52 protein-coding genes (1 of these 52 running past the window's edge) are annotated in these 57,671 nt (G+C 43.7%); 42 read left to right on the top strand and 10 right to left on the bottom strand.

The features are described 5' to 3' along the window. From ACYVD3_RS24240 to ACYVD3_RS24255, 4 genes are all read left to right on the top strand, one after another. Positions 1 to 366: group II intron maturase-specific domain-containing protein (locus ACYVD3_RS24240; protein ID WP_460645072.1), on the top strand; the 366-nt coding region annotated here is incomplete at its 5' end. A gap of 327 nt (positions 367 to 693) precedes the next feature. Further along, positions 694 to 1,524, top strand: a complete 831-nt coding sequence (locus ACYVD3_RS24245; RefSeq protein WP_460645073.1) for a PRD domain-containing protein — start codon at positions 694 to 696, stop codon at positions 1,522 to 1,524. Between the two features lie 90 nt (positions 1,525 to 1,614). Next, a complete protein-coding gene (locus tag ACYVD3_RS24250) occupies positions 1,615 to 3,465 on the top strand; it encodes a beta-glucoside-specific PTS transporter subunit IIABC (RefSeq protein WP_460645074.1) in 1,851 nt (616 codons plus the stop codon). A 60-nt stretch (positions 3,466 to 3,525) separates the two neighbouring features. After that, the gene (locus ACYVD3_RS24255) at positions 3,526 to 4,986 is read left to right on the top strand and encodes a glycoside hydrolase family 1 protein (protein ID WP_460645075.1); all 1,461 of its coding nucleotides are present in this window, start codon (positions 3,526 to 3,528) and stop codon (positions 4,984 to 4,986) included. A gap of 57 nt (positions 4,987 to 5,043) precedes the next feature. Here the strand turns inward: ACYVD3_RS24255 and ACYVD3_RS24260 are convergent, their stop codons facing one another. From ACYVD3_RS24260 to ACYVD3_RS24275, 4 genes are all read right to left on the bottom strand, one after another. After that, positions 5,044 to 6,687, bottom strand: a complete 1,644-nt coding sequence (locus ACYVD3_RS24260; RefSeq protein WP_460645076.1) for a diguanylate cyclase domain-containing protein — start codon at positions 6,685 to 6,687, stop codon at positions 5,044 to 5,046. A 206-nt stretch (positions 6,688 to 6,893) separates the two neighbouring features. Further along, a complete protein-coding gene (locus tag ACYVD3_RS24265) occupies positions 6,894 to 8,111 on the bottom strand; it encodes a 6-phosphofructokinase (RefSeq protein WP_460645077.1) in 1,218 nt (405 codons plus the stop codon). Between the two features lie 594 nt (positions 8,112 to 8,705). After that, the gene (locus tag ACYVD3_RS24270; RefSeq protein WP_460645078.1) at positions 8,706 to 9,266 is read right to left on the bottom strand and encodes a DUF4489 domain-containing protein; all 561 of its coding nucleotides are present in this window, start codon (positions 9,264 to 9,266) and stop codon (positions 8,706 to 8,708) included. A 572-nt stretch (positions 9,267 to 9,838) separates the two neighbouring features. Then, a complete protein-coding gene (locus ACYVD3_RS24275) occupies positions 9,839 to 10,336 on the bottom strand; it encodes a DUF4489 domain-containing protein (protein WP_460645079.1) in 498 nt (165 codons plus the stop codon). A gap of 838 nt (positions 10,337 to 11,174) precedes the next feature. Here ACYVD3_RS24275 and eam point away from each other — a divergent pair. Beyond that, entirely contained in the window at positions 11,175 to 12,437 is a 1,263-nt protein-coding gene (gene eam / locus ACYVD3_RS24280; protein ID WP_460645080.1) for a glutamate 2,3-aminomutase, read from the top strand. A 151-nt stretch (positions 12,438 to 12,588) separates the two neighbouring features. On the opposite strand, the gene ACYVD3_RS24285 is transcribed toward eam, so the two are convergent. After that, entirely contained in the window at positions 12,589 to 13,095 is a 507-nt protein-coding gene (locus tag ACYVD3_RS24285; RefSeq protein WP_460645081.1) for a DUF4489 domain-containing protein, read from the bottom strand. A 452-nt stretch (positions 13,096 to 13,547) separates the two neighbouring features. On the opposite strand from ACYVD3_RS24285, the gene ACYVD3_RS24290 reads away from it, so the two are divergent. The 7 genes from ACYVD3_RS24290 (at position 13,548) to mscL (ending at position 19,369) form a co-directional block, all read left to right on the top strand. Then, the gene (locus ACYVD3_RS24290) at positions 13,548 to 14,468 is read left to right on the top strand and encodes a YIEGIA family protein (RefSeq protein ID WP_460645082.1); all 921 of its coding nucleotides are present in this window, start codon (positions 13,548 to 13,550) and stop codon (positions 14,466 to 14,468) included. Beyond that, on the top strand, positions 14,455 to 14,646 hold the full coding sequence (locus ACYVD3_RS24295; RefSeq protein ID WP_460645083.1) for a capping complex subunit for YIEGIA: 192 nt from the start codon (positions 14,455 to 14,457) through the stop codon (positions 14,644 to 14,646). The genes ACYVD3_RS24290 and ACYVD3_RS24295 overlap by 14 nt, the downstream gene beginning before the upstream one ends. 21 nt (positions 14,647 to 14,667) lie before the next feature. Beyond that, positions 14,668 to 16,992 carry a xanthine dehydrogenase family protein molybdopterin-binding subunit gene (locus ACYVD3_RS24300; RefSeq protein ID WP_460645084.1) on the top strand — a complete coding sequence of 775 codons (2,325 nt, stop codon included), beginning with the start codon at positions 14,668 to 14,670 and terminating at the stop codon, positions 16,990 to 16,992. Continuing rightward, positions 16,989 to 17,819 (top strand): FAD binding domain-containing protein, encoded by an 831-nt coding sequence (locus ACYVD3_RS24305; protein ID WP_460645085.1) that lies wholly within the window; start codon positions 16,989 to 16,991, stop codon positions 17,817 to 17,819. The genes ACYVD3_RS24300 and ACYVD3_RS24305 overlap by 4 nt, the downstream gene beginning before the upstream one ends. Positions 17,820 to 17,843: 24 nt before the next feature. After that, on the top strand, positions 17,844 to 18,314 hold the full coding sequence (locus tag ACYVD3_RS24310) for a (2Fe-2S)-binding protein (RefSeq protein WP_460645086.1): 471 nt from the start codon (positions 17,844 to 17,846) through the stop codon (positions 18,312 to 18,314). A gap of 143 nt (positions 18,315 to 18,457) precedes the next feature. Next, positions 18,458 to 18,664: a hypothetical protein gene (locus tag ACYVD3_RS24315; RefSeq protein WP_460645087.1), complete on the top strand. Its 207-nt coding sequence runs from the start codon at positions 18,458 to 18,460 to the stop codon at positions 18,662 to 18,664. A 210-nt stretch (positions 18,665 to 18,874) separates the two neighbouring features. Further along, positions 18,875 to 19,369, top strand: coding sequence for a large conductance mechanosensitive channel protein MscL (gene mscL / locus ACYVD3_RS24320; RefSeq protein ID WP_460645088.1), 495 nt, complete (start codon positions 18,875 to 18,877; stop codon positions 19,367 to 19,369). A 116-nt stretch (positions 19,370 to 19,485) separates the two neighbouring features. On the opposite strand, the gene ACYVD3_RS24325 is transcribed toward mscL, so the two are convergent. Then, the gene (locus ACYVD3_RS24325) at positions 19,486 to 21,162 is read right to left on the bottom strand and encodes a S8 family peptidase (protein ID WP_460645089.1); all 1,677 of its coding nucleotides are present in this window, start codon (positions 21,160 to 21,162) and stop codon (positions 19,486 to 19,488) included. A gap of 231 nt (positions 21,163 to 21,393) precedes the next feature. Here ACYVD3_RS24325 and ACYVD3_RS24330 point away from each other — a divergent pair, with 231 nt between their 5' ends. Both ACYVD3_RS24330 and ACYVD3_RS24335 read left to right on the top strand, forming a co-directional pair. Then, positions 21,394 to 23,067 carry a S8 family peptidase gene (locus ACYVD3_RS24330; RefSeq protein WP_460645090.1) on the top strand — a complete coding sequence of 558 codons (1,674 nt, stop codon included), beginning with the start codon at positions 21,394 to 21,396 and terminating at the stop codon, positions 23,065 to 23,067. A gap of 211 nt (positions 23,068 to 23,278) precedes the next feature. Next, positions 23,279 to 23,800 (top strand): hypothetical protein, encoded by a 522-nt coding sequence (locus ACYVD3_RS24335; protein WP_460645091.1) that lies wholly within the window; start codon positions 23,279 to 23,281, stop codon positions 23,798 to 23,800. 230 nt (positions 23,801 to 24,030) lie between these two features. Here the strand turns inward: ACYVD3_RS24335 and ACYVD3_RS24340 are convergent, their stop codons facing one another. Continuing rightward, positions 24,031 to 24,786, bottom strand: a complete 756-nt coding sequence (locus ACYVD3_RS24340; protein ID WP_460645092.1) for a MerR family transcriptional regulator — start codon at positions 24,784 to 24,786, stop codon at positions 24,031 to 24,033. A 181-nt stretch (positions 24,787 to 24,967) separates the two neighbouring features. Between ACYVD3_RS24340 and ACYVD3_RS24345 the strand changes: the two genes are divergently transcribed. The 17 genes from ACYVD3_RS24345 (at position 24,968) to hslO (ending at position 43,147) form a co-directional block, all read left to right on the top strand. Next, the gene (locus ACYVD3_RS24345; RefSeq protein ID WP_460645093.1) at positions 24,968 to 26,389 is read left to right on the top strand and encodes an MDR family MFS transporter; all 1,422 of its coding nucleotides are present in this window, start codon (positions 24,968 to 24,970) and stop codon (positions 26,387 to 26,389) included. A 97-nt stretch (positions 26,390 to 26,486) separates the two neighbouring features. Continuing rightward, complete coding sequence (locus ACYVD3_RS24350; protein ID WP_460645094.1) at positions 26,487 to 27,428, top strand: ABC transporter ATP-binding protein; 942 nt, start codon at positions 26,487 to 26,489, stop codon at positions 27,426 to 27,428. Further along, positions 27,428 to 28,135, top strand: coding sequence for an ABC transporter permease (locus tag ACYVD3_RS24355; RefSeq protein WP_460645095.1), 708 nt, complete (start codon positions 27,428 to 27,430; stop codon positions 28,133 to 28,135). The genes ACYVD3_RS24350 and ACYVD3_RS24355 overlap by 1 nt, the downstream gene beginning before the upstream one ends. 57 nt (positions 28,136 to 28,192) lie before the next feature. After that, positions 28,193 to 29,140 (top strand): ABC transporter ATP-binding protein, encoded by a 948-nt coding sequence (locus ACYVD3_RS24360; RefSeq protein ID WP_460645096.1) that lies wholly within the window; start codon positions 28,193 to 28,195, stop codon positions 29,138 to 29,140. Further along, complete coding sequence (locus tag ACYVD3_RS24365) at positions 29,137 to 29,955, top strand: ABC transporter permease (protein ID WP_460645097.1); 819 nt, start codon at positions 29,137 to 29,139, stop codon at positions 29,953 to 29,955. The genes ACYVD3_RS24360 and ACYVD3_RS24365 overlap by 4 nt, the downstream gene beginning before the upstream one ends. A 308-nt stretch (positions 29,956 to 30,263) precedes the next feature. Continuing rightward, complete coding sequence (locus ACYVD3_RS24370; protein WP_460645098.1) at positions 30,264 to 30,518, top strand: hypothetical protein; 255 nt, start codon at positions 30,264 to 30,266, stop codon at positions 30,516 to 30,518. 244 nt (positions 30,519 to 30,762) lie between these two features. Then, on the top strand, positions 30,763 to 32,439 hold the full coding sequence (locus tag ACYVD3_RS24375; protein WP_460645099.1) for a peptide ABC transporter substrate-binding protein: 1,677 nt from the start codon (positions 30,763 to 30,765) through the stop codon (positions 32,437 to 32,439). A 135-nt stretch (positions 32,440 to 32,574) separates the two neighbouring features. Then, a complete protein-coding gene (locus ACYVD3_RS24380; protein WP_312504146.1) occupies positions 32,575 to 33,513 on the top strand; it encodes an ABC transporter permease in 939 nt (312 codons plus the stop codon). 2 nt (positions 33,514 to 33,515) lie between these two features. Beyond that, positions 33,516 to 34,421, top strand: a complete 906-nt coding sequence (locus ACYVD3_RS24385; protein ID WP_460645100.1) for an ABC transporter permease — start codon at positions 33,516 to 33,518, stop codon at positions 34,419 to 34,421. A gap of 10 nt (positions 34,422 to 34,431) precedes the next feature. Continuing rightward, positions 34,432 to 35,421, top strand: a complete 990-nt coding sequence (locus ACYVD3_RS24390) for an ABC transporter ATP-binding protein (RefSeq protein ID WP_460645101.1) — start codon at positions 34,432 to 34,434, stop codon at positions 35,419 to 35,421. A 12-nt stretch (positions 35,422 to 35,433) separates the two neighbouring features. After that, on the top strand, positions 35,434 to 36,402 hold the full coding sequence (locus tag ACYVD3_RS24395) for an ABC transporter ATP-binding protein (RefSeq protein WP_460645102.1): 969 nt from the start codon (positions 35,434 to 35,436) through the stop codon (positions 36,400 to 36,402). Positions 36,403 to 36,440: 38 nt separating this feature from the next. Continuing rightward, entirely contained in the window at positions 36,441 to 37,208 is a 768-nt protein-coding gene (locus ACYVD3_RS24400; protein ID WP_460645103.1) for a copper homeostasis protein CutC, read from the top strand. Next, positions 37,187 to 37,948 (top strand): DeoR/GlpR family DNA-binding transcription regulator, encoded by a 762-nt coding sequence (locus tag ACYVD3_RS24405; RefSeq protein WP_460645104.1) that lies wholly within the window; start codon positions 37,187 to 37,189, stop codon positions 37,946 to 37,948. Before ACYVD3_RS24400 ends, ACYVD3_RS24405 begins: the two co-directional genes overlap by 22 nt. Positions 37,949 to 38,007: 59 nt before the next feature. Further along, the gene (locus tag ACYVD3_RS24410) at positions 38,008 to 40,587 is read left to right on the top strand and encodes a transglutaminase domain-containing protein (RefSeq protein ID WP_460645105.1); all 2,580 of its coding nucleotides are present in this window, start codon (positions 38,008 to 38,010) and stop codon (positions 40,585 to 40,587) included. A 255-nt stretch (positions 40,588 to 40,842) separates the two neighbouring features. Then, positions 40,843 to 41,352 (top strand): SEC-C metal-binding domain-containing protein, encoded by a 510-nt coding sequence (locus ACYVD3_RS24415; RefSeq protein WP_460645106.1) that lies wholly within the window; start codon positions 40,843 to 40,845, stop codon positions 41,350 to 41,352. A gap of 159 nt (positions 41,353 to 41,511) precedes the next feature. Then, positions 41,512 to 42,270 (top strand): class I SAM-dependent DNA methyltransferase, encoded by a 759-nt coding sequence (locus ACYVD3_RS24420; protein ID WP_460645107.1) that lies wholly within the window; start codon positions 41,512 to 41,514, stop codon positions 42,268 to 42,270. Position 42,271: 1 nt separating this feature from the next. Then, positions 42,272 to 43,147 carry an Hsp33 family molecular chaperone HslO gene (gene hslO, locus ACYVD3_RS24425; protein ID WP_460645108.1) on the top strand — a complete coding sequence of 292 codons (876 nt, stop codon included), beginning with the start codon at positions 42,272 to 42,274 and terminating at the stop codon, positions 43,145 to 43,147. Positions 43,148 to 43,257: 110 nt separating this feature from the next. Here hslO and ACYVD3_RS24430 read toward each other — a convergent pair whose 3' ends face one another. Continuing rightward, on the bottom strand, positions 43,258 to 43,455 hold the full coding sequence (locus ACYVD3_RS24430) for a cold-shock protein (protein WP_318065128.1): 198 nt from the start codon (positions 43,453 to 43,455) through the stop codon (positions 43,258 to 43,260). A 213-nt stretch (positions 43,456 to 43,668) separates the two neighbouring features. Here ACYVD3_RS24430 and ACYVD3_RS24435 point away from each other — a divergent pair, with 213 nt between their 5' ends. Beyond that, entirely contained in the window at positions 43,669 to 44,229 is a 561-nt protein-coding gene (locus tag ACYVD3_RS24435; RefSeq protein ID WP_460645109.1) for a DUF5662 family protein, read from the top strand. A 92-nt stretch (positions 44,230 to 44,321) separates the two neighbouring features. Here the strand turns inward: ACYVD3_RS24435 and ACYVD3_RS24440 are convergent, their stop codons facing one another. Continuing rightward, positions 44,322 to 45,416 (bottom strand): ribonuclease H-like domain-containing protein, encoded by a 1,095-nt coding sequence (locus ACYVD3_RS24440; protein WP_460645110.1) that lies wholly within the window; start codon positions 45,414 to 45,416, stop codon positions 44,322 to 44,324. A gap of 295 nt (positions 45,417 to 45,711) precedes the next feature. Between ACYVD3_RS24440 and ruvA the strand changes: the two genes are divergently transcribed. The 7 genes from ruvA to ACYVD3_RS24475 all read left to right on the top strand — a co-directional run bounded on the left by ruvA (position 45,712) and on the right by ACYVD3_RS24475 (position 53,489). Next, entirely contained in the window at positions 45,712 to 46,320 is a 609-nt protein-coding gene (ruvA, locus tag ACYVD3_RS24445; protein WP_460645223.1) for a Holliday junction branch migration protein RuvA, read from the top strand. A 20-nt stretch (positions 46,321 to 46,340) separates the two neighbouring features. Continuing rightward, positions 46,341 to 47,339, top strand: coding sequence for a Holliday junction branch migration DNA helicase RuvB (gene ruvB / locus ACYVD3_RS24450; RefSeq protein WP_460645111.1), 999 nt, complete (start codon positions 46,341 to 46,343; stop codon positions 47,337 to 47,339). 82 nt (positions 47,340 to 47,421) lie between these two features. Continuing rightward, a complete protein-coding gene (locus tag ACYVD3_RS24455; protein ID WP_460645112.1) occupies positions 47,422 to 47,790 on the top strand; it encodes a cell division protein ZapA in 369 nt (122 codons plus the stop codon). A gap of 225 nt (positions 47,791 to 48,015) precedes the next feature. Next, complete coding sequence (locus tag ACYVD3_RS24460; protein WP_460645224.1) at positions 48,016 to 50,151, top strand: U32 family peptidase; 2,136 nt, start codon at positions 48,016 to 48,018, stop codon at positions 50,149 to 50,151. 7 nt (positions 50,152 to 50,158) lie between these two features. Further along, on the top strand, positions 50,159 to 51,484 hold the full coding sequence (locus ACYVD3_RS24465) for an FtsW/RodA/SpoVE family cell cycle protein (RefSeq protein WP_460645113.1): 1,326 nt from the start codon (positions 50,159 to 50,161) through the stop codon (positions 51,482 to 51,484). After that, the gene (locus ACYVD3_RS24470; protein ID WP_460645114.1) at positions 51,474 to 52,901 is read left to right on the top strand and encodes a peptidoglycan D,D-transpeptidase FtsI family protein; all 1,428 of its coding nucleotides are present in this window, start codon (positions 51,474 to 51,476) and stop codon (positions 52,899 to 52,901) included. The genes ACYVD3_RS24465 and ACYVD3_RS24470 overlap by 11 nt, the downstream gene beginning before the upstream one ends. Before the next feature lie 135 nt (positions 52,902 to 53,036). Next, positions 53,037 to 53,489: an NUDIX hydrolase gene (locus ACYVD3_RS24475; RefSeq protein WP_002603763.1), complete on the top strand. Its 453-nt coding sequence runs from the start codon at positions 53,037 to 53,039 to the stop codon at positions 53,487 to 53,489. A 103-nt stretch (positions 53,490 to 53,592) separates the two neighbouring features. Here ACYVD3_RS24475 and ACYVD3_RS24480 read toward each other — a convergent pair whose 3' ends face one another. Beyond that, entirely contained in the window at positions 53,593 to 54,414 is an 822-nt protein-coding gene (locus ACYVD3_RS24480) for a CZB domain-containing protein (protein ID WP_460645115.1), read from the bottom strand. 282 nt (positions 54,415 to 54,696) lie between these two features. Here ACYVD3_RS24480 and ACYVD3_RS24485 point away from each other — a divergent pair, with 282 nt between their 5' ends. From ACYVD3_RS24485 to ACYVD3_RS24495, 3 genes are all read left to right on the top strand, one after another. Then, the gene (locus ACYVD3_RS24485) at positions 54,697 to 54,930 is read left to right on the top strand and encodes a hypothetical protein (RefSeq protein ID WP_460645116.1); all 234 of its coding nucleotides are present in this window, start codon (positions 54,697 to 54,699) and stop codon (positions 54,928 to 54,930) included. A 34-nt stretch (positions 54,931 to 54,964) separates the two neighbouring features. Then, positions 54,965 to 56,041 (top strand): 5'-3' exonuclease, encoded by a 1,077-nt coding sequence (locus ACYVD3_RS24490; protein ID WP_460645117.1) that lies wholly within the window; start codon positions 54,965 to 54,967, stop codon positions 56,039 to 56,041. Positions 56,042 to 56,223: 182 nt separating this feature from the next. After that, positions 56,224 to 57,671, top strand: the 5' portion of a protein-coding gene (locus ACYVD3_RS24495; RefSeq protein WP_460645118.1) for a carboxypeptidase M32. Its footprint extends 49 nt past the window's final position; the window shows 1,448 of its 1,497 coding nt (coding positions 1–1,448); the start codon lies at positions 56,224 to 56,226; its stop codon lies beyond the right edge, outside the window.

Consider the following 57,671-nt stretch of genomic DNA (forward strand, 5'->3'; position numbering starts at 1 on the left):
TCCCGAAGATCTGTTCAGAGCATACGACCGGCAATGGAAAAGATAAAGGTATATGCGAGAGGCTGGCTTAACTATTACGGAATAGCAAGCATGAAGAACCCTATTGAGGATATCAACGGCTGGCTCTACCATCGTATACGAATGTGTATATGGAAACAGTGGAAGAAGCCTAAGACGAAGATGAGAAATCTAATAAAACTAGGAGTGTCCAAAGACTTAGCATATGTAACAGCTAATAGCCGAAGAGGTCATTGGTTTGTGACACACACAATGGCGGTAAATATAGCTTTAACAAAAGAAAGACTGACATGCAGTGGCTTCTATGATTTAGCCAATGCATATCAGTCAGTGCACGTCAACTATTGAAAGCGCCGTGTACCGAACGGTACGCACGGTGCTGTGAGAGGACGGCGGTTAGTCACCGCCTCCTACTCGATTATCCAGTTAAAGACCCAAGGATCAATTTGCTCTAAGTGGAATAGAGTCTCCCAATAATTGTAAATTAAATTATTAATTTTGGGTTGACAACAATTTTAAAATAAGCTATATTTTTATTATAATTTAGGGTGTTACCAATCGGGCATTACCAGACAATTATTCTTTTAAGGATATTGTCTGTTTTTTGTTTCAAGAGGATTTATATTATGTTTCTGCTTAATTTAAAAACGTAAAAGTGAAAGAGGTGAGATTGGATTGAAAATTTTACAGCCATATAATAATAATATAATTCTTGCTGAAGACAAAGGACAGGAAATCGTTCTTATTGGAACCGGTATTGGTTTCGGAAAAAAAGCTGGTCAGGAGGTGGATATATCAAAGATTGATAAAAAGTACATTTTAAACGCAGATAAAAAAGATCTGATAAATCTGGAAGTACTGGACAGCATTGATGAGAATTTGATTATTGAAGTACAGAGAATCCTGGAATCCATTGAGAAATCATCATGCTTTCAATTAAGTATAGGAGGCCTGGTCTCATTATTGGATCATCTGGATGCTACAATTAAAAATCAAGGCAAGGAAGAGGAACATCCTCTCAGATGGATTGTTAAAAGAATTTATCCCAATGATTACGAATTGGCAAGAAAAGTTATCCGATCTTTGAATGATAGATTCAAGATTCATCTTAATGATTTTGAAATTACCGCCGTTGCACTTCACTTCATTAATAATGGTTTCAGTCAATCGCTGAATGAGACTATGAACACAACGGAGGTGATCAATAAATCCATAAATATCATTGAATATTCCGGTGCGTTTGTTCTGGATAAGAAATCAATAAATTATTCCCGTTTCGTTACCCATTTACGCTTTTTAATGAAACGCCTGGAACTTAACGAAGATATTAGTAATGAAGATGATAATCTTTACAACGCAATTTATGATTGTTCAAGCTGTATCATTCATGAAACAACCGATAAGATTATTGAATATCTGCAATACCAGTTTGAAAAGAAAATTGGTAAATCGGAAAGAGCTTTTTTAATGATATATTTGAACAAGCTTTTAACTGAAAATAAATAATAGGGAGTCACTTTAAGTAGGCTATACCTGTAAAAGAGCAATTTCATTTGCGTCTTTTTCAGGTATTTTTTATTTTAGGAGGTAGCAGAGATGGATTATAATAATTTATCCAAAACTATATTAAAAAATGTAGGTGGAGAAGAGAACATACTGGATGTATATCATTGTATTACCCGGCTCAGATTTCATTTAAAAGATTCTTCAAAGGTAAATGAAAAAGAAATAATAGATTCTGAAGGAATCGCCGGAGCTCAATTTAAAGGAAGAGAATTTCAAGTCATCATTGGGAATGATGTGAAAAATGTATATGAAAATCTTGTTTCTCACATGAATGGTTCCAGAAAACAAGATGGAGAAGTAAGTGCTGAAAAAACAAATATCATGACAAAGTTAATGGATACTTTAGCAGGAGTATTCGTTCCGGTTTTACCGGCAATTACAGCAGCAGGTATGGTAAAGAGTGTTTTAGCATTGTTATTAGCTATCAAGGCAGTTTCTGCAGAGAGCGATATTTATCAATTGTTCAATATATTATCTGATGCTGCTTTTTACTTCCTTCCATTTTTGCTTGCTGTAACATCGGCACGAAAGTTTAAGACCAATGAATTTTTGGCGCTGACAGTAGCCGGTTCATTGATGTATCCAACAATTATAACAGGGGCAGCAAATAGCGATGTCTTACATGTGTTCGGTATAACAATCCCATTCATTAATTATTCTGCTTCTATTATTCCGATTGTGCTGAGTGTATGGCTATTAAGCAAGGTATATCGATTTATTGACAAAAGGACACCGGAAACAGTACGGCTTTTAATAGCGCCAATGCTGTCACTGTTTCTTATTGTTCCAATCTCACTTGGATTATTGGCTCCGTTAGGTAATTATGCAGGTTATTATTTAGCCAGCTTCCTTACATGGATTTTTGCAGTTTCCGGTCCAGTTGCGGGACTCATTTTAGGGGCAACAATTCCACTGATCGTTATGACGGGTATGCACTATGTAGTGAATCCAATAGTGCTGCAAAACTTAAATCAATTAGGCTATGATTTTATTGCCCCATTATTCTTTTTATGCAATATTGCACAGGCAGGGGCAACATTGGCTGTGTTTACAAAAGCAAAAGACAAGAAGCTGAAATCACTGGCTTTATCTACTGGTATTTCCGCTATATTTGGCATTACCGAACCTGCAATGTATGGCGTTAATATTCGTGAGAAAAAACCGTTTTATGCGTCCCTGATCGCTGGAGGCATCGGAGGTTTTGTGGCAACGATGTTTGGTGTTAAAGTCTATGCTTTTGTTATGCCGGGAATCACCGGGATCCCCGCTTACATTACCCAAGGCGGAGATAATACAAACATAGTCGTGATTCTTCTCAGTCTGTTAATTACATTTGCTTCCTCTTTTGGATTAACCCTAATTTTATGGAAAGATAAGAACATAAATATAAAAGAAGAGCCGCAAACAGTTCCGGAAGAAACAGTGAATGAAGAATTTGTTCGAAGCCCTATTGAAGGGGAAATTGTACCGCTTACAGATGTTCCGGATACAATTTTCTCCAAACAGATTGTTGGACTTGGGGTAGCAATCATACCGGAAATCCGGGAAATCCGCGCACCGTTTGACGGACAAGTAACAATGATATCGGAAAGCAAACATGCAATCAGTTTAAAATCCAAAAGCGGGATCGAATTGTTAATTCACGTCGGCATTGATTCTGCAAAACTTGGTGGTGAAGGCTTTGAGGTAAGCGTAAAAGCAGGAGATGCTATAAGAGTGGGTGATAAATTAATGGAGGTAAATTTGGATTATCTGAAAGAGAAAGGGATAGACATTATAACTCCGGTACTTGTAACAAACGCCTCCGCATTTAATAGAATTGAACTGCTTGGAGTAGGAAGTAAAGGAAATTGGGAAACGAATATTATTGCAATATCATAATTTTATAGGAAAGGAGAGTATTGATGTATTTGAAACTAAATACATGATACAAATAAAAAAATGATTACAGGATTTCCAAATGATTTTTTATGGGGAGCTGCAACTGCAGCAAATCAGGTGGAAGGAGGATATAATGAGGGCGGTAAAGGGCTTTCATCATTTGATATTGTCCCTTATTACGAACCTGAGGATCGTAAAAACCTGAAAGTTCTTACTTCTGATGTGACAGAGGAAGATTTTAAAAAAAATAAGGCTGGAGGAGCGGAAGGAAATTTTCCCAAAAGGCGAGGTTCCGATTTCTATCATCAATATAAAGAAGATATTAAATTGTTTGGTGAACTGGGACTGAAAGTCTATCGCTTATCCATTTCATGGGCAAGGATTTTTCCTGATGGCCTGTCAACTGAACCAAACAAAGAAGGCTTGAAGTTCTATAAAAATGTATTTTCTGAGTGTAAGAAATATGGCATGGAACCTCTTGTAACGATGTCTCATTATGAAATGCCGGTAGATATTGTTGATCGATTAAATGGTTGGGAAAGCAAAGAAACAATTCATCATTTTGTCAGGTATGCAAATGTGATTTTAAATGAATTCAAAAACGATGTAACATATTGGATTATTTTTAATGAATTAAATATGACGGTTTTCAGTCCCTATACAGGCGCAGGAATTTTACAGGAAAGGATTGTTTCCAAAAATATTGAAACTGCAAAATATAAAGCGATCCATCATCAATTTTTGGCGGCTGCAAAAGTAATAAGTATTGCCAGATCGATCAGCCCTAAGTTTAAAATTGGCTGCATGATCGCTCGCCTGGAAAATTATGCCGCTACCTGCAGACCGGAAGACCAGTTTTCAGCATTACTGGATGACCAGTTAAACTGTTTTTTCTTAGATGTATCTGTACGTGGGAAATATCCCGGATATATGACGAGGTTTTTTGCCGAGCATGACATTGAATTTGAGATTACGGAAGAAGAAAAAAGATTACTGGCATCAAATACATCAGATTTCATTTCTTTTAGCTTTTACAATACTTATGTTGCAAAGTATGATGATACAGGAACCCGTGTATCCGGAAATCTGGTTGATAGCGAGCCCAATCCATATTTAAAGACAACAGAATGGAACTGGCCCATCGATCCCCTTGGATTTCGAATTACACTGAATCGATTGTATGATAAATATCAAGTACCACTTTTTGTAGCGGAAAATGGACTTGGCGGGAATGATAAATTGGAAGAGTCTGGGGCTGTGCATGATACATATCGTATTGAGTATCTGCGTGAGCATATTGCTGCGATGAAAGAAGCGGTAAAAGACGGTGTAGAAATATTTGGGTATACTGTTTGGACAGCAATTGATTTAGTAAGTTGTGGAACCAATGAAATGAGTAAACGTTATGGATTTATTTATGTTGATGCGGATAATTACGGTAATGGCAGTTATAAGCGCTTTAAGAAAGATTCTTTTGCCTGGTATCAAAAAATCATTAAATCCAACGGAGAAATATTATAAAAATCAATTAAAAAGGGTGCTGCTAAATCAACGATTGATCTGCAGCACCCTTGATTTTCATAATTTTGTCATGCTCATCCCAGGTTCATAAACCGCATACTGACTGCGGCCATGTTTCTTCGCATGATAGAGAGCAATGTCGGCTTTTTCGTATAATTCTTCAAATACGGTTCCATCTTCCGGGTAAGCCGCCGTTCCCAGACTGCCGGAGATATGGGCTTCCGGTTCTAATGCGCTGCCTATTAAACTGCACAGGTTTTCCAGGCGGGCGTAAAGATCCATGCTGTAAGCCACATCCTTTAATAATATGATAAATTCGTCTCCTCCCAGCCGCCCAAAAATGTCATCCCGCCTTAAGGCGGATTTAAGCCTTGAGGCGGCGCGGTGGAGTGCCTTATCTCCAAACTGATGGCCGTAATTATCATTCAACTGTTTGAAACGGTCAATATCCAGCATAATGAGGATGTGATGACCCTGGCTGTTTTTTAATGTGCTGCGTATGGCATGTATGGCAGTTGCCCTGTTTAGCAGCCCGGTCAGGGAATCCTGTTTGGAAAGCTCCTGAAGTGTCAGAGCCTCCCGTTTGGATGCATCAATATCCTTAATGAGGATAAATGCCTTAATGGTATCGGTATAGGGATCAGAAACGATCTGAACCAGGCCAAGTCCCCAGTAGACATTTCCGTCCGGCCGCAAACGCCGATGCTCCAGCCGCAGGGACCGGTTTCCCCGATAATAGTGGTAGAGCAATTGGTTTTTGTTGAAGAATTTTAGATACATCTCCCGGTCTTCTTCAAAAATGTGATGCTCAGCGATATAGTTCATGATGCTGGAAAAAGAATTGGTGACATATTCCGGCATGGTCTGAGTCATTTCACCGATGATCTCTTCAAATAAGTCGAATTTTAGATTATATTCGTAATAGCCGATGCAGCCTTTTTTCTGTTCACGCATGTACTCCATCCATTTTTGATAAGCCAGTTCTTTTTCATATTGGTCCGTAATATCCTGGTAGGATATGATTCCTCTGAGAGGTTTTTGATCCTCAGTATACACCAGGGAGTAATGAGTAGAAAACCAGTGATAATCTCCTGAACCTGTTTTTAGGCGTGTAATGCACTTCCCCTCGGGCACCCCCCGCTCCATGTTCTGATAAAAATCCAGAAGATCGGTGACGCTTTCCTTGTGTACAATGCCGTTTTCAATAAGAAATTCCGGGGAGAGAGGCAGAGTGTAGGGGAAGGGGAAGGTTCTGGAAAATTCAGGCGAAGGGGAAAGGGTTCTGGAAGGAATGTCATAGATGCTTACAAGGCAGCCGGAATGCCGGCTGGCCAGCCGGTATTGTTCTTCACGGATCCGTAAGTGTTCCTGGAATTTTTTCATACATGTGATATCAGAGATGGCACAGTACAGTAATTCCTCCTCAGGGATATAATTCAGTTGCAAGGAGCACCAGACACAGTTTTTTTGCATTTTTGCTTTGAATTCCAGTTCAAAGCTCACTGCCTGGTCTGTTAAGTGGCTGCGTATTTCTGTCAGCAGCTCCGGATATTCCGACTCACATACCATGTCCTTAAGAGAAGCAGGCGCTTGGAATAATGCCTTTATCGCCTGATTGGAATAAAGAATGGTAAGGTCTTCATCGGTTTTAAGCTTCAGTATGCCGCAAGGGATGCGGTCTAAACAAGGTTCTTCGTTCATTGTTCACTTTCTCCCATAAGTGCTTTTGAAAATAGAATTAGACTTTATTATGAATATATGAGGCATGCTGTCAAAAAATGCACAAAAAAAATGAATATAGTAGACTTTAGAAAATAAATGATCAGAAATATTGATCCGGTAAATAAAATACGGCACAGCCAGAGAAATAACTGGCTGTGCCGCTTTGTGAGTTCAGCGGAGAAGCATCATTTTCGGTACAGATATACAGGTCTGCCGCTTTCCATTTTCCTTTGAGGCTCCCCCTGGATCAAAGGCAGGACATATTCCAGAAAATCCGGGGTGACATCGGTGCCATTGCTGCAGATCCATTGGGAGGGGAACAGCTTTTCCTGATTGCACACCTGGCTGACATCAACCGTGGTGCATTCCATGGAATAAGGAGAATTTCCTGTGCGGCAAAAGGCGACCATCCTTCCGGTAATACCGTTTAAAGCGGCTTTTACTCCTTGTGAGCCTGCCTGTACGGATTCTTCTATATCGGTGGCAGAAGACAGCATGCCGCTGCAGCGCTGGCTTACATTCAACTCAATGGAACGGACCTTTACGCCGAAACGGTCGCGGACAAAATTCTCCAGCATTTTACCGCTTCCGGTCAGCATTTTATGGCCAAAGGTGTCTAAACGGACTTCATCTGCATATTCGCATATGAATTTACCCTGGGCATCAGAGAGTCCCTCAGAGATACAGATAATAACGGAATTGTTTTTATTAAGAGCAGATTTTACATCCGATGCAAACCGTTCAAAGTCAAAATCCGTTTCAGGAAGGTAGATAAGCACGGGATTATCCCCCTCAAATTTTCTGGCCAGGGCACTGGCAGCGGTGAGCCAGCCTGCATGGCGGCCCATCAGCTCGATGATGGTGACGGACTTTTGCTGGTAGACAGAAGAATCCAGAACGATTTCCCGGACAGTGTCAGCCACGTATTTGGCAGCACTGCCATATCCGGGAGTATGATCCGTTAAAATCAAGTCATTGTCAATGGTTTTGGGAACTCCGATGAAACGGATGGTGCTATTGTGATGGGCGGCGTAGCGGGAAAGTTTGCTTACCGTATCCATGGAATCATTGCCGCCGATGTAAAAGAAATATCCTATTTCCAAGGCCCGGAATTTTTCAAACAGAGCTGGATAAAAGGGAGAAGACAGATCGTCAGGGAGTTTATAGCGGCAGGAACCTAAATAAGCAGCAGGTGTTAATTTCAGAAGTTCCAGTTCTTCTTCCGTTAAGTCGCCGGTTAAATTCATATAGTTGCCGGACATGAAGCCTTCTATGCCATTGATCATACCGTAAACCCGGCCGACTTCAGCCTGAGCCATTCCTTCCTTGATGACGCCGTAAAGGCTTGCATTGATCACAGCGGTTGGTCCGCCGGATTGTCCTACGATTGCATTTTTCTTCATGTGTAATATCCTCCAAGTTTGCATATGCCACAGGCACCTTCCCTATTCTATAATAGAAAGAGTTTCTTTGCAACGGTCATTTTCCTGATTTACCAGGAAATAATTGGCCCATAAAAAGGGAGGAGCCGGTGAAATGTGACTTTCACCGGCCAGTTATGAAAAAAAGTTTTTAATTTAACAAGTATTGGAGTTCTTCTTGTTACTGTCTTAAGTATAGCGGATAGATGTGAAAAAAGTTTGTAGAAGATGTAAATAAATTTTGTACGTCCTGTGAAAAAACTGTGAATGAAAACTATAAGGATTTCATAAGCGATTATAGCCGTTATATGCGTTATTGCTTATTATTGAATAAATAACCTGCTGGAGCAGGAATCAACTACCTTCAGACAATGGATCAGGAGATTGGTATTTCCTTGGCAATACACTGGAAGGACTTCCGAAAGGTGCCTGTTGGCATACAAAAGATAATGGAGCTCAAGAAATCCGGTATGTAGATTCGCTGAATGGTATATAAACAAAAGGCGAGTATCCAAATAGTACGGACTCGCCTAATTCTGTCTCCTAAGTTCGTAGAGCAAACTTAAATTGTTCCCCTTAGTATTTACATGCACCCTCAATAATGATAGCAGCCAGAGATGAATTGTTAATGGTCGTTATACCTGAAGTAGCCCCCTCAGTTTGAGTAGCTACAACACTATAGAAACAGCATTCATCACAGGTTGTATCACAATCACATACAGAAAATGAGAAGGTATTACCATCCGTAACTTCAACAAGGGGTGAAAATGTCCAAATTGGCCCTAGGGGAATAGGTGTCATTTGATTTCTGCATTGTTTAAAAATCTGGAAATTAAGAATTAGAGATGCAGCGGTAGTAATGATATTACTTGCAAATTCTAATTGAATACATGGCTGGTTCATACCTTTTGTTTCTACATTTACAGTAGCTAATGTAAATGCAGCTCCGGCAGGAGTCTCAACAGGAAGTGTTACAGGTCCTGACGATATCCCGCATTTTAAGCGTGTTCTATTAGGTTTAAGAGGCTTTGGGATCCTCTCAAATTTGCAAATGCATTTACACTCACTGCATTTATGATCACAATCATAACATATTTCTCTATCTTCGTATTCATCACTGTATTCATTGGCATTCATGAAAAATCCTCCTTATCCTGATTTTACATTTCTAAAGAAGTTGTCTGAGTTCTTATAGTCTATTATATTCTAAAGCTAATTCTTCGTGATTTTAACCCTGATATTTTAATGGTGCAGTAAAATCAGGCATTATAAAGATGCCTGCAGATGAAGCTGATGATGAATAAACAGATATCGAAAAAAAAGGTGGCCTAAGATTAAAAAAAGGGGACTTGTCACTCAGTCCCCCGGAAAATAATATGCGCTGAAAAGGTGTGAGACGCATATTGAATTCTAATTTGTATTATATAAAAGTAGGAAAATTACCCCTATTCTTATTTTCTTGTTATGATGAGGTTGATTGGCTAACGTAATTACTGATGGGGACACCACGGCCGTAGCTAAACTTGTTAGCCAACTCTCATTGTCATGCATTGGATTCCGTAAGTTGGAACGCAGCTCGGCTCACCTTATATTTTCCCGAGTTTCGGATTATCATTGTTTCATGGAATAATCTGATATGAAAATATTGTTTTTATCTAAAATAATAACAGAGTTATGACGGCAGCAGATTGTATTTATCTGTGCTGAATTTAGCAGTCGCAGCCATTGTCGTTAATAATGGCACTGAGTGTCGCATTACTGATATATGATACAAGAGTAACGACAACAGTAACAGTAATTACGACAAAATAAGTGCAGCAGCCACACGTACATAAATCATTATCACATACAGTAAAATTAATGGTATCAGCTTCTGTTGTAGCAACAGCTCTGGTATACTCATAAATTCCGCTGACCGGAATGGGTGTAGCCTGGTCTGAACACTGTTTAAAGATTTGAAAACTAAAGCCGTCTGTTGCATTTGTGCCTATATTTGCAGTAAATGAAAGCTGGATGCAGGGATGCTCGAACTCAGAAGTATCAATGGCTAATGTTGCAATTGTTTCTGTTGTGCCTACTGCGGCTAAGTTAGGAAATGCAACAAATCCGGGGCATCCGCATTTTAACACAGTTCTGCTTGGTTTTACTTGTTTCTTCTCGCAACAACATTCATCGAAGTAGTAATCGCATTCACATTTTTGACTCATATAAAAACCTCCGTTATTTAGGAATTGGATTCATTAAAAGTAATAATTATAGTGATTTCCCCTGTACTTTGTACAATATTATATTATGATAATTCTTAAAGTGTGAGTGGTTTTGGTAAAGGTACCTTTAAAATGGCATTCTTATTAATTTACCGTAATCGACAAGAAAATGGTAAAAATGTGGTCTATATGAAATAATACTTGTCATTAAGAATAGATAATGAAAGAAATAGTCTTTACGGGAAACAGGATATTGGGATGCAGTGACCTGGGCTGATTTATGCATATAGTGAGTTGCTTTCCGAGAGCGATGTGATGATAATAAGAGCCTGCCTCACAGAATGATCATTTTGCAGAACCAGACAAGCCGGTCAATAAGTCCGCAGATGTTTTTTCTTATTTGCTATTTTCCATAGGGTTGACTAAGTAACAACTTTACTGATATAATTAAGTTGTTGCTTTGGGCGGGTTAATAGAGCAGAAAATAATAGAAGAAGCATATGTGAATCTTATTGTTAAAGATTCACGGAAACCATTTACCCAGCCCTGATCTGACATTATAATCCTCCATCATATCTTGAATTTATGAATATTAATAACGTTTCATTTTCCAACAAGCAAAGGCCCGGTGCAGGCTGCCCGGCAGATAAAACTGCAGGTTTGTTGAAACACTTTGGAAGATGTATTGTCCAATCATCCCGCAAAAGAACTATTAAAGTAAAATTTGAACAAACCGCTGTTTGTTTCGTAACAATAGAGAAGCTTTCATTTTTCGTTGTAAAAATCTCCATAGGAAGTTTTTTTTACGGAGTGAATAAAATATGTAAGGAGACATTTAATGGAAAAAGACAAAAAACGACAGGTATCACTTGAAAGAGCAGAGGAATTAAAGGGGCGGATCGAAGATTTTTTAGAAGCTCGTAAGAGGATTCCAAAGGGAATGGACATGGAAGAAGAGTTCGTTAAGAGGAAAAACAAAATATTAGAGGTATTGGATGCCACAGAAGAGAACTGGAATGATTATCAGTGGCAGTTAACCCATAAGATAACGGATGTTGAGACCTTAAGTAAAATCATTCCCTTAAGTGAAACAGAAAAAATGCGCATCAAAAAGGTTGAGAAAAAATTCAGATGGGCGGTTTCTCCGTATTATTTAAGTCTGGCAGATCCGTATGACAGATATGATCCTATACGGTTGTTATCAATTCCAACCTATAAAGAATTGGATGATTCCTGCTTAGACCTTGATCCCATGGGTGAAGAATTTACAAATCCCGCAGGCTGCATCACAAGGCGGTATCCAGACCGGTTAATCATTAATGTGACCAATGAGTGTGCCATGTATTGCAGGCACTGCCAGAGAAGAAGGAATATCGGTGAGGAAGATGTCCATAGGTCTCGTAAGATGATCCTGGAGTCCATTGATTATATAAGAGAAAATGAAGAAATCAGGGATGTACTGATCACTGGCGGGGATGCCCTATGTCTTTCTGATGAGGACCTTGAGTGGATGATAAGGCAGCTAAAAGAGATACCTCATATTGATTTTATCCGACTGGGTACCAGGAGCCTGGTAACCATGCCTCAAAGGATAACGGATCAATTATGCTCCATGCTTAAAAAATATCATCCGATCTATATAAACACTCATTTCAATCATCCCATAGAAATTACAAAAGCGTCAAAAGCAGCTTGTGAAAAACTGGCTGATTCCGGAATTGTCCTGGGAAACCAGGCCGTATTGTTAAATGGAATTAATAATGATAAGTATATCATGCGAGTGCTCAATCATGAGCTGCTCAAATGCAGAGTAAGGCCTTATTACATCTTTCATGCAAAACATGTTCAGGGAACCGCTCATTTTAACACATCCATTGAAGATGGCATAGAGATCATGGAATACTTACGAGGCTATACTTCAGGCCTGGCGATCCCGACATTTATAGTAAACGCTCCCAAGGGACAGGGAAAAACCCCTATTTTTCCCAACTACATTGTATCCCGGGGACCAGGGTATGTTCAGCTCAGAACCTGGGAAGGAAATATCGTTAAATATGAAGATCATGAAACAAAGGATATTCGGAATTACCTTGAATCTTAAATAATCATTTGAATTTGATGATTTTGTTTTCCCATCATAAAAAGCAGCCTCCTAACACGGTTTTATAAAAGTATTATACCGTGTTAGGAGGCTGCTTTTGCTATTTTATCAACAGGCATCTGATATGAAGATTTTTTTATCTGTGCTGAATTTAGCAGCCGCAGCCATTATCAGTAATAATAGCGCTGAGTGTTGTACCAATATATTGATCTAAAGTAGGGATAACGGTAACAGTAACGACGACTAGATAAGTGCAGCAGCCATCCATACAGGAATCACAATCACAATCGCATACAGTAAAATTAAAGGTATCAGTTTCCGTTGTGGCAACGGCTCTGGAATATTCATAGACTCCGCTGACCGGAGTGGGTGTAAGCTGGTCTGAACACTGTTTAAAGATTTGAAAACTATAGCCGCTTGTTACACTTGTATAAATATTCGCAGAAAATGAAAGCTGGATGCAGGGACGCTCTAATTCTGAAGTATTGATCGGTAATGTGGCAATAGTCCGTGTTGTACCGATCAAGGTAGCAACAGGAAATGCAACAAATCCGGGGCATCCGCATTTTAACAAAGTTCTGGTTGGTTTTCCGTATTTCTTCTCACAACAACATTCATCGCAGTCGTATTCGCATTCACATTCACATCTCTGACTCATATAAAAACCTCCGTTATTTAGGAATTGGATATTATTGAAATTGATAACAAATATAGTGATTTTTACCTGCATCTTGTACATTATTATATTGCGGTAAAATTTAAAGTGTGAGTATTTTTGAAAAAAGGTATCTTCTAAAAGGCATCTTTGTTAATTTGCCAGAGGTAATAGACATGAAAGTGGTAGAAAAAATGTCTACACGGGAAAAATATATGATATAAGGAAAGAAAATATAAAATCCAGGCATTTACCAATAGTGCCGTTCCCGTGAATCTCAAGACCAGCCGGCGGACCATTGTCAAAGAGATTGCAGAACTGACGGTGGACACCATCAGCCTGTAACAGGTACAGCAGATTTTCTATTTTCTGCATATTGTAGCAGGAAGAGGAGATAATAATCCAAAAATAAGATTGGAGAATTATGGTTTCCCCAGTGATGCCATTATAAAAAAATGGAAAAAACATTAGCATTTCATGACCTTGTTATCATATTGTGCGGGATAGCAATGGGAACAATTGCGCGGATCGCCACCCTTCGTATTGATACACGTCAAAATCCCAGTTATCCTACCGGCGGTTTTATCAGCATCGTAATTGGCATTCTGGCTTCTGCTTTGGGCGCTGTTGCAATCCCCTCTCTGCTAAACAAAGAATTTACGGCTGTTACGTTTATTGCCTTAGCCATCCAACACTTCCGGGATGTGAGGAAAACAGAAAAGGAAAGTCTTGAAGATCTGGAAAAAACAGAGTATTCCAAAAGAGGGGCTGCTTATATTGACGGTATTGCCAAGACCTATGAATCCAGAAATTATTTATCTCTCCTCACATCCCTGTTTGTTGTATTGATTTTAAGCATTTTATCTTTGGACAGTCTGCTATTGAACATGTTGGTTGCCTTGGTCAGCGGCCTTTGTATTATTTATTTCCTGACAAGATTAACAAAGGGCAAGTGTATCGGTGATATCTGCAACATAAAAGAAGGAAAACTAACCATAGATCATTCCGATTTGTTTGTGGACGGTATGTATGTAACCAATGTGCTGGGAACCAGAAAAAGCCGGGAAATATTTTTAAAGGAAGGCATTGGCATTGTCATAGAACCGAAAAGCAGTAAATTCAGAATTACCCTTGAGAATTATGGACAGAGGCAGGCCATGCTCTTTGAGGCTACCAGGACCTTTGGCGTGAAACGGTACAGTTTTACCAGAAAAAATTATACGAAAGGAAAGCTGCTGCTGGCCTTTGTGCCAATTGTCCGTGATCCTGACGCCATCATAGACGTCATTAAAAAAACACCGGTATTGGAAAACAGCAGGAAAATCAATACGATTATGGATATTGATATAGGAGGAGGTATTAATGGGACAGAGTAACCCGGAGATATTAGTTTATATAACAGATAACAAAGAAAGGATCATATCAGGCGATCCTTTGACCCTTTATATCCCTGATTTAGAGGAACGTGAGACCTGTCTGACCGATTTGGGGAAGGCGCTTCGCGCCAATGTGGTGCAGTTAAAAAACGGCGACCATATATTAATAAGCAGGTAGAATATTTTCAGGAGGCGGCTAATGGAAACCCAGTTAGGAAAAGACACGGTAAGAAAAGAGGCAAAAGATAAGGTAACAGGCGCAGCCAAATATACAAATGATATGACCGATTCCCCTATGCTTTATGTCAGATTATTGACAAGTGTTCATGCTCATGCCCGGATCATATCCATAGATACCGGGGAAGCATTGTCAATGACGGGGGTAAGGGCGGTCATTACGGCCAAGGACCATCAGATCCTGTGCGGCACCATGTTTCGGGACAGGCCTCCCTTAGCCGGAGAAAAAGTGCGTTACTATGGGGAACCGGTTGCAATGGTTGTTGCAGATGATGAAATGTTGGCAAAGGCGGCTGCGGGGAAAATACTTGTAGAGTATGAACCCCTGCCGGTTGTAAATTCTGTGAAAGAGGCATTCAAAAGGAATCCTGTTATTATACATGAAGATCTCATGTCATATACAAAGGCCACGGAGGAAGTCTACCCTGTAAAAGGCACTAACATCTGCCACCATCAGAAAATCAGAAAAGGCGACATGCAGATAGGATGGCAGGACAGCGAAATCGTTGTAGAGGGCAGCTTTTCACTGCCTCAGTCTGATCATGCTGCCATGGAAACCAGGGCAGTCCACTGCATCGTCATGCCGGATGACAGCGTAATGATAAAGACCTCATCCCAGTGCCCCTATGAGGTTAAGGAATTGATCAGCAAATACTTTAATATTCCCGAAGGAAAGGTTATCGTCCAGGTTCCCTTTGTTGGCGGCGCATTTGGAGGAAAGGCATGTGTACAGCCGGAGATTCTGGCGGTGATCGCTGCAATGAATGCAAAGGGAAAATGGATCAATCTGGCAAATACGAGAGAGGAAGATCTGGTCACTTCCCCATGTCATTTGGGGTTGGAAGGAACAATCAGGCTGGGAGCTAAAAGAAACGGACAGATCATGGCGGCGGAAATGATCTTCCAGATAGATACCGGTGCATATTCGGATATTTCCCCTAAAATAACGAAGGCTATTGCGGTGGAGTGCGCCGGCCCTTACCGGATACCCAATATCCAATGTGATTGTTACAGCGTATATACAAACCATCCGTATGCAACCTCTTTCCGGGGATTCGGACATGAGGCGCATACCTTTTGTCTGGAAAGAATGATGGATAAGCTGGCGGCCGGGACAGGGATGGACCCTTTTCATCTAAGGCTTTTAAACCTGGTCCATCCCGGTGATTTGACCCCTACCCAGGTTAAAGTCACCGCCAGTAATACAGGCAATGGGGCAGAATGCCTTGAACGATTAAAGACGCTCATTAACTGGAAGGAAGGGGCGCGAATAGAAGAAGAAAATGGCTTGGTAAGAGCAAAAGGGATCAGTTGTCTGGTCAAAACCTCTGATACTCCTACGGATGCAGGAGCAAGCGCTGTTTTAACCTTTAATTCTGATGGAAGCATAAATCTGGATTGCGGTGCTGCCGAGATAGGGCCGGGAATGAAGACAACGGCAGCCCAGTTATTGGCGGAGAGAATGAAAATAAATATTGATGATGTTTATGTAAAACTGGATGTAAATACTCAGTCAACACCGTATTTATGGAAAACAGTTGCCAGCATGACTACCTTTTTAGTGGGACGCGCTGTTTTGAATGCGGCTGATGACGCCATATCCCAGATACTGAATTTGGCATCAATTACGCTGAGGTGTCCGCCTGAGGATCTGGATTTTGAGAACAAGATGATTTTTGTAAAGCATGATCCAGAGCTTTACATCATGTTCAAAGACCTGGTCAAGGGCTATAAATATCCCGATGGCAATTCTGTCAAGGGGCCTGTCATTGGGCGGGGCAGCTATATTGTGAACCGTCTTACGCCCCTAAATGAGGCATCGGGACAGGGGAGACCAGGCCAAAGCTGGACCGTAGGCGCCCAGGCTGTTGAAATTGAATATGATACCAGACAGCATACCTACCGGCTTTTAAAGGCAGCTTCCGTTATCGATGCGGGAAAGGTTTTAAACCCCAAGAGTGCAAGAGGCATGGTTATGGGCGGTATGTGTATGGGACTGGGGCTTGGTACCTGTGAAGATTTCACCTGCAATGAAAATGGAATTGTAGAAGATACAAGTTTCCGCACCTATAAAATGATTCGTTACGGAGAAAATCCGGAATATCTGGTTGATTTTGTAGAGACGCCTCAAATCGATGCACCTTACGGAGCCAGAGGTATTGCAGAACACGGCATTATTGGAATACCTGCCGCACTGGCAAATGCCATATCATTGGCGGCTGAGATAGATGTAAACCGGCTTCCTATTACGCCTGAATTCATATGGCGGGAAAGGTCGAAATTATGATACCTTTTGATTTTGATTATTATAAACCGGAAAGCATGGAAGAAGCATTCGACTGTTACCATGATTTGATTTTGAATAACAAAAAGCCTCTTTATTATGGAGGCGGTACGGAAATTATCAGTATGGCCAGAGTAAACAATATAGAATTTGATGCGGTCATTGATTTAAAAGGAATACCGGAGTGCAATGAGCTTGAGATAAGTGACGGGAAGTTCAGGATTGGAACCGCACAAACCCTTACGAATATTGCGGAGTACAATGCATATCCTCTGCTGTCCCAAACCATAAAACGAATTGCAGACCACACCATCCAGGGAAAGATTACCATAGGCGGCAATCTGGCCGGAACCATTAAGTACCGGGAGGCGGCTTTGCCATTGATGATCAGTGACTGTTCCCTGCAGGTGATGACACAGGGTGGCTTGGTACAAGTACCGTTTTTACAGGCATTCAAAGGGAAACTGCAGTTAAAAAAAGGAGAATTTCTTGTATCCGTATTAATAGAGGAAGAGGATCTGAATTTGCCTTACAATCATGTGAAAAAGACCAAAATAGAGAAAATAGATTACCCGTTGATCACCATGGCGGCGTTGAAAAATAAGAAGGCAGTAAAAGCGGCAATTTCCGGGTATGGAGATAATCCGATCATTCTATCTGAACGGATCATAAACCATAAATCATATAGCACGGAACAGAAAATTACTAAAATCATAAATTTAGCGCACAATGACTGCAAAGGTGATTTATCAGGAAGCAGAGAGTACCGGGAATTCGTATTAAAAAATATACTGCAGGAAATGTTTAATAATTTTGAAAAGATCGGATGATCTTTTTGGGAATTGAGGGATTGTATGTATTTGTCAGGAAACAGCGTAATAGTTCTTAATGTAAACGGTGAGGATAAATCCGTTATGGTCAAGCCTGCCCACACCCTGCTTCATGTTCTCCGGGAAGAGCTGTCTTTAACCGGGGCCAAAAGCGGCTGTGAAAACGGAGACTGTGGAGCGTGCACGGTGCTGGTTGACGACATGCCTGTCAAATCCTGCCTGATACTGGCGGCAGAGGCAGTGGGTCATAAAATAACAACCGTAGAAGGGCTGAAAGACGCTCCAATACAGGATGCATTTATAAAGAATTGGGGATTTCAATGCGGTTATTGCACTTCCGGATTTCTGATGGTTTGCCATGCATTGGCCAAGCACGTTCCAAACGCCGACGATCATATAATAGAAGAATGGTTACAATCCAATCTATGCAGATGCACCGGTTACGAGGAAATTGAGAATGCCGTAAAATCAATATTATCAGGGAATTATAACTGAAAAAACAGGCGTGTGTTTTGGAATGATATTTAAAATAAAGGCACTTTATTTAGACGGAGCTTTGAGGAAACAGTTTTTATATATGTGATTCACGTCTTGTCTAGCCATCCCATACAATATGATATAACTATGAGAAGAGGTATATGATATGGGATGTTTTAATTTTAGGTCAAGTGGTTGTAAATGCAATAATAATTGCAACAACTGTAATAATAGCTGCAATAATAACTGCAGCAATAAATGCAACATCGATCCTTGTGCGGAAGCAAAAAGAGAGGCATATTGTGCCGGCTTCAAAGATGGATGTAACGATCCCTGCTGCAGGGCTAACAAACGATAAACGCGGCTGATAGTAAAATCAAGCGGGTATCCGGCATTCGGAACCCGCTTTTTTGAGATACTGCCATAACTGCCTCCCATTTCTGCAATAAGGCGGCTGCAGGAAAAGTTTTCTGCCGTGAACTTTTACATTCACAAATTGCAGAATTTGCTGTTTTATGATATTATAATTCCAAAGTTTACCAACAGATTTTATAAATCTGTAGAGAGGACTGACGTTTATGGGAAATAAAAAAGGTATTATAGCCGAATTTAAAGAATTTGTTTTGCGCGGGAATGTAGTGGATCTGGCAGTGGGTGTCATTATCGGCGCTGCTTTTCAGGCAATTGTCAATTCCCTGGTCAAGGACATCATATCGCCTTTGATCGGAGTGATTACCGGAGGAGTGGACTTCTCCAGTAAATTTGCCCTTCTGTATAACGCCCCGGAAGGTGGGGATGTTTCCACTCTGCAGTCTGCACAGGCTCTTGGGCCGGTGTTTGCTTATGGTTCCTTTATTACGGCTGTTATCAACTTTTTTATTATGGCTGCCGTTATTTTCATGATGATAAAGGTGATCAATTCCCTGCGTGGAAAGAAGCAGCAGGCAGAGCCCGCTGCTCCTGTGGACAAGGAGTGTCCCTATTGCTTCAAACGTGTCAATATCAGTGCCACCCGCTGTCCCTATTGTACAAGCCAGCTTGGAACACAGCAGGAAACCGTGGAGCAGGACTAGGGGAATAGAAATCCGGGTTTTGATAAAACCAAAGCATTTTTAAAAGAAACCAATGCTCATAAGTTGGTTTCTTTTATTTTAGGGAAATAGGCCGGGAATAAGGCTGGGCCTGTAAATTACAAGATCTGGGAAACCCGTTCTAACAAATGATACATATCCAATTGCCCATACCCCCATATATTGTTTGGGTAATTGTAGGCAGGGTTTCGCTGGGCGCCTCTCATAAGTATGCGGCTGACCTGTTCGCCTGAAATATAGGTGAAATTGCCTTTGCCCTGGCTCCATTCAAAGATGATGGCACAAGCTCCCGCTGCAAGGGCTGCAGAAGCGCCGGTACCTGTTAAGGTTCCATATTGGTTTTCCGGAACCGCACAGGGGATCTGGTAGCCGGAGGATGCAATATCTGGTTTAACAAGGCCGCTTCTGGTGAAGCCTCTTCCTGATGTATCCAGGATGTTGGAGGTTTGCTGATTGTAGGCGGTAACGGTCAGAGTACGCCTGGAATTGCCGGGAGAGGTTATGGTGGTATCCGGATTGGAATTTAAGAAAAAGGTTCCATTTGAGATTAAATCTCCGTTGGGCAGCCAGGAATGAAAGGAAAACGATTCATTTTCCAGGCTTCGGACGCGGAAGTACCAGATTCCGGGAAGGGGATTCTCAAACCGCAATAAAATTAACTGGTCTCCGCCTTCCCTTTCAAAGAGCATGTTATTCACCCAAACCACGCTCTGGCTGCTCTGAAAAACAAACTTCTGGCATTCACTAAAGGTAGGATTGACAGGTGGGATGGTTTCCCGGTCTGGTGCGGAGATTTCAATAGAAAGCCTTCCTGGAATGTGAGCCCAGAGCTCCATGGAAAACTGCCGGTCAATCCCTGCTATATTCAGTTGAAAATCATTGAAGTAGGGTGTAGACATGGTTTGGTTAAAATAATGTCTGCTGTTGTTTCCTTCGTTCCCGGCAGATATGGAAACACACAGGTCAGGCTGCTGAACCAGGTTTTCCAAATAGGTGCCCAGGACCCCTCTTCCGTCATGGCTGCCCTGGCTGCTGCCCAGAGCAATGCATATGACAACAGGACGCTTCAGCCGCTGGCCTATGCCGGCTAAATAGCGTATTCCAAGAACAATGTCTGATTCCTGAAAGCACAGCCTGTCTTCGGGCACAGAAAATATCATCTTAAGATTCTGCTTGGCTTCTTTTAATTTCACAACGGCCAGTTCTGCATTTGGGACAAGGCCGCTGAAGTTATGTTCCTTATTGGGAGTGCCTGCGGCAATGCTCGCTATGGCCGTACCATGGCCGATGATATCGGTTGAAGGAACAACAGAAAGAGGATTATCATAATGAAGCGCATCATTTATGTCAGCTTTTGTATATTCCGTACCAAAGGTAAATCCTTTAGGAGGCTCCCCATCCTGTATGCTCTGGTCCCATATGCAAAGAATCCGGCTTGTTTTATCATTATTCATGAATGCAGGATGCCGGTAATCAACTCCTGTATCTACAATTCCGATGATCACTCCCTGCCCTAATAAACCTAAATCCATATTTTCCATAGGATTTCCTTCGCCGGAGGCCTGAGGGGAGATAGTAGAAGTAGGGGTATAAAGGGATGGAAAAATATGATAAGGGTTTTGGCCGAGATCGCATGGCTGCCTGTTTTTTTTAGATACATGCAGCAGAGAGAACCTGTCATTCAGCAATGTGATATCATCACCGATTCCAACGGATGGTACCACTAAATTACTGATAATAAAGTCGTAATAATTATTATCCAGTATTTTTCCCATAATTAAGTCTCCCTGATAAGATCTAGTTAAAACATATGATATATTTTATGCGGTAATGTTCCTTATATGAGCACTGCCGTATGCATTTGGCTGCTTATTGCGCTATTTTCGTTTTGTCTGCTTTTGATTTTTGGGAACGTGTGTACGATTCCTTTTCTTATGCTCATAATAGGAACCCTGCTGCATAAAATATATCATATGTGCCAGTAGTGCAGACAGGGAGGCCTGACCATGCCAAAAATCTTGGATGATAATTATTATGACCTGATCATCAGTAACGTTATGATTCCCACATATGATACCGGAGATAATATAACACATATGGATTTAAGGCATTCTTTGGCTCATATCCCTAATGATTCAGTGAATCCCTGCGACCTGGGAACCTATCCATATAATGCATTTCCTTCCATATTGACCCTCAGTTCTACCGTCAGTCTTGAAAAATCCGGTATCGGGACGGTTCAGAGGAACCCTTATCTGGCCTTGTTCGGGCGGGGAGTTATTGTGGCGGTCATTGACACCGGGATCGATTACCAGCATCAGGCATTTTTATATAATGATGGAACGACCCGTATTCTTTCCCTGTGGGACCAGACCATTCAGGACGGTGAGCCGCCGGAGGGATTTACCTATGGCACCGAATACAGCAGAGAGCATATTAATGTTGCCTTAAGGTCGGAAAATCCATTGTCCATAGTGCCTTCGGTGGATACCAATGGCCATGGGACCGCAATTGCAAGCGTAATTGCAGGGAAACCCAGCCTGGAACAGTCATTTAGCGGTGTTGTCCCGGAAGCTGACTTACTGGTGGTAAAATTGAAGCCGGCAAAGAACAGCTTAAAGAAAATTTTTTTTGTTCCAGAAAACATTGAATGTTATCAGGAGTCGGATCTGATCATTGGAATCAGTTACGTGACCTCGGTTGCCCAAAGGCTGAACCGTCCCATTGCCATATGCATTGCAATGGGAACAAATCAGTCAAGCCATGACGGGCGGGGAGCCACCAGTTTCATTACCAATTATCTGGCACAGCAGCCTCAGACCGGTATAACAATTACCACCGGCAATGAAGCAAATAAACGCAGGCATTACTTTAACAGCACCACTGGGGAACCTTTTCTCAATGATTTTGAATTAAGAGTTGGGGAGAACGACAAACTGTTTGCCATTGAATTATGGCCCTTTGCTCCTGCAAGACTGTCTATAGAAATAACCGCTCCAAACAGAGAGACAACGGGGCAGGTTTTTCCGGCGCTGGGAGAATGCAGAAGATTTGCCTTCGTATTTAATCCCAGCGTTGTATGGATTAATAATTATATTTTTGAAGAAGAGACGGGGGACCAGTTGATCTTGATGCGTTTTCAAGATCCCCTTCCCGGAATCTGGACCATACGGGTGCAAAACCTTGATAATGGACCATTTTCTTTTCATACATGGCTGCCGTCAGGAGACTTGATTTCGGAAGAGACTTTTTTTATTAATTCCAATCCGGATACTACCATAACTTCTCCGGGGAATGCGACCAACCCTCTGACAGTTACCGCCTATAACCAATTTAACGACACCGTACTGCCTGAATCCGGAAGAGGTTATACGAGAACCGGTTTCGTTAAACCAGATATAGCGGCACCGGGATATGAGCTTACCTGTGCGCTTCCGGGAAACCAATATGGAAGCATAACAGGAAGCGGGTCTGCGGCCGCCCAGGCAGCAGGAGTTGTTGCCATGGTTTTTGAATGGGCTATTCCGAGAGGAAATTATACCAATATTACAGGAAACGATGTGAACCGTCTGCTTATAAGAGGGGCACAGCGAAGCAGCGGGATTACTTATCCCAACAATATCTGGGGATATGGCCAGATTGAAATCAACAGGCTCTTTGAAAGGCTTACAAATATTTAAAGGGACAGCGCTCAAAGGATCTTCCCATTCTATTAAAAACGGGACATCCCGCAGCTCGTTTTTATTTTATCATTGAGGTTATTGAAAACATCAGATATAATAAAAGTGCTGGTTTAAGCCTGTCCTGAATCCGGCGCCGGTTTGGTTTACCGGCATACGACGGCTTTCAGGAACGGTTTAAAAATAACGGATACTGGAAAGAGGAGAAGGAATGGAAGATATGAAAGCCCCCGGGCTGGAAGCGTTTGAAAAAACGGCTGAAATCAGCGAATTCAAATGGTATATTTTCGATATGATTTATGAAGGAATGGAACAGGATGGAATTGAAAAAAGTAAATTCAGCCTGGATAAGGAGGAGCCGGATGCGGTCTGTTTCATCATAAGGGATGGAAATCTGATTGTTTGCGGCAAAGGAGGAGCCTCCGTGCAGCATCATAATTTTTATCATGCTATCTGTGACTTTTTTAACAAAATTTATGAAAATGAAGAAAAGGCAGAAGCGGCGGTGACCCGCTTCCTCGTGAGAACACTTGATCTGCCGGCCCTGATGAAAATGCCCAGCCGTTCCATGCTGAAGGATCAGATTTGCAGATGCCGGGAGGAGATGGACGCCCTGGAAGAAAAAATAAAAAAGGAGCCGGGGAAAAAGGAGGAAACCAGGCTTTCTCTTAACAGGATTTATTTAAAAGGATTAAATGAGAAAATGGAAAAGTATTATGGGGAAAGGATATAAGAAAAAATAATTTTTGTCTTATATGAATAAAACATCCGGATTAGGTCATAATAGGATTATACCAAAGATGAGTGAATACTTATCCTCCCCTTTTTAATGAGAGAAGTCCCGTAAACAATGTTTATATGGCTTCTCTCATTTTTTATGCCATTGGGGCGGAAAAATGGCAGAACAAAGCCAATTTTTAGCCTCTTTATTCATTCAAGTCCTGTTATACAATACCAGTTTGATTATGGATAGATATGCCTGATAGCCGCACTTATAAACGCTGCAAGTCCCGGTGTGTTTTTGTCCAATTCTTCTTTATGATTCAAATACGCCTGTCCGATTTTATGAAAAGTTTTATCATCACAGGGCATCACCATAGTTATTAATTCCCTATAAACAGCAACTGCCTCTTTTGCCCCTAAACTCTCCGGGCCATCCTTCATGGCTTCGCGAAACTTTTGTATGGCCCCTGTACTAAGAGCAATGATCTTACCAAAATCTATGTTCATTATATTTGAGGCGTTTTTCAAAATGGATACGCGGCCCAGGAGTATACCGCTTTTCACTAATGGAAGAAAAAAACCGCTTTCCATTAACTCTCGGATTTCATTTGCATATGTTTTCTTCAGTACTTCAAGTCTTTTTTTATCAAAATCCCTTAGCATTGAAATATCAAAATCATCATTCAATATCCGGTCAACTGACAGTAACATTTTTTGTAATTGAGATTGTTTTTCCAAAAGAATTTGTTTATGCTGTCGCATTAACTCTTTTTTCATTTCTTTTGGAGTTTCAAGCAACAACCGAATTTCGTCAAGGGAAATGCCAAGCTCTTTATAAAATAGAATGCTCCATAAGCGGCGCAAACTCTCGTCATCATATTGGCGGTAGCCCGATTCTTTTACCGCGCTGGGCGGTAATAATCCGATTTCATCATAATATTGCAAGGTACGGCGGCTTACGCCGGAGAGCTTACTCACTTCATTTACACTTTTCATTTTACCGCCTCTTTCTCAATTCTATAAGTTGAAAATTTTTTGATTATTTTTCAAAACGTTTCAAAAACTCTTGACTCGAACGCTACGTCATAGTATATGCTCTCATCATAAGTGAAATGCGGCGTTTTGTAAAGCAGAAAACAATGAACAAAACTCCGCACATAATGAGGAGGATTTATTTATGATGAGTGAGAATGAAAAAACTCCGGAACTTGAGCCGATTCCAAAGAGCATTATGAACATTGCCTGGATTTTGGTGCTTGGAGCAGTTATGCCACTGCTTGATTCAACAATGGTCAACATTGCCATCAAGCACTTGAGTAATGATTTCAGTATCGGACTTGATTTAATTCAATGGGTAATTACGGGTTACGTGTTATCCATGGCAATTTCAGTGCCCCTTGTTGGTTGGATGGTTCAACGTTTCAACGGTAAATGGTTAATGATTGGCGCCAATATAGTATTCTTAGCTGCTTCGGTTGCTTCGGGACTTAGCGGGAGTATCCATTCATTGATTATTTTCCGGATTGTTCAAGGCTCCAGTGCCGGCTTTATTGTGACATTAGTAACTACCTTGTGTGTTGAAATCGCCGGAAGGGATCGAATGGGACGTATGATGTCAACCATTGGTATCCCAACGGTATTGGGTCCAATCCTTGGTCCGGTTATTGGGGCTGTGATTGTCCAATTTTTATCATGGCGTTACATTTTCTTTGTCAACATTCCAATTGGTATTTTTGCCATCACTTTGATGATCATGAAGCTGCCTAACTTTACGCCATCTAACATTAAAGCCAAATTCGACTTCATTGGTATCATTTTATTAGGTGCCAGTTCAGCCGCCTTAATTTATGGGATTACTAAAGCAGTGAAGAATGCTACATTTAACAACAGCACGACCATTGGTTATGTTGTTGCCGGGATCGTAATTTTAGCCATCTACACGATTTACGCTGCGATAAAAAAGGAAGAAGTGATTCTCCCATTACACTTGTTTAAGTTGAAAAATTTCAGCGCCGTCATGGTTGGCTTGTTCCTTGCAGGAATTGCTACCAACGGTCCAATGCTGTTATTACCTTTGTTTTTCCAAAACATTAAGGGCTTCTCAGTTTTAAGCGCTGGATTGATCTTGATTCCACAAGGGATCGGTATGTTAGTTGCTCGTCCATTGATTGGTAAACTGACTGATAAACTGGGGGCGCGCAATGTTGTCTTGGTAAGTTTAACATCAGCCATCGTTGGCACGATTCCATTTGTATTCTTCCATGAAGCATCTTCACTCATTGTTGTGAGTGTTGTCTTGTTTGTTCGTGGTATGGGGATCGGTGGTATCACCATTCCAATGATGACTGATGCATACACTGGTATGGTCAAACAAGAAATCGCGCAAGCCAGTGTGGGAACCCGGCTCATGCAAAATATTGGTGGTGCGTTTGGTTCAGCAATGCTTGCAACGGTTGTCAGCCTTTCAATCCAAGGTAAAGAACCAACGATTCCGCTCATGACCACTGCTTACCACAATGGTTTCAAGTTAGCCTTAGTCCTTAGTTTGGTATTGCTCATTCCAACCTTGTTCTTAACTAACAAGAAATCTAAGAAATAATATATTCAAATGAAATATCAATATCAGTATCAGACCGTGTAGACTTGTTTTCAAAAAGGATTGAATGGAAAGTAAACCTGCAAAGGAGTATTGTTTAATGGAAAAACTAAGTAACGGCAGTGGTGCCGTGATACAACTGGATCGCCTTACAAAGACATTTGGGGAATATCATGCTGTCAACAATGTTTCATTAGAGGTAAACAGAGGTGAGATATTCGGATTTGCTGGCCTGAATGGAGCTGGGAAATCCACCACAATCCATATGATGCTATCGCTGTTAAAGCCCACTTCCGGCAGCGTTTATTTGTTGGGGGAAAAGGTTGGCTTCGGAAGTTACAGGCTATGGGAAAAGGTTGGCTTTCTTGAAGAGGCAAGCTATTATCCCGGACTTACGGTGGAAGAAAATCTGGACATTGCCCGCCGTATGCAGAGGCTCCCCGACCGGCAGTGTATCACTCATATTATACAAAAGCTTGGTTTGAAAGCTCACAAGAACAAAAAGGCGGAGAACCTTTCTCTGGGAAACAGGCAGCGTCTGGGGCTGGCAAAAGCTATGATCCACAATCCCGAAATTTTGATTTTAGATGAACCGATCAATGGTCTTGACCCTGCCGGAGTTGTGGAAATCAGAGATACACTTTTAGATTTATCCCAAAATCACGGTGTGACTGTTTTTCTTTCCAGCCATCTTCTGGAAGAACTTGCAAAGTTGGCTGACAGAATTGGCATAATCCATGAAGGAAAGCTGGTGCAGGAAATCAAAATGGCACATCTGGAACAGTCATTAAGGAAGCACTTGGTTCTCGGTGGCCGTGATAAAATCGCTATTAAGCGCATACTCTCGGAACATGGGTATGGTTTTGAGGAAAACGCAGACGGACGCTTTGTCCTTTCAGAAATCAATGCCACAGAAAAGCCTGAAAAACTTAATGAATTATTGGTGCGTTTAGGTCAGCCACCGACACAGTTAAACACAGTTGCCGAAGATTTAGAGAGTTATTTTTTAAGAACAATTAAAAGCACAAGGGGGGCATACTGATGAATATTTTATCTTTTGTTTACTGTGAAATTCGTAAAGTATATAAGTCAAGCGTCTTCTGGGTTGTAACCGTCGCGTTTACTATGCTGCCGGGTATTTCCCTTCTCAAATATTTCAATGCTGTAAACATAAGTTGGGAGTTATATTTGGCGGATATCCTAAAAAACTTCACTTCACTTTTCGTGATTGGGTTTGCTTTCACTACCTGTTGGGTTTTCGGACGGGAGTATACGGATAAAACTATAAACGATTTACTGGTAAAGCCGGTATCCAAGCTCCATATAGCGATATCCAAATTTATAGTGATTTTCCTGTGGAACAGTCTGCTGACCATTATTATGTTTACGGTTGTAGTTTTGATTGGCGCTTATATTGGTCTGATTGGCGGCACATCCACACTCATCTTGAATTATTTTCTTGTGTTTATGGCAACCTCCCTGCTCACTATGTTTGTCAGTACGGTAAGTTCCTTTATGGCTAATGTTACTAATGGATACCTTGCGCCAATTGGTCTGATTTTCCTCATTGTGATAATTATCAACATCGTTGAAAATATGGGGCTTTCCCCTTATATCCCCTGGACAATACCGAAGTTGCTTTTTTCTGATGGAGTTCTTAGACCGATAAGTATTTTTATACTCGTCATTACAGGAATAACAGGGTTTGCCGGAACGGTCGCATGGTGGAGATTTGCGGAACAACAATAGATTACTTTTTATTTGACTTTAGAAAAGAAATTAAAAGAATAAAAAGGAGAAAATTTTATGGGTTCAATGATCACAGTAGATGAGCTTGTTAAAAAATACGACAAATCAAAAACGCCGGCGGTCAAGGGTGTGAGCTTTGAGGTGGAGGAAGGCGAGTTTTTTGCTTTCCTCGGCCCGAACGGAGCCGGGAAAACAACTACAATCTCCATCTTGACCACCACGCTTTCCAAAACCTCCGGCAGCGTGACTATTGCCGGATATGATGTTGAAAAGGAAGCAAAGCATGTGCGTGAAAATGTTGGTATCATCTTCCAGCATCCCAGTCTTGACCCGCAGCTATCAGCGGAGGAAAATATCCGCTTCCACGCCTGTTTATACGGTATGTGCGGTTATCGCCCCACCTTCAAAATGATGCCCCACCTTTACCGGCAGCGTGTCATGGACTTGGCGGAGATCGTCGGCATACAGGACGCCCTGTTCAAGCCGATCAAGAAATTGTCCGGCGGTATGCAGCGCAAGCTGGAGATTATCCGCAGTCTCATTCATGGGCCGTCCATCCTGTTCCTTGACGAGCCGACGCAAGGACTGGACGCCATGAGCCGCAGAAGCCTGTGGGAATACATCAACCATGAGCGGCATGAAAACGGAACGACGATATTTTTAACCACTCATTATATTGACGAGGCTGAGCATGTAGATAAGGTTTGCATTATCAATCACGGACAAATCGCAATGACCGGCTCTCCTGATGAAATGAAGCAAAGCCTCTTAACGCAGGAACTTATCTTAGACGCAGATGACAGAGGACGGCTTATCAATGAACTTTCGGATATGGGGCTGTTCCACCGTATCGACAGACATGTTGTTGTTCCGTATCAGGACATGACGGCGCAGGAGGTCATCGCCCGTCTTCAAACAAAGCTGACGGTACTCAAAATCGCGGAGCCAACCCTTGAGGACGCTTATGTGGAATATCTTTTGAAAACGGGAGGCGTGGAAGCATGAGCGGGCTTGTTATGAAAAGAACCCCCTCCAAATTTTTGCGGGAGATAAATTCTGTCGTCACCATTGCAGCGAGGGAGATTACCCTGACTCTCAAATCACCGGGAACGATTATCATGAGCCTTGCCATGCCGACTGTGATGATGGGGATGCTGGGCGGCAGTTTGGCGCAGAATATGGCGGGCGGACTTGGCTTTAATTATGGCCAGTTTATGATGGTGGGCATGGTCGTCAATATGTTATTCATGACGACAACCATGAATATTACATCGCTTGTGGATGATCACACAACCGACTTCACACAAGAAATGATGATTTCGCCCGTGTCGCGCTATTCCATTATCATCGGTAAGATATTTGGCTCCTCCTTCGGCGCGATTATCGGCATGATTGGCACGTTAATTGTAGGGTTGTGCATGGGCATTACCCTGAGCCTGGGACAAGTGCTTATGCTGCTCGCTCTTTCTCCGCTTATGTGCCTGTCGGCAGGGGCGCTGGCCGTGATTATTGTCGGGCTTATTAAAAGCAACAGAATGGCGAATATCGCTGTTATGCTCGTCATCATGCCGCAGATGTTCCTTTCCGGCGCGCTCATCCCCATCGGCAATTCCAGCGGCATACTCTTGGTTCTGAGCCGTATGATGCCCATGACCTACTGCCTTGACCTTGCGCGCGCGGTTGTCTATGCCGGAACACCGGAGTACGCAAGCGTCGTGATGTTCAACCCGATGATAAATTTTACTGTTATTGCTGCGCTAACGGTAATATGCCTGATTATCGGTACTTTCTTCTTTGCCCGTTCAGAGAAAAACAGATAATGTGACTATAATATTGTGGAAACCTATAGATGGAATATTTGAATGAAGTAGAACATATGTTTGCATTTGCGGTTTATTTGTGTTATAATGTAAATAGGCTGATAGACGAAAGCGTTGAGGCTGTCTGTCTGAAGATAGAGAGCGGCCCTGTTCACAGACAGCCGGGCCGCTGAAAAGAGATTTATCCGGAAAGCCGGAATAACCGTTCTCAGCCGGAAACATGAAATTTTAATTAGAACCACTATGATGTGGTTTTAATTTTTAACCATCAAACGAACATTTGTTCTGCTATGAAAGGAGATTCGCGTATGATGATCACAAGAAATAACTTAAATGAAATACTGTTTGAAAACCAGGATGCAAGGCTGCTAATAGAACGCGTAGTTTCACATACGCAAGCTACCTTATATTATTACCATGATATTGAGATCACAGTAGAAAAGGCATTGGAGATATACAACCGGGCGGTGAAGGCTGAAGGGGAAGATTCATCCTATTGTGTGTCGTTCCTGGATTTCTCCGGAGAAAAAAATAAATTTTTGCATTCAGGAAGTGTCTGCTAAAGGGCTCTTTTGACATGGATTTCACCGGCGATATTGTAAGCAGCAGGGGCTCAAAGTAACAGCTTCTGTTATGGTTCGTCATATCGGGGGTTTTAATGAAAATTAAAACAATTCGAAACGGGATGAAATGATAAAAATTATTGACATAAATCATATAATTATGTATAATTTATATAATTTCATAGGCGAAGTGCCGATAAAATGAGACGAAACAAGAAAAACAATATCAAAAGGAGAGGAAAAAATGAAAAAAAGAGTATTAGCTTTAGGTACAGCGGCCTGTCTTGTTATTGGAGCACTGACAGGTTGTGGTTTTTCCGGATCTACCGGCAGTCCTACGACCGGAGGAGATTCCCAGGGTACGTCACCAAGTGAATCTGTTTCTGACAAAACGGATGCCCAGGCCCCCGGTAATCAGGTTCTCAGCGTATATGCCAATGCTGAGATCAAAACCCTTGTGCAGTGGGCGGCTTCCGATAATCAGTCATCCAAGGTAAACAATAATGCATTCGAAGGCCTGCTTCGTCTGGATGAGAACCATGAGGCACAGCCTGCCCTGGCGGAAAGCTATGATGTTTCTGATGATAAGCTTACATACACCTTTCACTTAAGGGACGGCTTGCAATGGAGCGACGGAACTCCTTTGACAGCAAAGGATTTTGTATTCGCCTGGTTAAAGCAGATGAGTGCAGAGGCCACCAATGGCTACAGCTTCATCATGACAGATTATATTGTAAACGGTGCCGAGTATAACGAAGGCAAAGCCGGTGGGGAAGAAGTGGGAGTAAAAGCTGTTGATGACAAGACCTTCCAGGTGACCTTAAAAGCACCTACTCCTTATTTTGCCCGCTTGACCGTTCTTTGCCAGTTCTTCCCGTTAAATGAGGAATATGTCACCTCTAAGGGCGACCAGTATGGTTTAAGTGCTGAGAATATGATTTACTGCGGTCCGTACGTTATTGCCAGCTATGATCCGGCGATAGGAGCTACCCTGAAGAAGAATGAAAAATACTGGGATGCAGCAAATGTAAAGGTCGAGAACGCACAGGTAAGAGTCATGAAGGATGCATCTGCAGCTCTTAACGCTTATCTGGCAAATGAGCTCAGCCAGGTAAATCTTGATTCTTCCAATGTGGCTGCTTACCAGAATGATCCGGAATTCAGCTCCAAAAGTGAGTTCAGAACCGAGTATCTCCAGTTCTCCTTAAGCAATCCTGTGATGGCCAACAAAAATATCCGCAGGGCTGTTTCCATGGCCATTGACCGTGAGACTTTGATCAAGGCAATTCTGGCAGATGGTTCTGCTCCCAGCGTTGGCCTTGTTGCGGAATTCATGTATGGAAATGAAAGCAAAAGCTTCCGCGAGTTAAACGGAAATATATGTCCTTTTAATCCGGAAGAAGCCAAGAAATACTGGGAAGAAGGCTGCAAGGAATTGGGCCAGACGCCTACTCTGACTTTGCTGGTAAGGGATGATTCTGTAACAAAAGCAGTTGCTACCTACTTACAGAGTGAATTAAATAAGAATTTAGGCATTGATATTGTGATAGATACAAAGACGGTTCAGGCAAGAAACGAATTAATGGATAACGATAATTACATGTTTGCATCTACCGCATGGGGTGCCGATTATGACGATGCCATGACGTACCTTGATTTATGGACCAACGGCACTCCGTACCGGGGCTCCTATAACAATGAAGCATATAATAAGCTGATTAACGACGCAAGAGTTGAGACCGATGATGCCAAACGTCTGGATATGCTGCTGCAGGCGGAGAAGCTTCTGGTTGACGAGGAGGTGATCGTTGCTCCCTTGTATCATAGAGGCTCCGCAACCCTTACAAAGTCCAATGTAAAAGGATTGATCAGCCATCCTTTCGGACCGGATGTGGAATTTAAATACGCTTATTTTGAGTAAGCCGCGGCGGGCAGGGGTCTGCCCCGGTTAACGGAACGCGGAAAATGAGAAGAGCCGTCCTTCCCTTTTCAAAATTGGAAAAGGGCGGCTCTTTTTAAAATCTCATGAGAATATGAATGCAAAGGAGGACACAGCATGATAAAATATATCTGCAAGCGACTGGTTTATCTGGCGCTGACATTATGGGTCATTGTAACAGCGACTTTTTTTCTGATGAAGAAGCTGCCAGGATCTCCTTTTGATGCGGAACGCTTTAATATGATGTCCGTTCAGCAGCAGCAGGCCATTTTAGAGCAGTATGGGCTGAATGAGTCCGTGCCCCGGCAATACGTAAAGTATATGGGAAATATCCTGCATGGAGATTTCGGTACATCCTTTACCTATACCGGACAGAAGGTATCTACAGTAATTGGAGGAAGGATCGGTCCCTCCGCTTTGATCGGCCTTCAGGCGGTACTGATCGGTCTGGCTGTTGGCCTGACACTGGGAATAATCGCGGCGTGGAGGCATAACAGCGGAATTGACTATTTCACTATGATCTTAGCTGTCCTTGGGGTTTCTGTACCTAATTTTGTAGCTGCGGCTCTTTTGCAGTATTATGTAGCCTTAAAATGGGGAATCCTGCCCGTTGGTTTCTGGACTGACTGGAAATGTTCGGTTCTTCCATCCATTGCTCTGTCCTTTTCTGCGACGGCCATGATCGCCCGGTTTATCCGGACAGAGATGCTGGAGGTGTTGGAGCAGGATTACATTGTCACTGCCAAGGCCAAGGGACTCAGCCCAATGAAGGTGCTCATGCGCCATGCGGTAAGGAATTCGATCATTCCCGTGGTGACGATTCTGGGGCCCATTGTTGTAAACCTGCTGACAGGCTCTCTGGCGGTAGAGAATATTTATACCATCCCTGGAATTGGCAGCTTATTTGTAGACAGTATAAAGGCTAATGACTATTCCACGATCATGGGAATCACGATTTTTTACAGCGCTTTCTATATTTTTGTAGTGCTGATCGTTGATATCGCTTATTCTCTCATCGATCCCAGGATTCGTCTGGCAGCCGGCATGGAGGGTTAAGCATGGATGAATTATTTGTAAAGGCATATGTGGATGAATCGGAGAAAGAACATATTGCCCGACCCAATTTAACAGCCCTTCAGGATGGCTGGCTTCGTTTGAAAAAAAATAAGGCGGCAGTCGTTTGCTTGTTTACATTGATTGCAATCGGGTTTCTTGCAATACTGGCACCGGAATTTTCAAGATATTCTTATAAAGAAACTAATTATGACATCATTTATCAGATTCCCTCCATGGAACATTTCTTCGGAACGGATCAGTTTGGCCGTGATCTCTGGGTCAGGACGTGGATGGGAACCCGCATTTCCTTGCTCATTGCCTTTGTGGCAGCTCTTTTGGATTTAACGTTGGGAGTGGCTTATGGAGCGTTTTCCGCTTTGGCCGGCGGGAGAGTTGATGCCGTTATGCAGCGAATCATTGAAGTGCTGGTGGGAATTCCCCATCTGATCATTGTCATCCTTTTGATGATGGTTATGCCGGCAGGTATCTGGACGATTGTAGTGGCTCTTTCCATTACCGGCTGGGTGAATATGGCACGTCTGGTCCGCGGATCTATATTAAAGCTTAAGAATCAGGAGTTTGTGCTGGCGGCCAGAGTACTGGGAACCAGTACTACCGGAATCATATGGAAACATCTGATCCCCAATACAGTAGGAGTCATTGTCATCAATGCCATGTTTACCATTCCGTCCGCCATATTTACGGAGGCATTTTTAAGCTTTATCGGCATTGGCATGCAGGAACCGAAAGCATCTTTGGGAGTTTTGATCAACAACGGATACCAGGTGCTTCGCAATTTCCCTCATGTGTTGATCTTTCCGGCAATCGTGATCGTCCTGATTATGGTATGCTTCAGCATTCTTGGAGATGGCCTGCGGGATGCTCTGGACCCAAGAATGAGAAAGTAGGTGAAGCGTCGTGAGCAGATTATTGGAAGTAAATCAGTTACAGGTACATATAAAGACACAGCATGGCGTAGTCCAGGCAGTGAGGGGAATAAGCTTTTATTTGGATGAGCAGGAAACTCTGGCAATCGTAGGAGAGTCCGGCTCCGGCAAATCTATTTCTGTAAAAAGCATTATGGGCCTGCTTCCGAAAAACGGAAAAATCGTGGGAGGCAATATTCTCTTGGAAGGCAGGGACCTTGTAAAATACAACGAGCGGCAGATGCAGACGGTACGGGGGTCGGATATTTCCATGATATTCCAGGATCCCATGACATCTTTAAACCCTACTATGACCATTGGAAAACAGATCGTGGAGGTATTAAAAGAGCATCGGAAGGATATGACAAAAGCACAGATGAAGGAACGGGCTATTGATCTGCTTTCTCTTGTTGGAATTTCCAATCCGGATACAAGGTTTGACCAGTATCCCCACCAGCTTTCCGGCGGTATGAGGCAAAGAGTCGTGATTGCGGTGGCTCTGGCCTGTGATCCCAAGATTTTGATTGCCGATGAGCCGACTACGGCTCTTGATGTAACCATACAGGCACAGATCCTGGATCTTATGAAGGATCTTCAGAAGAAAATCAAAACTTCCATTATTATTATCACTCATAATCTGGGGGTCGTGGCGAATGTTGCAGACCGGGTTGCCGTCATGTACGGAGGTCGGCTGGTGGAAAGCGCTGATGTGCGTGGGCTGTTTTACCAAACGGTACATCCGTATACAAAGGGGCTTCTGGCTTCTATACCCAAGGCTTCCCATAAAGGGAATGAGCTGACGGCCATTCCGGGCACGCCGCCGGATCTCATGGATCCGCCCAAAGGCTGTCCCTTTGCAGCCAGATGTACAAAGACCATGGAGGTCTGCAGGCAGTATCCGCCGGAGGATATGCTTTGCGGCGAAGGACACCATGCGGCTTGCTGGCTTCTTGATGAGCGGGCAAAGGCTCTTAGGGAATAGGAGGAAATCGAGATGTCAGCAGAAAAGAAACCATTATTAGAAGTAAAGCACTTAAAGAAATATTTTCATGTGGGAAAAAATCAGGTTTTAAAAGCAGTGGATGATGTCAGTCTGGAGGTATATAAGGGGGAGACTCTTGGCCTGGTAGGAGAAAGCGGCTGCGGGAAATCTACCTTTGGCCGGACCGTGATCCAGTTGTATGAGCCAACGGAAGGCCGGGTCCTATATGGCGGACAGGAAATTAACGGCAGCTTACCGGCGGCGGAACGCCATGGGTTTACCAGAAAGGTGCAGATGATCTTTCAGGACCCCTATGCATCCTTAAACCCCCGGATGAAGGTTATAGATATTGTTGCGGAAGGAATTGATGCTCATGGGATCTTAAGCGGACAGGAGCGGAGAAAGAAAGTGCTGGAACTTTTAGAGACGGTAGGACTTTCTGAAGAGCATGCAAACCGGTTCCCCCACGAATTTTCCGGTGGACAGCGTCAGCGTGTGGGTATTGCCAGGGCATTGGCTGTTGACCCGGAGTTTGTGATCTGCGATGAACCCATCTCCGCCCTGGATGTTTCCATTCAGGCCCAGGTAATCAACCTGCTGAAAGAACTGCAGGAGAAGAGAGGGCTTACCTATCTGTTCATCGCTCATGACCTTTCCATGGTTAAGCACATCAGTGACCGGATCGGCGTCATGTATCTGGGGGCCATGGTGGAACTGGCGGACAGTGAGAGCCTGTTTAAGGATCCGGTGCATCCCTATACTCAGGCATTGCTTTCCGCAATTCCCATTCCTGACCCGGATGTGGAAAAAAGCCGCAGCCGGATCATGCTGGAAGGAAGTTTGCCAAATCCCGTCAATTTAAAGGAAGGCTGCCGTTTTGCTTCCCGCTGCCCTTATGCAGAGGAGCTGTGCCGGGAAAAAACACCGGAGATGAGAGAAGTCAGGCCAGGTCATTTTGCAGCCTGTCATAAGGCGGTGTAAGATGCAGGCAATAAAAAATAGAGTGTTAGGAGAAAATGATGAAAGACTATATCTTGGAGGTCTGTGTGGATTCTGTGGAATCTGCCAAAGCGGCAGTACGGGGAGGGGCTGACAGGCTGGAACTCTGTGCCAATCTGGTGATCGGGGGGACGACCCCCGGCGTAAGCCAGTTTAAGCAGATACGCAAAGCCTGTGACATTCCCATCAATGTACTGATACGGCCCCGGTATGGAGATTTTTTGTATACAGATCATGAATTTCAGATGATTTCAGAGGATGCCAGGATGTTCCGGGATCTTGGTGCGGATGGGATTGTCGTGGGATTTCTGAAACCTGACGGGGATCTTGATATGGAACGGCTGAAAATGCTCAGAGAAAAAGCGGGAAAGGGAAGTATGACCCTGCACAGAGCCTTTGATGTATGCCGGGATCCTTACAGAAGCCTTAAGGAGGCCATGGAGGCAGGGGCTGACACCATACTGACCTCCGGGCAGCAGAATACCTGTATGGAAGGAAAAAGTCTTTTAGGGGAACTGATCGGACAGACGGAAGGCAGGATCGATATTATGGTGGGCAGCGGGGTCAATGTGGATGCCATTGCCTGCCTGATGGATGAGATAGATGCCCGGTGCTTTCACATGTCAGGCAAAACAATCGTGGACAGCGGCATGATCTACCGGAAAGAAAATGTAAATATGGGCATACCGGGAATCGGGGAGTATGATATTTTCCGTACCGAGGAGGAGCAGATACGCCGGGCCAAGAAGCTGATGGAGGAAAAGGCATGTTCACGGAAGAGCGTTTAGACAGGATTTTGCAGATCCTTCAGGATCAGGGCATGGTGAAGGTAAAGGATTTAAGCGCCCTTTTTCAGGTGACAGAGGACTGCATACGCAAGGATTTAAAAAATCTGGAAAATGCCGGAAAGCTGAAACGGACTTATGGCGGAGCCTTATTGTCCCAGGATTATCCGCTGAAGCGGGATGTCATTGACCGGAGGGATACGAATATTGAGAAAAAGAGGTTAATTGCCCAGAAGGCGTTTGAGCTTATGGGGAGCAATGAGACCATATTTCTGGATATATCAACCACAAATATCATGGTTGCGGAACAGCTTGCCAAGTCCCGAAAACGTCTGACCGTAGTGACCAATATGATCGATATCATGCAGACGCTGGCCGTAAATCCCAATATCACCGCTATTGGAACCGGAGGGATCATGTACCGCACGGTAAACGGTTTTATGGGAGCCGCTGCCATTGAGATTATCAAGCAGTACAGCTTTGACCGGGCTCTCATTGGAACCTGCGGCTTGGACCTTACGGATAATTCCATCACCACCTTAGGCGTGGAAGATGGCTTGACAAAGAGGGCTGCCATTGCCAGCAGCAGGCATAAATATCTGGTAATGGAAAAGGACAAATTTTATTTTAATGATTCTTATAAATTTGCTCATTTTGATGACATAGACGGGATCATTACCGATTCCATGCCGGATGAGGCTACGGCCAGCAAGCTTTACTCCGCAGGGGTTACCATTCTGTAGCCTTTGCCTGCCGGCTGGGTCAGAAAAAATCAATTGATTTCGCAAAGGAGAATTTTGTGATGTTTTCAGAACATTTGCAGAGATATGCCCAGGAAAAATATGATCTAAAACTTCCCTTTCTGGGAGATCTTAGGGGAGAAATCGAGAAAGCCATGGGAAACTGTACTCCCAGGGAACAGGTGCTCATGAAATTTTTATATGGGACCATGCCGGTACGGGATGCGGGAGAGTATGATTTTGACCTGTTCCTTGGATTTGCAAGGCACTCCATCATGGTTTATGACCATATGGAATGGAGCCGGGAGATCCCGGAAGATATTTTTCTCCACCATATTTTATATTATAGGATCAATACGGAGAACATTGAAGACTGCCGGGGATTTTTCTATGACAAACTGATTGACCGTATCAAAGGCCTTTCCGTAAGGGAGGCGGTGCTTGAAATCAATTACTGGTGCGCAGAAAACGGAACCTATGAGGCCTCTGACAACAGGACCATATCTCCTGTGACTGTATATAAATCCGGAAAGGGCAGGTGCGGCGAAGAGTCCACCTTTGCCGTGACGGCTTTCCGCAGTGTGGGAATTCCTGCCAGACAGGTGTATACGCCCAGATGGGCTCATTGTGATGACAACCATGCATGGGTCGAAGTGTTCGTGGAAGGAAAATGGCACTTTCTGGGAGCCTGTGAGCCGGAGGAAGTGCTGGATAAGGGGTGGTTTACCAATGCTTCCTCCAGGGCACTGCTGGTTCACACCAGAACCTTTTCTGATTATTCCGGTGACTCAGAGACGGAATGTCTGGGTCATGATGATCTAATGGTTTATTATAATGGGACAGCAACCTATGCTCTGACCAAGCCCTGTGAAATCCAGGTGCTTGATGAAGAGCGAAAGCCGGCGGAAAATGTCCATGTTTCATTTGAAATCCTTAATATGGCAGAATACTGCAGCGTGGTAAACTTATATACGGACAGGGATGGAAAAGTTTCCGTCACCATGGGCCTTGGGGATGTCCATGTCCGTGCCATGAAGGACGGGCTGTGCTGTGAAGCGTGGATCTCTCCGGAGGACGGGGAAGGGACGGTGCTGGTGTTAAAGAGAGAAGGGGAGAAATCAGGAAAGGATGTCTGGGTAGATGCAGATATCAAAGCTCCAAAGGATTACCCCATGAACCCAGTGGCCCTTACAAAGGAACAAAAGGAAAGAAACAGGAAACGGATCTATGAGGCGAACCAGATGCGGGAAAGCCGGATCGCCAGATATTTTAGGGAGGAAGAGGCTTCTCTATATCCGGAAGAAACAGAGATCCTCCGATTATCTGCCGGCAACTTTGACGAGATTTATAAATTTCTTTCCAAGGATCAAAATCCGGACCGTAAAGCCATGCTTCACAGTCTGACCGTAAAGGATTATAAAGATGCCAGGGCGGACATCCTGGAACGCCATCTGGAAGGGGCGGCTGCTTACCGCAAGGAATGGGAGAAGAATGGAGATCCGGACATCTATGAAAAATACATTCTCTGTCCAAGGATTTTGCTGGAGGAAATGACGGATTACCGGGGCTTTATTGAGAACTTCTTCAATGAGGAAGAAAAGGAAAGCTTCTGGAAACAACCGGAAGCTATTTGGGAATACGTAAAACAGCACATTGATTTTGAACCAAAGCTGGATTATAAGACTATCTGCTCCACGCCAGTAGGAAGCCTTAAGCTTTTACAGGGCAATCCTCTTAGCCAGAGGATATTATTTGTTGCCATTTGCCGGACTCTGGGCATTCCGTCCAGGATAAACCCGGTGAATTTAGAAGCGGAGGTTTATGGGGCAGGAAGATTTGCATCAATATCAGGGGATGATGAGATAATAAAAGACAGGACCCAGGAGTCAGGTAAGCTGATGCTTTATGGAGAAACGGACAGCCTGTGGACCTATTACCAGACATGGACCATCGGAAGGCTGAAAGGAGGACAGTTCGTGTCTCTGGATTACACGGGCGTGAAGTTTTCCGGCGGCATCTTAAGGCTGGACCTGGAGCCTGGTATTTACCGCCTGATCACCTCTGTCCGCCTTCCCAGCGGAAACCAGAATGCCGGTGAATATGTTTTTGAATTAAAAAAGGATGAAGAAAAGTCTGTGGACATGCGCCTGCGGTCCGGAAGTCTTGAGGATATGCTGGTTGAAAACATGCTGGATGATTTTGAAGTGACGGTGAAAGAAGAAAGCGGGAAAGAGCAAAGGGTTCCTGCATCAGTGCTTATGGAAGGAAATGCCAATATTCTGGCCATCCTGTCTGAAGGGCAGGAGCCTACGGAACACGTTCTTAACGAAATGCTGGAGCAAAAAAATGCCTTATCTTCCCTGGATGCCCGGATCATTTTCCTGCTGCAAGGGGAAATGTCATTGAAAAACCGGACCATTGGAAAGGTTTTAGAAGCAATACCCGGAATCAAAGTGGGTTACATAAGCTTTGATGATACGGTGGAGCCTCTGGCCCGGAGAATGTATGTGGACCCGGAAAAGCTGCCGCTTTTGATCGTTACGGACTCAGGCCTAAAGGCGGTTTACGGATGCAGCGGCTACAATGTGGGAAGCGTGGATCTGATGGTGAAGCTTCTGGGCTTGAGCAGAAACCGGTTATAAGCCGTAGAAATGGTTTGGTGAGAACAGGCAGGATGCCTTTCCTGCAATCCGGCAGCAGAGAATTATAAAATCAGAAAAAACATTTTGCAAAATAGATAAAGATGTTATATACTGTTTGTTGGAGTACTATCAGAAGTCAAATACCCCCCAGCAAGCTACGGGACATTTGGCTCCGTAGGCAGTCGCCAAAGTCAAGTTTGCTTGGTCTTGGCTTATTGCTTTCACGAGAATAACAGACAAAAGGATGGTTTGAACATGGCTATTTTAGAAAATTGGAGAAACCTGGCATACGGCGATGAACTGGATGATAAAGGAAAAGAAGAATTATGGACCGAGTATTTTAAAGTAGAAAAAGGAATCTATGAGCATATTCTTTCCAAGCCAGAAGAAGTGGTTGAAGGAACAGTGGAAGAGCTGGCCAAGAGATATGGCACAGACATCCAGACAATGACCGGATTTTTAGATGGAATTAATGAAAGCTTGAAAGGGTATGAAAATCCTATTGAAACCATGGAAGAGCAGACCGTGGTAAAAATAGAGGTCGACCCGGAAAAGCTATATTATAATATGGTAGAGGCTAAGGCAGAGTGGCTGTTTAACCTTCCTCAGTGGGATGAGATCCTGTCAGAAGAGAAGAAAAAAGAACTCTATAAGAAGCAGAAAGTTTCCGGGACCATTGTAAAGGGTGCAAGGGTTGGAAGAAACGATCCATGTCCATGCGGCAGCGGCAAGAAATACAAAAAGTGCTGCGGATCCAACCTGTAATCCAACGCTGCTTTGGCGGCAGTATAAAGAGACAGGAAGGCAGGTACCTCTTTATGAGATACCTGCCTTGTTTTACGCGGGCAATGAGCCGAATAAATATACTTGCATATTCATTCGGCCAATGCTTAAGGAAAGGTTCATGCAGAAAGGAAATCGACAATGGATGCGTACACTAGCTTTGCAGAGGTTTATGACCGTTTTATGGACAATATTCCATATAAGGACTGGTGTGAATACGTAACTGGTCTGCTGAATGAATATGGAGTCAGGGATGGCCTGATCCTTGACCTAGGCTGCGGAACTGGAAGCCTTACGGAACTTCTTGGGGACCGGGGATATGATATGATCGGAGTGGACAGCTCCGGAGACATGCTGCAGATGGCAATGGAGAAAAGGGAAAAGTCAGGAAAAGACATCCTTTATCTTATGCAGGATATGAGGGAGCTTGAGCTTTACGGAACGGTACGGGCCGTTATAAGCATTTGTGACTGTATGAACTACATCCTGGAATATGAAGATTTGGCGGAAGTGTTCCGGCTGGTCAACAATTATCTGGATCCTGGAGGAATATTTATTTTTGATCTGAACACCATTTATAAATATGAAACCCTTATGGGAGATTCCACCATTGCAGAGGATCGGGAGGAGTGCAGCTTTATCTGGGATAACTATTATGATAAGGAATCCGGGATCAACGAATACGGCCTATCCCTGTTTATCAGACAGGAGGATGACTTATACCGGAAATATACGGAGAGTCATTACCAGAGGGCATATGCTATTGATGAGGTAAGGAAGGCCATAAAAGAGGCCGGCATGGATTTTTTAGCCGCTTTTGATGCCTTTACAAAAGCTCCCGTAAAGGAAAACAGTGAGAGAATTTATATCATAGCAAGAGAACGCGGAAAGGAATTATAATATGGCAGATTATATTGTCAGAGCCACAGCAGGGGAACATCAGATCCGTGCCTTTGCGGCAACTACCAGAGAAATGGTGGAGCAGGCAAGACAGGCTCATAATACAAGTCCTGTAGCCACGGCCGCTTTAGGCAGGCTTTTGACTGCAGGCAGCATGATGGGTGTCATGATGAAGGGGGAAGATGATTTACTGACCTTAAAGATTCAGGGAAGCGGCCCCATAGAGGGTCTTACAGTGACTGCGGATTCAAAGGGGGATGTAAAAGGTTATGTATACAATCCTGGTGTTATGCTTCCTCCCAGTCAGGCCGGAAAGCTGGATGTAGGCGGAGCTGTAGGAGAGGGAGTATTGAGTGTCATTGAGGATATCGGCTTAAAGGAACCTTATGTGGGACAGACCATACTGGTAGGCGGAGAGATCGCGGAAGACTTAACGTATTATTATGCTGCTTCAGAGCAGACGCCGTCATCGGTGGCACTGGGCGTTTTAATGAACAAGAACAATACCGTGAAACAGGCCGGCGGCTTTATTATCCAGCTTTTGCCGGGAGCCTCTGAGGCAATTATTGAAAGCCTGGAGAAAAAGCTGGGAGAGATCAACTCGATCACAGAGCTTCTGGATGAGGGAAATACACCGGAGATGATTCTTGAACACATTCTGGGAGAGTTTGGCCTGGAAATGATGGAGCAGGTGCCTACCCGCTTTTACTGCAACTGTGATAAGGCCAGGGTGGAAAAAGCTTTGATCAGCATCGGGCGGAAAGAACTTCAGGAAATGATCGACGAAGGAAAGAGCATTGAGGTGAATTGCCATTTTTGCAATAAAAATTATGAATTTACAGTGGAAGATTTAGAAATGCTTCATGAAAAATCATAAGGCAGGCTGCATCAAAAAGAGCCATCCAACTGGATGGCTCTAATCGTAATCATGTGAAACAATATAACTTCTTCCTGTATATTGAAAAAGGTACACTGATAAGTCAATGATTATATTTTGATAACGTTTGTAGCCTGTGGTCCCTTAGCTCCGTCTACCACATCGAACTCTACAGCAGCGCCTTCCTCTAAGGACTTGAAGCCGTCCATATTAAGGCCTGAGTAGTGAACAAATACATCGTTACCCTGTTCGTCGGAAATAAATCCGTAACCCTTTTGGTTGTTAAACCACTTAACTGTACCTTTCATTGATGATACCTCCAAAATGAATAAAAAATTGTACTGTTACAGGATATCTGTAACCTCCCTAAGAATAGCATAAAATGGGGAGGGTGTCAAACATTTTCCGCTCTAAAAAAAGAAATCTCTGTGACAAATTTAAGGGAAAATAAGTGGCAAAAAAAAAGAAATTTGTGGTAAAATGGGGAAAGATTCTTTTGCAGGGATGAGAAGGGGAAAACAATGAAATTTATGAATTTCTGGGGGCATTTTTGCACCATTAATATACACAAAATCAGGGTCATGAAAAACTGTTTTCGTGTGGGCCTTATAAAACAGGGGCTGCTTCATGATTTATCAAAATACAGTCTGGAAGAATTCATACCAGGTGTTCTTTATTACCAGGGAACCAGAAGCCCCAATGCTGCGGAAAGAGAGGACAAGGGCTTTTCTAAGGCCTGGCTCCACCACAAGGGCCGCAACAAGCATCACTATGAATACTGGATCGATTTTACTACGGACATGTCAGAGGGGCTGGTAGGCCATAAGATGCCATTAAATTATGTCGTTGAAATGATGATGGACCGGATGGCTGCATCGAAAACCTATAAGGGAAAGGATTACACCGATGCGTCGCCGTGGGAATATTACATCCACGCAAAAAACTACATGGTCATTGCTCCGGAGACGGGAAAGCTGCTGGAAAGACTTCTTCTGATGCTAAAAAACGAGGGAGAAAAAAAGACATTTTCCTACATCAGGTATTTGTTGAAAAATGGGGATTATCCGAAAGAAAAAAAGTGAATTTGGAGATGGAACTTACTTTAAGGGAGGCCTTAAAAAAATAAAGGTCTCCCTTAAAAGCATTCCGGAAATTGCGGAACATGCTTCTAAAATTACCGGCACAGAGTATTCAACAGGTGACGGATATAAAGGCAAAGCTTTTCGCCATCTTCAAAGAAATCCGGTTCATAGGAAACATAAGTGATTTTGTCCTTGAATTCCATCTGGAGACAGGGGGTCCACAGGGGTGAAAACTGGGGGAGGTAGCAGCCGTCCTTACGGGTGTAGCAGGTCTTGGCCGTGGCCTTTATCCGGGCTTCCTTATCCACGTACTCCGCCACACTTTTGTGAATGGCCTTGTCTTCATAAACCAGATAATAGTAATTTTTATAATCCGGATAAAAATATTTTAATTCTCCCTCATAGAGGTCAACGGTTGCAGACAGGCATTCTCCTTCTGCTTCCAGGGAAACCAGAGAATTGGATTTTGAGAATCCAACGGGAACAGCAAAGCCATTTTTGCAGGTGAGGCGTAAGGAGCGGAACTCCCGGCCAAAGATATCCTCCTGGCATACAAGCTCCTGATATTCCAGGGAGAAGCCATGCTCTAAAAAGTCCGGATAATTTAATATAGGAAGGATCAGAGGCATTCCTTTTAAATCATCTTCATTATGTAATATTAAAAGATCGAACAAATACTTATCATGGGAAATAAGGTAGTCCCTGTAAACCTCGATCAGTTGGCCGCCGGAATAAAGATCCTTCCGCTCCACTTTTAAGAATTCCTCGATGGCCTTTTGCTTCATTGAAGAAAGTCCAAGAAGCCCCCGGTATGGGCGTATTTTTTTATAAATATCCAGGCTTTTCACGCCGGAAAAGTCATAAGACATGCCATGGGCAAGACAGCGCTTTAAAAGATAGGGAATATCAAAGCCGTCCCCGTTAAAATGTATGACTGTGGTAAAATCCTTTAAGAATTTAAAAAAGGTTTCTAACAGCTCCTTTTCTGAATCCAGGGTGTCTGCAAACCATTGAACCAGGTTCCAGCAACCCTTCCGGTAATAAACGCATCCAATGAGATAAAGGGTGGAATACTCCCCGGAAAATCCAGTGGTTTCTATATCAAAGAACAGCAGCTCTTCCCGCCTGCCGATCCGGTCAAAGGCATATGTTTCATGAAATGCAATGGTTTTTTGTAAGGTGATCATGAATGATTCCGCTCTTTCTCTATTACTGTTCGTGCTTTCCGGACAGGGCCGCCCCGCTTTCCCAGGGAGAAAGATATGCCCGTAGGGTGTTTCCGCATTACTGTCCGTGATTTTTGGGTATAAAGGTATATACGCAGGGTATTTCCTATCTCAATATTATAGTGGAAAGGAGCCGGTCCGTCAACGGAAACAGAATATTTGTTCGACCAACCGCTTGCATAACAACAGGCAGTATGCTATGATAAATGCCATAGATAAGATTTTTCTGGATTACAGTCAAAAGGAGAAAGAGGTCGTGATTTCTTTTATAAAAGGGCCATTGGTTGAAATATTTGAAGATACCGTTGTTATAGAAAGCGGGAATGTGGGATTCGAGATCCATGTTCCCCTGTCAGTGCTTGAAAAACTGCCGGGAATCGGCAAGGAGACAAAACTGTATACATATTTTCAGGTAAGAGAAGACGCCATGTGCCTCTTCGGTTTTTTGAACCGCCAGGATCTGCAGATGTTTAAGCAGCTCATAAGCGTAAACGGGATAGGTCCCAAAGGAGCCTTGGGAGTTCTTTCTGCCCTCAGGCCCGAGGAACTAAGAAGAGCCATTGTTTCAGGAGATGCCAAGGCCATTTCCAAAGCGCCGGGAATCGGGGCAAAGACAGCTCAAAGGATCATTCTGGATTTAAAGGATAAAATAGATATGGCTGAGGTTCTTCCTCCCGGATTTGTGGAACCAGGAAACAGGATCCCTTCGTCCGGCGGGGTAGCAGAGGAAGCCATGGAAGCGCTGGCAGCTCTGGGATATTCCACGGCTGAGGCCGGCCGGGCGGTCCGTCAGGTGGAAGTGACGGAGTCCATGACAGTGGAAGATGTGCTTAAGGCTTCCTTAAAGCATTTGGCATTTATATAGAATAACGGGTAAAGACAGAGATGGAACGTAGAATTATAACCACAGAGGTAACAGAAGAAGATAAAAAGATTGAACCGAACTTAAGGCCAAAGTGTCTGGATGAGTACATTGGACAGGAAAAGATACGGACAAATCTAAAAGTATATATTGATGCCGCCAAGGCCAGAGGGGAATCCCTGGACCATGTTTTATTTTATGGGCCTCCCGGCCTGGGAAAGACCACTCTTTCAGGAATCATCGCCAATGAAATGGGGGTCAATATGAAGGTCACGTCAGGACCTGCAATTGAAAAGCCGGGGGAGATGGCCGCCATATTGAACAATCTCCAGGAGGGGGATGTGCTGTTTGTAGATGAGATCCACCGGTTAAACCGGCAGGTGGAAGAGGTTTTGTATCCTGCCATGGAGGATTTTGCCATAGACATTATGCTGGGAAAGGATTCTTCCGCCAGATCCATAAGGCTGGATCTTCCTAAATTCACTTTGGTGGGGGCTACTACCAGGGCAGGGCTTTTGACTGCCCCTTTAAGAGACAGGTTCGGCGTGGTTCAGAAGCTGGAATTTTACACGCCTCAGGAGCTTAAGATCATTGTCTGCCGCTCCGCTAGGGTCCTTCAGGTGGAAATCGAGGAAGAGGGAGCCGCAGAGATCGCCAAACGCTCCAGAGGAACCCCAAGACTGGCAAACCGCCTGTTAAAAAGAGTGCGGGATTTCGCCCAGGTAAAATATAACGGAATCATTACAAAGGAAGTGGCAGATTTTGCCCTGGACATCCTGGATGTGGATAAGTTCGGCCTGGATTATAATGACCGGGCGATCCTGACCACAATGATCGAAAAATTTGCCGGCGGTCCCGTAGGGCTGGACACCCTGGCAGCTTCCCTGGGAGAGGATGCCGGCACCCTGGAAGATGTTTATGAGCCCTATCTTCTGATGAACGGCTTTATCAACCGCACCTCCAGAGGGCGTGTTGCAACGGAACGGGCGTATAAACATCTTGGAATCCCCATGGGGTCATGATCTGCCTGAATTTTAGAACTTTCCTATCTGTGCAAAATATGTTATAGTAAAAAAGAGCAAATGATAACAGGGAGAGAACAGAATGGATTCCAAACGCAATACAGAAGTTTTGATAGATGGCAAGATTTATGCATTGGGCGGAAGCGAAGAGGAAGGTTATATCCAGCGTCTGGCCAGCTACATCAATGAGATGATCATGACTTTAAAGCATCAGGCAGGATTCACAAAACAGAGCGCAGAGTACCAGAATATTATGATCCAGTTAAATATGGCGGATGATTACTTTAGAGTCAGGGAACAGATTGCCAGACTGGAGCAGCAGAAGGCGGAGATGGAAAAAGAGACCTATAGCTTAAAGCATGAGCTTGTGGCCACCCAGATGAAGCTTGAATCAGCAAAGCTGGAACTGGCGGAAGCCAGGAAATCTGCGGATTCCGGTAAGAAAGAATAAATCAGGAGGGGATGTTTGGCAGCAGAGCCGTGACATCCTCTCTTTCATCAATAAAGGGAATACCCAATGGGTATACCTTGATGTCCAAAAAGCGTGGACAATAAAAAGGAAACACCCTACGGGTATACCTTGATGTCCAAAAAGCGTGGACAATAAAAAGGAAATCAGGAGGAACATGTGAAGAAAGCAGTTGAAATTCTTGCTCCGGCAGGATCGTTTGAAAGTATGAAAGCAGCGGTGGCCGCAGGTGCCGATGCGATCTATATGGGCGGAAGCCGGTTCGGGGCGAGGGCCTTTGCGGAAAATCCCGGAGAGGACAAGCTGTTGGAAGCCATTGATTACGTCCATCTTCATGGACGAAAGCTGTACCTGACCGTCAATACGCTGATGAAGGAGCAGGAGATACAGGAACTTTATGAGTATCTTGTTCCATATTACAGGCAGGGCCTTGATGCGGTTATTGTACAGGATATGGGGACCTTTGCCTTTATCCGGAAGCATTTTCCAGAACTTCCCATTCATGCCAGCACTCAGATGACTATTACCGGCGCGTACGGCGCCAAGATTTTAAAAGACTTAGGGGCGGAACGGGTGGTTACTGCCAGGGAATTGTCCTTAAAGGAGATCAGAAAGATCCGGGATCAGGTGGATGTGGAGATCGAAAGCTTTGTACACGGTGCGTTGTGCTACTGCTATTCCGGCCAGTGCTTGTTCAGTAGCCTCATTGGAGGACGAAGCGGGAACAGGGGAAGATGTGCCCAGACCTGCCGTCTGCCTTATGAGGTGAAACGGGAAGGACGGACACTGGGAGGAAAGGATGACCGTTATTGCCTCAGTCTTAAGGACCTAAGCACTTTGGACATTCTTCCGGACCTGATAGAAGCCGGAGTCTATTCCATGAAAATTGAAGGAAGGATGAAAAGCCCCAGGTATACTGCCGGAGTGGTGAGCATTTACCGCAAATATGCTGACCTTTATCTGTCAAAGGGAAGACAAGGCTATGGGGTGGATGGGCAGGATAAAAAGGCTTTATTGGATCTGTTTGACAGGGGCGGACAGACCGACGGATATTATAAGCGGCAAAACGGGCGGGATATGGCGGTCTGGAAGGAGAAGCCTGCCTTTCGAGAAGGCAACCAGCAGCTTTTTGATTACCTTGATAAGAATTTTGTAGAAAAACAGGTGAAAGAACCGGTGGTTGGGACTGCGCTTCTGGAAGAGGGGGAGAATGCCTCTTTGCTGTTAAGCGCATGGGGCCATCATGTGGCAGTCACCGGGGAACTGGTACAGACAGCCCAGAATCAGCCTGCCACAGAGGAAAAGGTGAGAAAGCAGATAGACAAGACGGGTAATAGTCCCTTTTATTTTGAAAATCTTGATATTCAGATAAAGGGAAATGTATTCCTGCCGGTCCAGGCGCTCAATGACCTGCGCAGGCGGGGATTGGAAGCTCTGGAAGAGGAAATCCTTAAGGAATACAAAAAGGACAGGAATACAGAACCGCTGAAAGCCTGTGATGAGCCTGTTTCCAGCCGGAAAACGACTTCGGAAAGCCAAAAGCTTACAATTTCTCTGGAGCGGCCGGATTGCTTTGATGAGGCAGTATCCAGTCCTGATGTGAAAAGAATTTATATTGATGCTGGGGAATTTAAGCCGGAATTGTGGAAGATGTCTGTGGAATCGTGCCATAGGTCAGGTAAGGAGTGTATGCTTACCATGCCCCATATCTTCCGGACTTTGGCAGAACAGTTTTTTGATAAACATTTAACAGAACTGAAGGCGGCGGCATTTGACGGATTTTTGATCCGTTCCCTGGAGGAGACCGGTTATTTAAAGAAAAAGGGGATCAAGGGGCGCATGGTATTTGACTTTGGCATGTATGGATTGAACAATCATGCCCAGGAAATGCTGGAAAATCTGGGGGCGGATGAGCTTACCTGGCCGGTAGAATTAAACAGCCGGGAATTGGGAAAACTAAGAGTTCCGGGGGAACTGCTGGTATATGGCCGTCTTCCCATGATGGTAACTGCCCAGTGCCTTCATCAGAGTCTGGAGCAGTGTGACAAGACAACCGTTGTTTTGTCATTAAAGGATCGGATCGGAAAATCCTTTCCCGTAAAGAACCACTGTTCGTTCTGCTACAATTCCATTTATAATTCGGCGGCCGTCTCTCTCTTGGGTCTCCAGGAGGCTGTGAAGGACTTAGCTCCTTCTGCCATACGGCTTCAGTTCACCACGGAGAGTAAAGCGCAGACAAAAGCGGTGATACAAAGCTTTTCTGACGGATTCCTTTACGGAAGAGAAGCAAAGTTGCCGTTTGAAGAATTCACTAGAGGTCATTTCAAACGCGGTGTGGAGTAGGTGACATATGATTAATTTGATTATTGATGTCTCCAGATATCTGATGATACTGTTGATAGCATTGTACACATATTTGAATTTTCGTTTTTTTTCCCTTCCGGATGAAATCAGGAAAAAGAAAATTTGCCGGCGCCAGAACCTGGCTATGTTTCTCATCCATTTACTGGCCTATTTGATCATCTGGCTGGAAACAAAGGATGAAAGGATGCTGGTGTTTTACGTGGCTCAGGTCGTGTTTTTTTTCTGCTACCTTTTCCTGTACCGGCTGATTTACCGCAATGTATCCAGATTGCTGGTCAACAATATGTGCATGCTTCTTACAGTAGGCTTTATTATGCTGACCAGGCTTTCTTTTGACCGGGCCATAAAGCAGTTTGTTATTGTTGCTGCTGCAGCTCTGGTGACCTTTGTGATCCCCTTTGTCATTGACAGGGTGTGGCAGCTTAGTAAGATCCCGTGGGTTTATGGGATCGTCGGGCTTCTCCTTCTGGGGATCGTATGTGTTGCCGGGACCAGCAGTTACGGCGCTCAGCTTTCTTTGGAGATGGGCGGCTATTCCTTTCAGCCCTCAGAATTTGTTAAGATCAGCTATGTCTTTTTTATAGCCACCATGTTTTACCGGTCCGCCAGCATTCGGACAATCCTTATTGTAACCGCGGTTGCGGCCCTTCATGTGCTTATTCTGGTGGCTTCCAGGGATCTTGGAAGCGCCCTCCTTTTCTTTGTCACCTATGTTTTCATGCTCTTTGTGGCAACGGGAAAATGGCGGTATCTTCTGGCTGGGGCAGGAGGCGGATGTTTATCGGCTATGCTGGCCTATCAATTATTCGGCCATGTAAGGACCAGAGTATCGGCATGGTTAAATCCCTGGTCAGATATTGCTGGAAAGGGATATCAGATTACCCAGTCCCTGTTTGCCATTGGAACCGGGGGATGGTTTGGCATGGGGCTTTACCGGGGGATGCCAAGAAAGATCCCGGTGGTAGAAAAGGATTTTATATTTTCTGCGGTTTCGGAGGAGCTGGGAGGCATCTTTGCCCTGTGTGTCCTTCTCATCTGTCTGGGCTGCTTTTTACAGTTTATGATGATCGCCAGCCGGATGCATGCAGCGTTCTATAAGCTGATCGCGTTTGGCCTTGGAACCATTTATATTATTCAGGTATTTTTAACTGTTGGAGGGGTGACAAAGTTCATTCCTTCCACAGGAGTGACGCTTCCCCTGGTCAGTTATGGTGGAAGCTCTATCCTCAGCACCTTTATCATCTTTGGGATAATCCAGGGACTTTATATACTCAAATGCAATGAAGAGGAAGAAGATAAATATGAAGGCTAACCAGAATCCAAAAGCAAATCGCCATATCCTGATGCTCACCTATGGGGTCGTACTACTTTTTGTAGGGCTCGGGGTTTATTTTGGCTACTTTCTCTTGGTTGGAAGCGACAATGTGATCAACAATTCTTATAACGCCAGGCTTGACAGCTTTGCCGACCGGGTAGTGCGGGGAGAGATTTACAGCAGTGACGGCAGGGTCCTTGCCAGGACAGAGGTAGATGGAGAGGGGAAGGAAACAAGGGTTTATCCTTATGATTCCCTGTTTGCCCATGTGGTGGGATATTCCACCAATGGAAAAACCGGTCTGGAGTCCCTGTCCAATTTTTACCTGCTTACCAGTCATGTAAATATGATTGAGCAGGTGGTAAATGAACTGTCTGACTTAAAAAATCCGGGGGACAGCGTTTTCTCCACCCTTGATGTGGACCTTCAGAAGGCGGCTTATGATGCTTTGGGGAAGCGGAAAGGGGCAGTGGTTGTAATGGAGCCGGATACGGGCAAAATTCTTGCCATGGTATCCAAGCCGGATTACAATCCCAACACCCTGGCTGCGGACTGGAGTACTCTGACCGCTGAGGAGAACATGTCGGGACAACTCCTAAACCGAGCCACCCAGGGGCTTTATCCTCCAGGTTCCACTTTTAAGCTGGTGACGGCCCTGGAATACATGAGGGAAAATCCGTCTAATTATAGGGATTACACCTTTGACTGCAACGGGATCTATAAAAATGGGGAGTACACCATCCGGTGTTACCACGAGACAGCCCATGGACATCAGAATCTGGAACAGGCATTTGCAAATTCTTGCAACGGAGCTTTTTCCAGCCTTGGTCTGCTGCTGGATTTAAACAGGTTAAAGAATACGGCGGACCAGCTTCTGTTTAATTCGGACCTTCCTTTGCCCATTGCAGGCAGTAAAAGCTCCTATTCCATGGGAAGCGGCGCGGACACATGGCAGATCCTTCAGACTGCCATCGGCCAGGGACAGACCCAGATAACGCCTATTCATAATGCCATGATCGTTGCTGCTATTGCCAACGGAGGAACCCTTATGAAGCCTTATCTTATTGACCATGTGGAAAACGCCGGGGGAGATGTCATTAAGAAATTCATGCCTCAGTCCTACGGCAATCTCATGACTGCCGTGGAAGCTTCCGATCTGACCGGGTTTATGCGGGATGTGGTGACGGAGGGGACCGGCTCCGCCCTTAGGACCGACGCCTATACAGTAGCCGGAAAAACCGGTTCAGCAGAATTTGAAAAAGGCAAGGAGACCCATGCATGGTTTGTGGGATTTGCTCCGGCAGACCATCCAAAGGTGGTTATCAGTGTGATTGCGGAAGAGAGCGGTTCCGGCGGGCAAACGGCAGCTCCCATTGCCAGAACTCTTTTTGATTTGTATTTTTCCAAACAATAATAGAGAATGATATCTGTTTTCAATGATTACGCACTTGCATATGAATCCAAAAAGAGGTATACTAAAGCCAGTCTGTGTGACACACCAAAACCGGGCTTCTTAAGGGAGTCACGGTTACACTCTGGAGGAATTGCAATGATAGAAGCAACGAGTTGTGGCGGTGTGGTTATTTTTCGAGGTAAAATTCTGGTTTTATATAAGAATTACAAAAATAAGTATGAAGGTTGGGTTTTGCCAAAGGGAACAGTAGAAGCGGGTGAAGAGTATAAAGAGACGGCTCTCCGGGAAGTAAAGGAAGAGACAGGGGTAAGTGCGTCCATAATCAAATACATTGGTAAGAGCCAGTACTCCTTTAACACGCCTCAGGATATGGTGGAAAAAGATGTGCACTGGTATCTAATGATGGCCGACAGCTATTACAGTAAACCACAGCGGGAAGAATATTTTATTGATTCAGGATATTACAAGTTCCATGAAGCGTATCATCTTCTGAAATTTTCCAATGAAAAGCAGATATTGGAAAAGGCCTACAATGAATATCTGGATTTAAAGAAGAGCAATTTGTGGGGCAATAAGAAGTATTTTTAAGAGATGAGGCCAGGAAATCACCTGGGTTTCAGGCGGGAGAGCCGGAAAAGTTTAACAACGACTTTTCCGGTTCTTCTCATAGGCAGGGAACAAAGGATAACTCTTAAAAAGCAGCCTCCAGCTCTTTTAATTTGGCTGACAGGGCATTTGTATTGAGCTCAAAAATAAGACCCTCGCTTCTGGGGCTTTCCATCACATGATTGATATAGGAGCAGCGTCTTACCATAGGGTCTTCATCCCTGCCGTCAACGGTATCAAGGTCTTCCACGGCAACGATTTCATCCACCACGATCCCCCATTTAATGCCGTCCAATATAAGAACCATCTCTTTGTAAATGGTGGAACGGAACAGATCCTTTGTCTGGTCCAAGAGGCCCAGGATGACCGGCATGGATTCTTCCTTTACCCGTTTTAAAACCTTAAACAGGCATTCGTCCCTGTTGCAGTTTTCACAGTCCTTTTTGCACTGCTCTGCTTCATCCGCAGCCATATGAAGCTTTGCGTGAGGCTCCTCTATTTTCCGGAGATGGTAAGCGATGGCAAGGTTGTCGGTCTTGAAATTATCGTACCATCTTCCCAGGGCACACTGATGAGGATCCTTTGCCAGGCGGAAATTTCCGCCTTCTTCGATGAAACGCTCCAGTTCATGTACCCAATTAACATGATCCTGTTTTCTGGCGTCAATCATTTCTTCAAACTCCCTGCATTCATGGGAAATGGACTTTAGGCCAAAGGTGACACGCAGGTCAAGCATTTGCACCACCTCATTCCGGTGTTTGAACATTCCGGTCACATTGGCCGGGGCGGCCGGTATTGTGCTGTAGTTGGGCAACTGTACAATGGTTGATATGTATTTACTGTTGATGCAATAGAGGGAACCGGCAATTTTAAATAAAATATACGGATATTTGATTTCTTTTTCCATTTTCTGATAGTACCTTCCCTTTTTATTATTCTTGATAGTTGTATTATAAGTCCTCTTGCTACATAGTTCAACGTCTTTTGAGGAAAATTATATCTTAAAACTTACTGAATAGACTATGAATAACTGGAAATTCAGAGTATAATAAATCTGGATATTTGATCGGACGTGTTTGGAGGGGGGAATTCAGATTTGGCTGGATGATATGGGAAGTAATGTCTGGAATTGCTGTTAAAGAAACAGTTCGTATCATGACGCAGAACAATTTATCAGGGAGGAAGGAACATGGTAAAAGTAAGCTCTTTAAGCCGCAGCATCACTGCGTTTTATGTGGAATGGAGTGCTCTCAATCACTACTTGTCATCCTATGAATGCGAACGGAATGGGATACCTTATGTTGGGTTTGGGGATCCTCGCGTTCAAAAGCTGTGGAAGGGATTATCTGCTCAGGAGCGGAAAGAAGTTATGAAACGCCAGGGTGCAAGAAATGAGACGGAATTGCAGAATTATTTTACCTGATTCTGCAAAGATTTTAGAAGAAATGGAGAAATACATGTCTGAAAGAAAATTTGTAGTGGTTGACGGCTCTTCTATGCTGTCGACCTGTTATTATGCGGTTTTACCAAGGGAAATCATGTTTGCAAAGTCAGAGGAGGAAAAGCAGAAGCATTATGATAAGATCCTTCACGCAAAGGATGGCACTTATACCAATGCAGTTTTTGGAATGCTTAAAATGGTAGTCTCCCTGATGAAAAAACAGCAGCCGGACCACATTGTCTTTGTGTTTGATAAAACAAGGGATACCTTTCGAAGAGAACTGTATCCGGACTACAAGGGAACCAGGGGGATTACTCCGGAACCCTTAAAGAACCAGTTTGTCCTGATGGAAGAAATTTTAAAAGACGTGGGCTTTCAGGTGCTTTTAAGTGAACAGTATGAAGCTGATGATTATGCCGGAAGTCTGGTCATGAAGTTCAAGGAGGAGATTTCCATGATCCTGCTTACAAAGGACCACGACTATCTCCAACTGGTAAACGATGAATACAATGTCCGGGCGTGGATGGTCCAGACCCGCCAGGAAAAGGCGGATGAGCTGTATCATAAATATTATTCTTTTTACGGCGTAAAAAAGGAAGAGGTAAACCTTCCGGAAAAGGTTTTTGAATATACCGCTGATACGGTGCTGAGAGAAGAAGGAGTAAGACCGGAGCAGATTGCGGATTTAAAAGGAATCCAGGGAGATTCTTCTGACAACATTCCTGGAGTAAAGGGAGTGAGCAGCGCGGCGGCGCCTCTTCTTCGGGAATACGGCACTGTGGAAGAGATATACCGTTCCATTCGCGAGGCCGAATCTGATAAAAAGAGCTTAAAAGAACTCCAGGATTTCTGGAAAAACCAGTTGGGCATCACCCGTTCTCCTTATAAGGCACTGACAAAGACCGGCGAGGAGGAATTATGCGGGGAAAAGGCAGCCCTGCTTTCCAAGACCCTGGCCACCATGAAAATGGATATTCCAATTGATATGGGGCTTGAAGATTTTTCTGCGGAAGCGTATCAGGAAGAAAAAGTCAAAAAATGGCTTAAAACTCTTGATATAAAAGAAGCTTCCATTTTTGGTACGGGAAAGTGATGCTTTTAAAAGTATTTTTTCATCCTGCCTGGGGACACTCATACAGAGCGTCCCTGATTTTAAGTTAAATACTTTGCAGAAAACCAGGGAGTATTTGACTATTACGTCATTCAGCAGATGCAGGAATGCATGCATTCCTGCATTTGCCTCATTACTTGTATAAATAAAAGGAGAAACTGATTATGAGCAAATCTTATGAAATTTTGTCCTCGTTGCTGGAAAAGACCATGGCGCTTCAAACTTCCCTGGTTCTTTTTGAGTGGGATAATGAAACCCTTGCGCCGGAAGCTGCCGGTTCCTATACTTCCAGGGTGATCGGTGCGCTTTCTGAAGAATATTACAGGGGAATGACAGGAGAAGACATGGGGAAAGCCATTGACGACTGTGAAAATGATAACAGTCTGTCAGATGTGGAACGGGCCGTTGTCAAGGGAGCCAAGGAAGCCAGAGAAGAACTGATCTGCATCCCGTCAAAGGAATACCGGGAAAATGCCCAGCTCATAGCCGAGGCTGCCAGGATCTGGTCAAAGGCTAAAAAAGAGGAAGATTTTGATTCCTTTGCGCCGACCCTTGAGAAGGTGATCGGCTTTAAAAAGAAGTTCGCCTCTTACCGGAAAAAGGAAGGCCAGAAGCTTTATGACATTTTGCTGGATGAGTTTGAAAAAGGGTTCAATATGGAGCTTTTGGATGAGTTTTTCAGCCGTTTGAAAGAGGAGATCGTGCCTCTTTTAAAAGAGATCAAGGAGCATGGGAAAACCATTGACGATTCTTTCTTATCCGGCGGTTATCCTGAGGAAAAACAAAGGGAGATAGCCCGCTATCTTGCTGAATACGTTGGTTTTGACTTTACAAAGGGCGTGCTTGCAGAAAGTGCCCATCCCTTTACCACCAATCTCCATAACCATGATGTGAGGATCACTACCAGCTACAGGAAGAAGATGGACAGTTCCATGTTCTCTGTGATCCACGAGGCCGGCCATGGACTTTATGAACTGGGGATCAGCGATGAACTTACCCAGACTCCCGTAGGGCAGGGAACATCCATGGGAATGCATGAATCCCAGTCCCGCTTTTTTGAGAATATCATCGGCCGCAGCCAGGCTTTCTGGGTTCCTCTTTATGAAAAGCTTCAGAAGCTTTATCCTGAAAAATTAAAGAAAATCTCCAGAGAGCAGTTTATAGAGGCGATCAATAAGGTGGAGCCAAGCTTTATCCGGACAGAAGCAGACGAACTCACTTATAATCTCCATATTATGATCCGTTATGAGATTGAAAAAATGATCATGGAAGAAGATGTGGACTTAAAGAAGCTTCCGGAGATCTGGGCAGATAAATACGAAGAATATCTTGGGGTGCGCCCGGAAAATCCTTCGGAAGGGATTCTGCAGGATATTCACTGGTCCCAGGGGCTTATGGGTTATTTTCCGTCTTATGCCCTGGGAAATGCTTTTGGAGCACAGCTTTATTACCATATGAAAAAAGAGATGGATTTTGACCAGCTTCTTATAAACGGAAAGATCCATGTGATAGGAGAATATTTAAGAGAGCATGTACACAGATTCGGAAAAATGAAAACCAGCCGTGAAATTTTAAAGGATACTACGGGAGAAGATTTCACACCGGATTATTT

The sequence above is a fragment of the Lacrimispora brassicae genome (genome assembly GCF_054772055.1).

What these genes read in the sequence shown, in the direction of transcription:
- hslO (WP_460645108.1), top strand. Translation starts at nt 42,272, where the DNA reads ATGGCAGATTATATTGTCAGAGCCACAGCAGGGGAACATCAGATCCGT.
- ACYVD3_RS24330 (WP_460645090.1), top strand. Translation starts at nt 21,394, where the DNA reads ATGCCAAAAATCTTGGATGATAATTATTATGACCTGATCATCAGTAAC.
- ACYVD3_RS24255 (WP_460645075.1), top strand. Translation starts at nt 3,526, where the DNA reads ATGATTACAGGATTTCCAAATGATTTTTTATGGGGAGCTGCAACTGCA.
- ACYVD3_RS24410 (WP_460645105.1), top strand. Translation starts at nt 38,008, where the DNA reads ATGTTTTCAGAACATTTGCAGAGATATGCCCAGGAAAAATATGATCTA.
- ACYVD3_RS24435 (WP_460645109.1), top strand. Translation starts at nt 43,669, where the DNA reads ATGAAATTTATGAATTTCTGGGGGCATTTTTGCACCATTAATATACAC.
- ACYVD3_RS24420 (WP_460645107.1), top strand. Translation starts at nt 41,512, where the DNA reads ATGGATGCGTACACTAGCTTTGCAGAGGTTTATGACCGTTTTATGGAC.
- ACYVD3_RS24380 (WP_312504146.1), top strand. Translation starts at nt 32,575, where the DNA reads ATGATAAAATATATCTGCAAGCGACTGGTTTATCTGGCGCTGACATTA.
- ACYVD3_RS24470 (WP_460645114.1), top strand. Translation starts at nt 51,474, where the DNA reads ATGAAGGCTAACCAGAATCCAAAAGCAAATCGCCATATCCTGATGCTC.
- ACYVD3_RS24285 (WP_460645081.1), bottom strand. Translation starts at nt 13,095, where the DNA reads ATGAGTCAGAGATGTGAATGTGAATGCGAATACGACTGCGATGAATGT.
- ACYVD3_RS24395 (WP_460645102.1), top strand. Translation starts at nt 35,434, where the DNA reads ATGTCAGCAGAAAAGAAACCATTATTAGAAGTAAAGCACTTAAAGAAA.
- ACYVD3_RS24335 (WP_460645091.1), top strand. Translation starts at nt 23,279, where the DNA reads ATGGAAGATATGAAAGCCCCCGGGCTGGAAGCGTTTGAAAAAACGGCT.
- ACYVD3_RS24250 (WP_460645074.1), top strand. Translation starts at nt 1,615, where the DNA reads ATGGATTATAATAATTTATCCAAAACTATATTAAAAAATGTAGGTGGA.
- ACYVD3_RS24485 (WP_460645116.1), top strand. Translation starts at nt 54,697, where the DNA reads ATGGTAAAAGTAAGCTCTTTAAGCCGCAGCATCACTGCGTTTTATGTG.
- ACYVD3_RS24295 (WP_460645083.1), top strand. Translation starts at nt 14,455, where the DNA reads ATGGGACAGAGTAACCCGGAGATATTAGTTTATATAACAGATAACAAA.
- ACYVD3_RS24355 (WP_460645095.1), top strand. Translation starts at nt 27,428, where the DNA reads ATGAATATTTTATCTTTTGTTTACTGTGAAATTCGTAAAGTATATAAG.
- ACYVD3_RS24385 (WP_460645100.1), top strand. Translation starts at nt 33,516, where the DNA reads ATGGATGAATTATTTGTAAAGGCATATGTGGATGAATCGGAGAAAGAA.
- ACYVD3_RS24490 (WP_460645117.1), top strand. Translation starts at nt 54,965, where the DNA reads ATGTCTGAAAGAAAATTTGTAGTGGTTGACGGCTCTTCTATGCTGTCG.
- ACYVD3_RS24375 (WP_460645099.1), top strand. Translation starts at nt 30,763, where the DNA reads ATGAAAAAAAGAGTATTAGCTTTAGGTACAGCGGCCTGTCTTGTTATT.
- mscL (WP_460645088.1), top strand. Translation starts at nt 18,875, where the DNA reads ATGGGAAATAAAAAAGGTATTATAGCCGAATTTAAAGAATTTGTTTTG.
- ACYVD3_RS24300 (WP_460645084.1), top strand. Translation starts at nt 14,668, where the DNA reads ATGGAAACCCAGTTAGGAAAAGACACGGTAAGAAAAGAGGCAAAAGAT.
- ACYVD3_RS24405 (WP_460645104.1), top strand. Translation starts at nt 37,187, where the DNA reads ATGTTCACGGAAGAGCGTTTAGACAGGATTTTGCAGATCCTTCAGGAT.
- ACYVD3_RS24290 (WP_460645082.1), top strand. Translation starts at nt 13,548, where the DNA reads ATGGAAAAAACATTAGCATTTCATGACCTTGTTATCATATTGTGCGGG.
- ruvB (WP_460645111.1), top strand. Translation starts at nt 46,341, where the DNA reads ATGGAACGTAGAATTATAACCACAGAGGTAACAGAAGAAGATAAAAAG.
- ACYVD3_RS24480 (WP_460645115.1), bottom strand. Translation starts at nt 54,414, where the DNA reads ATGGAAAAAGAAATCAAATATCCGTATATTTTATTTAAAATTGCCGGT.
- ACYVD3_RS24400 (WP_460645103.1), top strand. Translation starts at nt 36,441, where the DNA reads ATGAAAGACTATATCTTGGAGGTCTGTGTGGATTCTGTGGAATCTGCC.
- ACYVD3_RS24440 (WP_460645110.1), bottom strand. Translation starts at nt 45,416, where the DNA reads ATGATCACCTTACAAAAAACCATTGCATTTCATGAAACATATGCCTTT.
- ACYVD3_RS24455 (WP_460645112.1), top strand. Translation starts at nt 47,422, where the DNA reads ATGGATTCCAAACGCAATACAGAAGTTTTGATAGATGGCAAGATTTAT.
- ACYVD3_RS24350 (WP_460645094.1), top strand. Translation starts at nt 26,487, where the DNA reads ATGGAAAAACTAAGTAACGGCAGTGGTGCCGTGATACAACTGGATCGC.
- ACYVD3_RS24265 (WP_460645077.1), bottom strand. Translation starts at nt 8,111, where the DNA reads ATGAAGAAAAATGCAATCGTAGGACAATCCGGCGGACCAACCGCTGTG.
- ACYVD3_RS24430 (WP_318065128.1), bottom strand. Translation starts at nt 43,455, where the DNA reads ATGAAAGGTACAGTTAAGTGGTTTAACAACCAAAAGGGTTACGGATTT.
- ACYVD3_RS24365 (WP_460645097.1), top strand. Translation starts at nt 29,137, where the DNA reads ATGAGCGGGCTTGTTATGAAAAGAACCCCCTCCAAATTTTTGCGGGAG.
- ACYVD3_RS24345 (WP_460645093.1), top strand. Translation starts at nt 24,968, where the DNA reads ATGATGAGTGAGAATGAAAAAACTCCGGAACTTGAGCCGATTCCAAAG.
- ACYVD3_RS24315 (WP_460645087.1), top strand. Translation starts at nt 18,458, where the DNA reads ATGATATGGGATGTTTTAATTTTAGGTCAAGTGGTTGTAAATGCAATA.
- ACYVD3_RS24310 (WP_460645086.1), top strand. Translation starts at nt 17,844, where the DNA reads ATGTATTTGTCAGGAAACAGCGTAATAGTTCTTAATGTAAACGGTGAG.
- ACYVD3_RS24340 (WP_460645092.1), bottom strand. Translation starts at nt 24,786, where the DNA reads ATGAAAAGTGTAAATGAAGTGAGTAAGCTCTCCGGCGTAAGCCGCCGT.
- eam (WP_460645080.1), top strand. Translation starts at nt 11,175, where the DNA reads ATGGAAAAAGACAAAAAACGACAGGTATCACTTGAAAGAGCAGAGGAA.
- ACYVD3_RS24370 (WP_460645098.1), top strand. Translation starts at nt 30,264, where the DNA reads ATGATGATCACAAGAAATAACTTAAATGAAATACTGTTTGAAAACCAG.
- ACYVD3_RS24360 (WP_460645096.1), top strand. Translation starts at nt 28,193, where the DNA reads ATGGGTTCAATGATCACAGTAGATGAGCTTGTTAAAAAATACGACAAA.
- ACYVD3_RS24415 (WP_460645106.1), top strand. Translation starts at nt 40,843, where the DNA reads ATGGCTATTTTAGAAAATTGGAGAAACCTGGCATACGGCGATGAACTG.
- ACYVD3_RS24465 (WP_460645113.1), top strand. Translation starts at nt 50,159, where the DNA reads ATGATTAATTTGATTATTGATGTCTCCAGATATCTGATGATACTGTTG.
- ACYVD3_RS24270 (WP_460645078.1), bottom strand. Translation starts at nt 9,266, where the DNA reads ATGAATGCCAATGAATACAGTGATGAATACGAAGATAGAGAAATATGT.
- ACYVD3_RS24325 (WP_460645089.1), bottom strand. Translation starts at nt 21,162, where the DNA reads ATGGGAAAAATACTGGATAATAATTATTACGACTTTATTATCAGTAAT.
- ACYVD3_RS24460 (WP_460645224.1), top strand. Translation starts at nt 48,016, where the DNA reads ATGAAAGCAGCGGTGGCCGCAGGTGCCGATGCGATCTATATGGGCGGA.
- ACYVD3_RS24475 (WP_002603763.1), top strand. Translation starts at nt 53,037, where the DNA reads ATGATAGAAGCAACGAGTTGTGGCGGTGTGGTTATTTTTCGAGGTAAA.
- ACYVD3_RS24260 (WP_460645076.1), bottom strand. Translation starts at nt 6,687, where the DNA reads ATGAACGAAGAACCTTGTTTAGACCGCATCCCTTGCGGCATACTGAAG.
- ACYVD3_RS24275 (WP_460645079.1), bottom strand. Translation starts at nt 10,336, where the DNA reads ATGAGTCAAAAATGTGAATGCGATTACTACTTCGATGAATGTTGTTGC.
- ACYVD3_RS24305 (WP_460645085.1), top strand. Translation starts at nt 16,989, where the DNA reads ATGATACCTTTTGATTTTGATTATTATAAACCGGAAAGCATGGAAGAA.